The 55,784-nt window shown below is 68.8% G+C and carries 55 protein-coding genes, 6 tRNA genes, 1 other RNA gene and 3 pseudogenes (1 of these 65 only partly in view); 32 read left to right on the top strand and 33 right to left on the bottom strand.

What is annotated here, in order from left to right; all coding sequences use genetic code 11:
* Together HAV40_RS15015 and HAV40_RS15010 are read right to left on the bottom strand one after the other, a co-directional pair.
* Positions 1–953: the 5' portion of an iron-containing alcohol dehydrogenase family protein gene (locus HAV40_RS15015; RefSeq protein WP_166381591.1), read on the bottom strand. Its footprint begins 118 nt before the window's first position; only the first 953 of its 1,071 coding nucleotides appear in the window; the start codon lies at positions 951–953; the stop codon falls past the left edge of the window.
* Entirely contained in the window at positions 941–1,690 is a 750-nt protein-coding gene (locus HAV40_RS15010) for a phosphocholine cytidylyltransferase family protein (protein ID WP_166381590.1), read from the bottom strand. The genes HAV40_RS15015 and HAV40_RS15010 overlap by 13 nt, the downstream gene beginning before the upstream one ends.
* Positions 1,691–1,902: 212 nt before the next feature.
* On the opposite strand from HAV40_RS15010, the gene HAV40_RS15005 reads away from it, so the two are divergent.
* From HAV40_RS15005 to corA, 3 genes are all read left to right on the top strand, one after another.
* Positions 1,903–2,301, top strand: coding sequence for a CBS domain-containing protein (locus HAV40_RS15005; RefSeq protein WP_120321578.1), 399 nt, complete (start codon positions 1,903–1,905; stop codon positions 2,299–2,301).
* A gap of 240 nt (positions 2,302–2,541) precedes the next feature.
* Positions 2,542–3,636, top strand: a complete 1,095-nt coding sequence (locus tag HAV40_RS15000) for an aminotransferase-like domain-containing protein (protein WP_166381589.1) — start codon at positions 2,542–2,544, stop codon at positions 3,634–3,636.
* Between the two features lie 417 nt (positions 3,637–4,053).
* Positions 4,054–5,205 (top strand): magnesium/cobalt transporter CorA, encoded by a 1,152-nt coding sequence (gene corA, locus HAV40_RS14995; protein WP_166381588.1) that lies wholly within the window; start codon positions 4,054–4,056, stop codon positions 5,203–5,205.
* A gap of 68 nt (positions 5,206–5,273) precedes the next feature.
* On the opposite strand, the gene HAV40_RS14990 is transcribed toward corA, so the two are convergent.
* Positions 5,274–5,954, bottom strand: coding sequence for a hypothetical protein (locus HAV40_RS14990; RefSeq protein WP_166381587.1), 681 nt, complete (start codon positions 5,952–5,954; stop codon positions 5,274–5,276).
* 222 nt (positions 5,955–6,176) lie between these two features.
* Here HAV40_RS14990 and HAV40_RS14985 point away from each other — a divergent pair, with 222 nt between their 5' ends.
* From HAV40_RS14985 to HAV40_RS14955, 7 genes are all read left to right on the top strand, one after another.
* On the top strand, positions 6,177–6,701 hold the full coding sequence (locus HAV40_RS14985) for a peptidylprolyl isomerase (RefSeq protein ID WP_166381586.1): 525 nt from the start codon (positions 6,177–6,179) through the stop codon (positions 6,699–6,701).
* Positions 6,702–6,711: 10 nt separating this feature from the next.
* On the top strand, positions 6,712–7,635 hold the full coding sequence (locus HAV40_RS14980) for a rhomboid family intramembrane serine protease (RefSeq protein ID WP_203671204.1): 924 nt from the start codon (positions 6,712–6,714) through the stop codon (positions 7,633–7,635).
* An 83-nt stretch (positions 7,636–7,718) separates the two neighbouring features.
* Complete coding sequence (locus tag HAV40_RS14975; protein ID WP_239086129.1) at positions 7,719–8,213, top strand: hypothetical protein; 495 nt, start codon at positions 7,719–7,721, stop codon at positions 8,211–8,213.
* Positions 8,214–8,306: 93 nt separating this feature from the next.
* Positions 8,307–8,987, top strand: coding sequence for a response regulator transcription factor (locus HAV40_RS14970; protein ID WP_166381585.1), 681 nt, complete (start codon positions 8,307–8,309; stop codon positions 8,985–8,987).
* Complete coding sequence (locus tag HAV40_RS14965; RefSeq protein WP_166381584.1) at positions 8,980–10,395, top strand: sensor histidine kinase; 1,416 nt, start codon at positions 8,980–8,982, stop codon at positions 10,393–10,395. Before HAV40_RS14970 ends, HAV40_RS14965 begins: the two co-directional genes overlap by 8 nt.
* Positions 10,396–10,429: 34 nt before the next feature.
* Positions 10,430–11,011 carry a hypothetical protein gene (locus HAV40_RS14960; RefSeq protein ID WP_166381583.1) on the top strand — a complete coding sequence of 194 codons (582 nt, stop codon included), beginning with the start codon at positions 10,430–10,432 and terminating at the stop codon, positions 11,009–11,011.
* A gap of 164 nt (positions 11,012–11,175) precedes the next feature.
* Positions 11,176–11,874 carry a glycosyltransferase family 2 protein gene (locus tag HAV40_RS14955; protein ID WP_166381582.1) on the top strand — a complete coding sequence of 233 codons (699 nt, stop codon included), beginning with the start codon at positions 11,176–11,178 and terminating at the stop codon, positions 11,872–11,874.
* Here HAV40_RS14955 and HAV40_RS14950 read toward each other — a convergent pair.
* On the bottom strand, positions 11,871–12,803 hold the full coding sequence (locus tag HAV40_RS14950) for an NAD(P)H-quinone oxidoreductase (protein WP_166381581.1): 933 nt from the start codon (positions 12,801–12,803) through the stop codon (positions 11,871–11,873). The genes HAV40_RS14955 and HAV40_RS14950 overlap by 4 nt on opposite strands.
* A 75-nt stretch (positions 12,804–12,878) precedes the next feature.
* Here HAV40_RS14950 and HAV40_RS14945 point away from each other — a divergent pair.
* A tRNA-Ser gene (locus HAV40_RS14945) sits at positions 12,879–12,965 on the top strand.
* A gap of 156 nt (positions 12,966–13,121) precedes the next feature.
* Here HAV40_RS14945 and HAV40_RS14940 read toward each other — a convergent pair.
* The 4 genes from HAV40_RS14940 to HAV40_RS14925 all read right to left on the bottom strand — a co-directional run bounded on the left by HAV40_RS14940 (position 13,122) and on the right by HAV40_RS14925 (position 17,471).
* On the bottom strand, positions 13,122–14,537 hold the full coding sequence (locus tag HAV40_RS14940) for a tyrosine-type recombinase/integrase (protein ID WP_239086131.1): 1,416 nt from the start codon (positions 14,535–14,537) through the stop codon (positions 13,122–13,124).
* Positions 14,538–14,599: 62 nt separating this feature from the next.
* A complete protein-coding gene (locus HAV40_RS14935) occupies positions 14,600–14,806 on the bottom strand; it encodes a helix-turn-helix transcriptional regulator (protein WP_166381579.1) in 207 nt (68 codons plus the stop codon).
* Between the two features lie 293 nt (positions 14,807–15,099).
* On the bottom strand, positions 15,100–16,614 hold the full coding sequence (locus HAV40_RS14930) for a YfjI family protein (RefSeq protein WP_166381578.1): 1,515 nt from the start codon (positions 16,612–16,614) through the stop codon (positions 15,100–15,102).
* Positions 16,611–17,471, bottom strand: coding sequence for a bifunctional DNA primase/polymerase (locus HAV40_RS14925; RefSeq protein ID WP_239086134.1), 861 nt, complete (start codon positions 17,469–17,471; stop codon positions 16,611–16,613). Before HAV40_RS14925 ends, HAV40_RS14930 begins: the two co-directional genes overlap by 4 nt.
* 80 nt (positions 17,472–17,551) lie before the next feature.
* Here HAV40_RS14925 and HAV40_RS14920 point away from each other — a divergent pair, with 80 nt between their 5' ends.
* Positions 17,552–18,016 (top strand): hypothetical protein, encoded by a 465-nt coding sequence (locus HAV40_RS14920; protein ID WP_166381577.1) that lies wholly within the window; start codon positions 17,552–17,554, stop codon positions 18,014–18,016.
* 12 nt (positions 18,017–18,028) lie between these two features.
* Here HAV40_RS14920 and HAV40_RS14915 read toward each other — a convergent pair whose 3' ends face one another.
* The 9 genes from HAV40_RS14915 to HAV40_RS14880 form a co-directional block, all read right to left on the bottom strand.
* Entirely contained in the window at positions 18,029–18,361 is a 333-nt protein-coding gene (locus tag HAV40_RS14915; protein ID WP_166381576.1) for a hypothetical protein, read from the bottom strand.
* Positions 18,358–18,603 (bottom strand): hypothetical protein, encoded by a 246-nt coding sequence (locus HAV40_RS14910; RefSeq protein ID WP_166381575.1) that lies wholly within the window; start codon positions 18,601–18,603, stop codon positions 18,358–18,360. The genes HAV40_RS14915 and HAV40_RS14910 overlap by 4 nt, the downstream gene beginning before the upstream one ends.
* A 165-nt stretch (positions 18,604–18,768) precedes the next feature.
* Complete coding sequence (locus HAV40_RS14905) at positions 18,769–20,391, bottom strand: ATP-binding protein (protein WP_308441018.1); 1,623 nt, start codon at positions 20,389–20,391, stop codon at positions 18,769–18,771.
* Complete coding sequence (locus HAV40_RS39095) at positions 20,294–20,845, bottom strand: hypothetical protein (RefSeq protein WP_308441019.1); 552 nt, start codon at positions 20,843–20,845, stop codon at positions 20,294–20,296. The genes HAV40_RS14905 and HAV40_RS39095 overlap by 98 nt, the downstream gene beginning before the upstream one ends.
* 149 nt (positions 20,846–20,994) lie before the next feature.
* Positions 20,995–21,474 (bottom strand): hypothetical protein, encoded by a 480-nt coding sequence (locus HAV40_RS14900; RefSeq protein ID WP_166381574.1) that lies wholly within the window; start codon positions 21,472–21,474, stop codon positions 20,995–20,997.
* Positions 21,471–22,352, bottom strand: a complete 882-nt coding sequence (locus HAV40_RS14895) for an ABC transporter permease (RefSeq protein WP_166381573.1) — start codon at positions 22,350–22,352, stop codon at positions 21,471–21,473. The genes HAV40_RS14900 and HAV40_RS14895 overlap by 4 nt, the downstream gene beginning before the upstream one ends.
* Positions 22,353–22,374: 22 nt before the next feature.
* On the bottom strand, positions 22,375–22,653 hold the full coding sequence (locus tag HAV40_RS14890; protein ID WP_166381572.1) for a hypothetical protein: 279 nt from the start codon (positions 22,651–22,653) through the stop codon (positions 22,375–22,377).
* Positions 22,637–22,924 carry a DUF6284 family protein gene (locus tag HAV40_RS14885; protein ID WP_166381571.1) on the bottom strand — a complete coding sequence of 96 codons (288 nt, stop codon included), beginning with the start codon at positions 22,922–22,924 and terminating at the stop codon, positions 22,637–22,639. Before HAV40_RS14885 ends, HAV40_RS14890 begins: the two co-directional genes overlap by 17 nt.
* Before the next feature lie 101 nt (positions 22,925–23,025).
* The gene (locus HAV40_RS14880) at positions 23,026–23,838 is read right to left on the bottom strand and encodes a GIN domain-containing protein (protein ID WP_166381570.1); all 813 of its coding nucleotides are present in this window, start codon (positions 23,836–23,838) and stop codon (positions 23,026–23,028) included.
* 445 nt (positions 23,839–24,283) lie between these two features.
* On the opposite strand from HAV40_RS14880, the gene HAV40_RS14875 reads away from it, so the two are divergent.
* From HAV40_RS14875 to HAV40_RS14865, 3 genes are all read left to right on the top strand, one after another.
* Positions 24,284–25,150 (top strand): GntR family transcriptional regulator, encoded by an 867-nt coding sequence (locus HAV40_RS14875; protein ID WP_166381569.1) that lies wholly within the window; start codon positions 24,284–24,286, stop codon positions 25,148–25,150.
* Positions 25,147–25,845, top strand: coding sequence for an HAD family hydrolase (locus tag HAV40_RS14870; protein WP_166381568.1), 699 nt, complete (start codon positions 25,147–25,149; stop codon positions 25,843–25,845). The genes HAV40_RS14875 and HAV40_RS14870 overlap by 4 nt, the downstream gene beginning before the upstream one ends.
* 338 nt (positions 25,846–26,183) lie before the next feature.
* Complete coding sequence (locus tag HAV40_RS14865) at positions 26,184–27,077, top strand: hypothetical protein (protein ID WP_166381567.1); 894 nt, start codon at positions 26,184–26,186, stop codon at positions 27,075–27,077.
* A gap of 714 nt (positions 27,078–27,791) precedes the next feature.
* Here the strand turns inward: HAV40_RS14865 and HAV40_RS39205 are convergent.
* The 3 genes and pseudogenes from HAV40_RS39205 to HAV40_RS14855 all read right to left on the bottom strand — a co-directional run bounded on the left by HAV40_RS39205 (position 27,792) and on the right by HAV40_RS14855 (position 28,847).
* Entirely contained in the window at positions 27,792–27,908 is a 117-nt protein-coding gene (locus HAV40_RS39205) for a hypothetical protein (RefSeq protein ID WP_409364958.1), read from the bottom strand.
* 173 nt (positions 27,909–28,081) lie between these two features.
* Positions 28,082–28,180: pseudogene (locus tag HAV40_RS39200) on the bottom strand (hypothetical protein); the annotation flags it as partial.
* 10 nt (positions 28,181–28,190) lie between these two features.
* The gene (locus HAV40_RS14855) at positions 28,191–28,847 is read right to left on the bottom strand and encodes an NB-ARC domain-containing protein (protein WP_166381566.1); all 657 of its coding nucleotides are present in this window, start codon (positions 28,845–28,847) and stop codon (positions 28,191–28,193) included.
* An 84-nt stretch (positions 28,848–28,931) separates the two neighbouring features.
* On the opposite strand from HAV40_RS14855, the gene HAV40_RS14850 reads away from it, so the two are divergent.
* Together HAV40_RS14850 and HAV40_RS14845 are read left to right on the top strand one after the other, a co-directional pair.
* Positions 28,932–29,306, top strand: coding sequence for a hypothetical protein (locus tag HAV40_RS14850; RefSeq protein ID WP_166381565.1), 375 nt, complete (start codon positions 28,932–28,934; stop codon positions 29,304–29,306).
* A gap of 94 nt (positions 29,307–29,400) precedes the next feature.
* Positions 29,401–31,581: a tetratricopeptide repeat protein gene (locus tag HAV40_RS14845; protein ID WP_205694005.1), complete on the top strand. Its 2,181-nt coding sequence runs from the start codon at positions 29,401–29,403 to the stop codon at positions 31,579–31,581.
* Between the two features lie 451 nt (positions 31,582–32,032).
* Here the strand turns inward: HAV40_RS14845 and HAV40_RS14840 are convergent, their stop codons facing one another.
* Complete coding sequence (locus tag HAV40_RS14840; protein ID WP_166381563.1) at positions 32,033–34,357, bottom strand: carboxypeptidase-like regulatory domain-containing protein; 2,325 nt, start codon at positions 34,355–34,357, stop codon at positions 32,033–32,035.
* A 349-nt stretch (positions 34,358–34,706) separates the two neighbouring features.
* On the opposite strand from HAV40_RS14840, the gene HAV40_RS14835 reads away from it, so the two are divergent.
* The 4 genes from HAV40_RS14835 to deoD all read left to right on the top strand — a co-directional run bounded on the left by HAV40_RS14835 (position 34,707) and on the right by deoD (position 36,890).
* On the top strand, positions 34,707–35,246 hold the full coding sequence (locus tag HAV40_RS14835) for a hypothetical protein (protein ID WP_166381562.1): 540 nt from the start codon (positions 34,707–34,709) through the stop codon (positions 35,244–35,246).
* A 22-nt stretch (positions 35,247–35,268) separates the two neighbouring features.
* Positions 35,269–35,358 (top strand) — tRNA-Ser (locus tag HAV40_RS14830).
* A 124-nt stretch (positions 35,359–35,482) separates the two neighbouring features.
* Complete coding sequence (locus HAV40_RS14825; protein WP_166381561.1) at positions 35,483–36,106, top strand: hypothetical protein; 624 nt, start codon at positions 35,483–35,485, stop codon at positions 36,104–36,106.
* Positions 36,107–36,179: 73 nt separating this feature from the next.
* Positions 36,180–36,890 (top strand): purine-nucleoside phosphorylase, encoded by a 711-nt coding sequence (deoD, locus tag HAV40_RS14820; protein ID WP_166381560.1) that lies wholly within the window; start codon positions 36,180–36,182, stop codon positions 36,888–36,890.
* A gap of 66 nt (positions 36,891–36,956) precedes the next feature.
* On the opposite strand, the gene HAV40_RS14815 is transcribed toward deoD, so the two are convergent.
* Both HAV40_RS14815 and HAV40_RS14810 read right to left on the bottom strand, forming a co-directional pair.
* On the bottom strand, positions 36,957–38,309 hold the full coding sequence (locus HAV40_RS14815) for a DUF6114 domain-containing protein (protein WP_166381559.1): 1,353 nt from the start codon (positions 38,307–38,309) through the stop codon (positions 36,957–36,959).
* 63 nt (positions 38,310–38,372) lie between these two features.
* Positions 38,373–38,999, bottom strand: coding sequence for a DUF6230 family protein (locus HAV40_RS14810; RefSeq protein WP_203671221.1), 627 nt, complete (start codon positions 38,997–38,999; stop codon positions 38,373–38,375).
* Between the two features lie 632 nt (positions 39,000–39,631).
* Here HAV40_RS14810 and HAV40_RS14805 point away from each other — a divergent pair.
* Positions 39,632–39,856 (top strand): winged helix-turn-helix domain-containing protein, encoded by a 225-nt coding sequence (locus HAV40_RS14805; RefSeq protein WP_144119775.1) that lies wholly within the window; start codon positions 39,632–39,634, stop codon positions 39,854–39,856.
* 136 nt (positions 39,857–39,992) lie between these two features.
* Here the strand turns inward: HAV40_RS14805 and HAV40_RS14800 are convergent.
* Positions 39,993–40,065: transfer RNA gene (locus tag HAV40_RS14800), tRNA-Arg, on the bottom strand.
* A 56-nt stretch (positions 40,066–40,121) separates the two neighbouring features.
* Positions 40,122–40,212, bottom strand: a tRNA-Ser gene (locus HAV40_RS14795).
* Positions 40,213–40,356: 144 nt separating this feature from the next.
* On the opposite strand from HAV40_RS14795, the gene HAV40_RS14790 reads away from it, so the two are divergent.
* On the top strand, positions 40,357–42,663 hold the full coding sequence (locus tag HAV40_RS14790) for an MSCRAMM family protein (protein WP_166381558.1): 2,307 nt from the start codon (positions 40,357–40,359) through the stop codon (positions 42,661–42,663).
* Positions 42,664–42,723: 60 nt separating this feature from the next.
* On the opposite strand, the gene HAV40_RS14785 is transcribed toward HAV40_RS14790, so the two are convergent.
* A complete protein-coding gene (locus tag HAV40_RS14785; protein ID WP_166381557.1) occupies positions 42,724–43,098 on the bottom strand; it encodes a hypothetical protein in 375 nt (124 codons plus the stop codon).
* Between the two features lie 34 nt (positions 43,099–43,132).
* Positions 43,133–43,930 (bottom strand): CPBP family intramembrane glutamic endopeptidase, encoded by a 798-nt coding sequence (locus tag HAV40_RS14780; protein WP_166381556.1) that lies wholly within the window; start codon positions 43,928–43,930, stop codon positions 43,133–43,135.
* 63 nt (positions 43,931–43,993) lie between these two features.
* On the opposite strand from HAV40_RS14780, the gene HAV40_RS14775 reads away from it, so the two are divergent.
* Positions 43,994–45,106, top strand: a complete 1,113-nt coding sequence (locus HAV40_RS14775; RefSeq protein WP_166381555.1) for a globin domain-containing protein — start codon at positions 43,994–43,996, stop codon at positions 45,104–45,106.
* Positions 45,107–45,182: 76 nt separating this feature from the next.
* Here the strand turns inward: HAV40_RS14775 and HAV40_RS14770 are convergent.
* Positions 45,183–46,136 (bottom strand): annotated as a pseudogene (locus HAV40_RS14770) (helix-turn-helix domain-containing protein); the annotation flags it as partial.
* A gap of 309 nt (positions 46,137–46,445) precedes the next feature.
* On the opposite strand from HAV40_RS14770, the gene HAV40_RS14765 reads away from it, so the two are divergent.
* Both HAV40_RS14765 and HAV40_RS14760 read left to right on the top strand, forming a co-directional pair.
* The gene (locus HAV40_RS14765) at positions 46,446–47,228 is read left to right on the top strand and encodes a (2Fe-2S)-binding protein (RefSeq protein WP_166381975.1); all 783 of its coding nucleotides are present in this window, start codon (positions 46,446–46,448) and stop codon (positions 47,226–47,228) included.
* A gap of 238 nt (positions 47,229–47,466) precedes the next feature.
* Positions 47,467–47,736 carry a hypothetical protein gene (locus tag HAV40_RS14760; RefSeq protein ID WP_166381553.1) on the top strand — a complete coding sequence of 90 codons (270 nt, stop codon included), beginning with the start codon at positions 47,467–47,469 and terminating at the stop codon, positions 47,734–47,736.
* A gap of 190 nt (positions 47,737–47,926) precedes the next feature.
* On the opposite strand, the gene HAV40_RS14755 is transcribed toward HAV40_RS14760, so the two are convergent.
* Positions 47,927–48,038: transfer RNA gene (locus HAV40_RS14755), tRNA-OTHER, on the bottom strand.
* Between the two features lie 479 nt (positions 48,039–48,517).
* Complete coding sequence (locus HAV40_RS14750) at positions 48,518–49,201, bottom strand: hypothetical protein (RefSeq protein WP_166381552.1); 684 nt, start codon at positions 49,199–49,201, stop codon at positions 48,518–48,520.
* A gap of 355 nt (positions 49,202–49,556) precedes the next feature.
* On the opposite strand from HAV40_RS14750, the gene HAV40_RS14745 reads away from it, so the two are divergent.
* Positions 49,557–50,339, top strand: coding sequence for a DUF6414 family protein (locus HAV40_RS14745; protein WP_166381551.1), 783 nt, complete (start codon positions 49,557–49,559; stop codon positions 50,337–50,339).
* 511 nt (positions 50,340–50,850) lie between these two features.
* Here HAV40_RS14745 and HAV40_RS14740 read toward each other — a convergent pair.
* Together HAV40_RS14740 and HAV40_RS14735 are read right to left on the bottom strand one after the other, a co-directional pair.
* On the bottom strand, positions 50,851–51,720 hold the full coding sequence (locus HAV40_RS14740) for a TRADD-N-associated membrane domain-containing protein (protein WP_166381550.1): 870 nt from the start codon (positions 51,718–51,720) through the stop codon (positions 50,851–50,853).
* A gap of 301 nt (positions 51,721–52,021) precedes the next feature.
* Complete coding sequence (locus tag HAV40_RS14735; protein WP_338076417.1) at positions 52,022–52,267, bottom strand: HAD family hydrolase; 246 nt, start codon at positions 52,265–52,267, stop codon at positions 52,022–52,024.
* Positions 52,268–52,377: 110 nt separating this feature from the next.
* On the opposite strand from HAV40_RS14735, the pseudogene HAV40_RS14730 reads away from it, so the two are divergent.
* Positions 52,378–52,992 (top strand): annotated as a pseudogene (locus HAV40_RS14730) (tyrosine-type recombinase/integrase); the annotation flags it as partial.
* Between the two features lie 89 nt (positions 52,993–53,081).
* Here HAV40_RS14730 and HAV40_RS14725 read toward each other — a convergent pair.
* A tRNA-Ser gene (locus HAV40_RS14725) sits at positions 53,082–53,166 on the bottom strand.
* A 62-nt stretch (positions 53,167–53,228) separates the two neighbouring features.
* Here HAV40_RS14725 and ffs point away from each other — a divergent pair.
* From ffs to HAV40_RS14705, 4 genes are all read left to right on the top strand, one after another.
* Positions 53,229–53,320, top strand: an RNA gene (gene ffs, locus HAV40_RS14720) — signal recognition particle sRNA small type.
* A 131-nt stretch (positions 53,321–53,451) separates the two neighbouring features.
* On the top strand, positions 53,452–53,757 hold the full coding sequence (locus HAV40_RS14715) for a YbaB/EbfC family nucleoid-associated protein (RefSeq protein ID WP_239086158.1): 306 nt from the start codon (positions 53,452–53,454) through the stop codon (positions 53,755–53,757).
* 12 nt (positions 53,758–53,769) lie between these two features.
* Positions 53,770–54,363, top strand: coding sequence for a recombination mediator RecR (gene recR / locus HAV40_RS14710; RefSeq protein ID WP_166381546.1), 594 nt, complete (start codon positions 53,770–53,772; stop codon positions 54,361–54,363).
* Positions 54,364–54,730: 367 nt separating this feature from the next.
* Entirely contained in the window at positions 54,731–55,741 is a 1,011-nt protein-coding gene (locus tag HAV40_RS14705) for an ABC transporter permease (RefSeq protein WP_166381545.1), read from the top strand.
* Positions 55,742–55,784 lie beyond the last annotated feature (43 nt).

Here is a 55,784-nt window from a genome sequence, read left to right as displayed (position 1 = left end):
TCGGCGAACTCGTCGGCGGTCAGGCCCAGGTCGGCGGGGGTGCGCGGCAGGCCGTGCCGCTTCAGGCACGCGTTGAGCTGCGCAAACCTCGGCTCGTACGCCTTGTCGACCGACGCCCGCAGGTAGGTGCAGAACAGCGCGCCGACGCCGCACTGCTCGCCGTGCGCCGCGGTGCCCGGCCGCAGGATGTCCAACGCGTGCGAGATCTCGTGGCAGCCGCCGCTGGACGGCCGCGAGGTGCCGCAGATGGCCATGGCCAGGCCGGTGGTGATCAGGGCTTCGGCGAGCAGCGTCATGAAGCCGTCGTCGGTGGCGTCGCCCGGGTGGTTGATCACCGCTTCGGCCCCGGACCGGGCCATCGCCACCGCGAGCCCGTCGACGGGCTCGCCGCGTACCCGGTGGGCCAGTTCCCAGTCGGCGATGGCGCTGACGTTGCTCAGCGTCTCGCCGATGCCCGAGCGGGTCTGCCGGTCCGGCCCGGCCTCGACGAAGTCGAGGTCCACGACCACCGCCAGCGGGATGTGCACGCCGTAGGAGGGCCGCCCGCCGTCGTGGTCGAGGGTCGCTATGGGCGAGGCGATGCCGTCGTTGGCGAGGCTGGTCGCCACGCTGACCATCGGAATGCCGTACCGCGACGCCGCGTACTTGGTGGTGTCGATGGTGCGGCCGCCGCCGATGCCGACGACCGCGTCGTAGTTGCGCCCGCGCAGGCGCTGCCCCAGGTCGAGCGCTGATTCGAGGGTGCCGCCCTCGATGTTGATGAACTCGGCGCGCTCCAGGGACGCGCCGATCAGGTCGACGATGCGCTGACCCTGACCGGGGCCGACCACGACCGCGACGTCGCCGCCGCCGGAGATGCGCCGGTCGGCCAGCAGCGCGGCGAGGCCCGCGACGGCGCCCCGCCGGACGTCGATGCTCAGCGGGGTCTGCACCGAGCGGGTCAGTAGTGGCATGCGATCTCCCGCGCGCGGGCCAGGTCGGCGTGGTTGTCGACCTCCACCCAGGGGATCTGCCCGATGGACGCGCCGCGGATGACGCCGCCCCGGTTGGCCAGTTCCTGGTAGCCGTCCTCGTAGTAGAGGTTCGGGTCGCGCTCGAAGGTGGCCTGGAGCGCGTCGGCGAGCGCCTGCGCGGCCTCGGGGCGGATCAGGGTCGCGCCGATGTACTCCCCGTGCGCGGTGGCCGGGTCCATCAGCTTCGTGATCTTCGCGAGTCGGCCGTCCTCGTGGAAGATCGCCTTCATCTCCTCGTCGGCCAGCGTCTTGTGGTCGTCGAGGGCCAGCACGATGCCCGCGTCGGCGTGCTCGGCGGCCTGCTCGGCGGCCAGCAGCGTGTGCTCGACCGAGACCGGGTGCACGGTGTCGCCGTTGACCAGCAGCACACCCCGGGCGAAGTGCTCGCGGGCCAGCCAGAGGGAGTACGCGTTGTTCCACTCCTCGGCCTTGTCGTTGTGCACGAGGGTGAGGGTGACGCCGTACTTGCTCTCCAGGGCCGCCTGGCGGGCCTGCACGGCCTCGGCCCGGTAGCCCACCACGACGACGACCTCGGTCAGCCCTACCGCGGCCAGGTTGCGCAGGGCGATGTCGAAGATCGTCGTCTCACCGTCCACCGGCACCAGGGCCTTGGGCAGCGTGTCGGTGTAGGGGCGCAGCCGGCGTCCAGCGCCCGCGGCCAGCACCATCCCGATCATGGAGGCTCCTTCGAGGGGGGTACGGAGGGTGTTTCGTCGCTGGTGAAGGCTACTGCACCTGAGCGTGGCGGCCGAGCCAGCACAAGCCGCGACCTATAACAAGTCTTGTGAGTTGCCCACAACCCGGCCCAAGATGTCCGTACGGTGCGTTTCAATGGGGTTGCGTTCCGAAGGGGTGATTGCATATGGCTAACGCTGCACAGGCGCACGTCATGCACGTTCGTGAGGCGATGAGCAAGCCGGTCCTGATGGTCGGCCCACAGCACACGTTGCGCCAGGCGGCCCAGCTGATGGCGATGCGCCGGGTGGGCTCGGCGATCGTGATAGACCCGGACGGTGAAGGGCTCGGCATCATGACCGAGCGCGACGTCCTCAACGCCATCGGCTCCGGTCTCGACCCGGATGTGGAGCAGTGCGCCAACCACATCACCTGGGATGTCGTCTACGCCGCGCCGCACTGGAGCCTGGAGGAGGCCGCCATGGCGATGGCCCGGGGCGGCTTCCGCCACCTGGTCGTCCTCGACGGCGACGAGGTCCTGGGCATCATCTCCGTCCGCGACCTGATGCGCGTATGGGCCCTGCGCCGCGCCGAAGCCGCCGCCTCCGTCTAACCCACGCCGACGACCCAGCCGACCCGCCCGACCCGCGTCCCGACGCCTCCATGCGCAACTCTTAAAGAGTTGCGCGATCCGGCACGCCCCCAGGCCGCAACTCTTGAAGAGTTGTGGCCGGAGGGGCGCGGGTCTTGCGGTGGGCGGGGCTGGGTTCGGCAAGGATCGTCGTGATCATGGCGGATGACACGAAGGGGCGGGTGGAGCGGTCTCGCATTTCGGTCGCATTAACCTGTCAACATGACCGCCGAGCAGCTCATCTCGTTCGCCCGGGGCGCTCCGAGCCTCGACATCGTCGATGTCGAAGGGCTCAGCGCCGCGGCTGTCCGCGCCTTCGCCAACGACCCGGCCGGCCTCACCGCTTACGGCAACTCCTACGGCTACGGCCCGCTCCGCAAGTGGATCGCGGCCAAGCACGGGGTCGCCGTCGACCAGGTGCTGGTCACCAACGGATCCCTGCAGGCCGACGCCTTCCTGTTCAACCACCTCGTCCAGCCCGGCGACCACGTCGTGGTGGAGAAGCCGACCTATGACCGCACGCTGCTGAACCTGCAGAACCTCGGCGCGGTCGTGCACCAGGTGACGCTGCACCCTGACGGCGTCGACACCGCCGAGCTGCGCGCCCTGCTGGAGTCGGGGGTGCGCCCGAAGCTCGCGCACATCATCCCGAACTACCAGAACCCGGCGGGCGTGACACTGTCCGAGGCCAAGCGGCACGAGCTGCTCGCGCTGGCCCGGGAGTACGGCTTCACGATCTTCGAGGACGACCCGTACGTCGACATCCGGTTCCGGGGCGAGGCGCTGCCGACGATGCTGTCGCTGGACACCGCGGGCGTCGTGGTGCACGCCAGCTCGTTCACCAAGACCGTCTGCCCGGGTGTCCGGGTCGGTTACCTGGTCGGCGACAAGTCCATGATCGACGCGATCGCGGGCAAGGCCACCAACCTGTACATCTCGGCGGGCCAGGTCGCGCAGGGCATCGTGTACGAGTTCTGCGCCTCCGGCGACATCGACCGCTCGGTGGCCACGGTCAGCGCCGCGCTGGCCGAGCGCGCCACGGTGCTGGCCGAGTCGCTGCGCAAGCGGATCGACGGGGTCTCGTTCACCGAGCCCGACGGCGGCTACTTCCTGTGGATCGAGCTGCCGGCGGACGTACACGTCGACAAGGTGCTCCCGGCGGCCGCCGAGCGCGGCGTGGCCGTGGTGAAGGGTTCGGACTTCCTGCTGGAGGGCGGCGAGAACGCCCTGCGGCTGGCGTTCAGCGCGGTGACCGCGGACCAGATCGACGAGGGCGTACGCCGGCTGGCCGAGGCCATCGACGCCGTTCGCGGTTGATACGACGGTTCGGATATCCGACGGCCTTTCTGTCGTATTTCTGACAGTCACATCGGGGGCGGGTGGGGTTCCCCTCGCCAGGTTACGAGGATCACAATGCGTCGGGCGCCTGTCGCCGACCGAGTGACGAACACCCGCCTTGCCGGTGATCGACCTCGTGGCGCGTGGGGCCCCGCCCGCATTGCCCCCGCCCCCAATGAAAAAGGAACGTCACCCACCCCCCACCCCGGGTGGCGCTCCGGTGCCGGGTGGACCGAGCCGCATTCCCCCCGATAGCGGCCCACACGGTCCACCCGGCGCCTCTTTTCACCCGCCGCGCCCGGTCCACTCACGATCACGCGCGATGCCCCCCGCGAGCGGCGGCAAGTAGCCTGTCTGCGGAGTCTCCGGGTGGTCGGCGACCCGGCGAAGGGGGCGATGGTGGTTGACGACATCCGAGACGACAACGGTCGGCGGTCCTCCAACGGCGATCGCCTGACCCGCGCCTTCACCGCCCCCGCCCGCGCGGTGGGCCGGCTGGTCGGGCTGAGCGGCGACGCCGACGTCCCGGTGCCCGCGCAGCCCGGTGAGCACCGCGACGCGATCGTGGACTGCGCGGTCTACCTCGACGGCATCCGCCAGCCGGCGAACGGCGACTACCGCGCGGCGCTGGCGAAGGCGCGTACGCACCGGGGCGGGTTCGTCTGGCTCGGCCTGCACGCCCCCGGCGAGCAGCAGATGGCGGGCATCGCCGAGGCGTTCGACCTGCACGAACTGGCCGTCGAGGACGTGATCAGCGCAGGGCAGCGGCCCAAGCTGGAGCAGTTCGGCGACGTGCACTTCCTGGCCCTGCGGGCGGCCCGCTACGTCGAGCACAAGGAGCTGACCGAGCACTCCGAGGTGGTGGAGACCGGGCAGATCATGCTGTTCATCGGTCCCGACTTCGTGATCTCCGTACGCCACGGCGAGGCCTGCCGCCTCAAGCCGGTGCGCGAGCACCTGGAGGCCCGGCCCGAGCTGCTCAAGCAGGGCCCCTGGGCGGTGGCGTACGGGGTGCTCGACCACGTGGTCGACCTGTTCGTGGAGGCCGCCGACGGGATCAGCCAGGACGTCGACCTGATCGAGGAGAGCGTCTTCGCCCGCGACTCCAGCGGCCGGATGCAGCGCATCTACCAGCTCAAGCGGGAACTGGTCGAGTTCAAGCGGGCGGTGCTGCCACTGCAGCGGCCGCTGCACTCGCTGATCGGCGACACCCCCGAGGTGACCAAGGAGCTGCGCAAGTACTTCCGGGACGTGCAGGACCACCTGGCGCGGGTGGTGGAGCAGGTGGGCACCTTCGACGACCTGCTGATCTCGATCATGCAGGCGCGCTTGGCACAGGTGACCGTCGACCAGAACAACGACATGCGCAAGGTCGCCGCCTGGGCGAGTATCGCCGCCGTCTGGACCGCCATCGCCGGGATCTACGGCATGAACTTCGACTTCATGCCCGAGACCCACTGGAAGTACGGCTACCCCATGGTCCTGACCGTGATGCTCGGCTTCTCCTTCGCCATCTACCGCCTGCTGCGCCGCTCCGGCTGGCTCTGAAAGACAGCGGAAGGGCGCCTTCACCACGCTCTACGTCGTGAAGGCGCCCTTCGCCAGGTGCTCTGCGGTTACATGCGGCCGTTCTTGGAGCCGCTGGAGGAGTACTTCGACGCGAAACTGTCCGTCGCGTCGTTGGCCGCCTCGGCCGCGTCGTCGACCTTGGACTTCATGGTGTCCCGGCCGCCGTTCTTGAGCGTGGACGCCGCCTCGTGCAGCTTGTCGGCCGTCTTGTCCATCGCCTTGCTGGTGTGGTGCGTCGCCTTGTCGATCATGGTGTCCGCCTTGCCGGCGGACTTGTCCGTCATCGACTTGCTCTCCGAGCGCATCGACTCCAGCGCCTGGCTCGGGTCGTACTCCGACCACTGCTGCTGGCGGCGGCGCTTCATGACCAGCGCACCGGCGATGCCGACGGCCGCGCCCGCGGCGAGCAGCCCGATCAGCATCCCGGTGTTGCCCTTGCCCGACACATGGCCCCCTTTCTTGCTCTTGCGCGCCTTGGCGTGAGCCTTCTTGCTGGCGTGCAGGGCGTCGGTGGCCCCCTCCCGGTACGCCGCGGCGAGCGGCGCGAGAGCGGACGCCGTCGTGCCCATACCGCGTGAAGTGGCTCGGCGCATGCGTCCGGTGGTCGGGCCGAAGGACGCCCCGACCCCGCCGGCGGCATGGGTCGCCGCCTGCAGGAAATGGTCCCAGCTCTGGCCCATTTCCTCGCGCATCAGCTCGCCGCGCGTCTTCTTGTGAAATCCGAGCATCATCCCCCGCCTTCCTGCCCGGCGCCCCCGCGCCGGACAGACGATCGCTCCAGGCGCCCCCGCGCCCGTGCGGTGGTATCGCAGGGCGCGCCGTCATGACGAAAGCGCGCCCCGTTCATGTCCCTGCCTGCCATCCTGCCTCGCCGGACGCCGTCGCACACCCGGAACGGGCACATGGGAGAATCTGTCGGTAACCAACCACTCGAATATCAGGAGTTAGCCGTGGCTGACGCCCGTTTCGCCGTCCTGCACACCAGCGCCGGTCCCATCCGCCTGGAGCTCTACCCGAACCACGCCCCGAAGACCGTCAAGAACTTCGTGGAGCTGGCCGAGGGCACCCGGGAGGGGGCGACCGACCCGCGTACCGGCCAGCCGATCACCGGCCCGTACTACGACGGCACCCCGTTCCACCGGGTGATCGACGGTTTCATGATCCAGACTGGTGACCCGACCGGCACCGGCCGTGGTGGCCCGGGGTACACGTTCGACGACGAGTTCCACCCGGAGCTCAGCTTCAGCGAGAAGTACATCCTGGCGATGGCGAACGCCGGCCCGAAGACCAACGGGTCGCAGTTCTTCATCACCACCGGTGCCACGAACTGGCTGAACTTCAAGCACACGATCTTCGGCAAGGTCGCCGACGCGGACTCGCAGAAGGTCGTCGACGCGATCTCCAGCACGCCGACCGACGCCGGCGACAAGCCCCGCGAGGCGATCGTCATCGAGCGCATCGACATCGAGCGCTAATCTCGCATCCATGACGTCTCCCGCACCCCAGGGTGGCCTGCCGCCCATTCCGAGCTGCTACCGCCACCCGGGGCGGGAGACGCACCTCAAATGCAGCAGATGTGAGAAGCCCATCTGCCCGGACTGCATGATCCCGGCGTCGGTGGGCCACCACTGTCCCGGCTGCGTGGCCGAGGGCCGGCGCACCCAGCGTCCGGCCCTGACCCATTTCGGCGGCTCCCAGGCGGGCATGCACGGCTACGTCACCAAGGCGCTGATCGGCGTCAACGTGGCGGTGTTCCTGCTCGGGCTGGTCCTCGTCGGTGCGCGGGCGGCCTTCGACGGAGGCCTGTTCACCGGGGCCACCGACATCCAGTTCCTCGGCGGCGTCACCGGCCCGTCCTTCTGCTCCGACGACGGCACCGGCCACTGCCTGCAGGTGTACACGGGCATCGACGACGGCGCGTACTACCGGATGTTCACCGCGATGTTCATCCACTACGGGATCCTGCACCTGGCCCTGAACATGTGGGCGCTGTGGGTGCTGGGCCGCTCGCTGGAGGCGGCGCTGGGCCCGATCCGCTTCCTCGCGCTGTACCTGCTCTGCGGCTTCGGCGGCAACGTCGCCTGCTACGTGCTCAGCCCCGACGCGCTGTCGGCGGGCGCGTCCACGGCGATCTACGGCCTGTTCGCGGCGTACTTCTTCGTGCTGAAGAGACTCGGCCGCGACGCCATGTCGGTCATCCCGATCATCGCGATCAACGTGCTGCTCAGCTTCTCCATCGACGGCATCTCCTGGCAGGGTCACCTCGGTGGCCTGGTCACGGGCGCGGTGTGCGGGCTCGGGCTGGCGTACGCGCCGCGCGAGAACCGGACGCTGGTGCAGGGCGGCGTGCTGGGCGCGGTGTTCCTGGCGCTGGTCGCGGTCACGGTGGGGATCTCGCTGGCGGGCTGACCGGACGGCCGGGAAGATTCTCGAACCATTGCCCGCATGAGTGACGCGCGTGACGTGTGTCACGCGCGCTCGTTGGTCCTTACATGGACGTCTTCTCGCGTACGTTCCTTCCCGCCACCGGCGAAGCCGGCATTCCCATGGCCACGGTCAGTCGGCACATGCCGATCTTCCGGCGCTGTGTCGAAGCCGGTGACGCCACCGTGCTCGTCGCCCGCGCCCTGCGCCCCGAGCGCCCGCTCGGCCGCGATTTCCTGATGCTGCTGACGTACCGCCGACTGGTGATCACCCAGGAGAGCCGGATCATGCGCCGGCTGCGCCTGCACCTGAACACCGACCTGCGCCACCTCGCCAACGTCACCTGGCACCCGGACCCGCGCCTGGCCGCGATCGAGTTCGCCGCCACGGCCGTCGACGGCATCCGCGAGCGCTTCTGGATCCACGCCGGGCACCCCAAGCAGGTATGGCACCTGGACGCCCTCTTCTCCCACGTCTTCAAGCCCAAGCTGATCGCCCAGCGCACCGCGGGCCTGAACAGCACCCCCTACGCCTCCTTCGCCGACCACCTCGTCGGTGCCTGACCCGCGCTGCCCGCGCCGCCGGGATCGCCTTTCGTAGGGCGAGGTTTGCGGCGCGCTTACGTTGCTCGTACACGGGTCGGACATGATGGCGGCGTGAGCGAGAAGGGGCTGGTGCTCGTCGTCGAGGACGAGCGGCCCATTGCCGACCTGATCCGGCTGTACCTACAGCGGGACGGCTACGGCGTGCAGGTCGAGTCCGACGGGGCCGCCGGGCTCGCCGCGGCGCGCAGGCTGCGGCCGACCGCGTGCGTGCTGGACATCGCGCTGCCGTCGATGGACGGGACGGAGATCTGCCGCCGGCTGCGGGCCGAGGACATCTGGGTGCCGATCATCTTCCTCACCGCGCGCGACGACGAGGTCGACCGGATCGTCGGGCTGGAGCTGGGCGCCGACGACTACCTGACCAAGCCGTTCAGCCCGCGGGAGCTGGTGGCGCGGCTCAAGGCGGTGCTGCGCCGCGCGGGCGGCATCCCCGAGCCCGACCGCAGCCGCGCCGTCGGGCCGGTGCGGCTCGACCCCGCCCGGCGGGAGGTCACCGTCGGCGGCGTCGCCGTACACCTGACCAGCACCGAGTTCGACCTGCTGGCGCACCTGATGAGCCGCCCCGGGCGGGTCTACACCCGCGACGAGCTGCTGTCGACCGTCTGGGGGTACGCCGCGCACGGCGGCACCCGCACCGTCGACGTGCACGTGGCGCAGGTCCGGGCGAAGCTCGGCGACGCCGCCCACGTCGTGCGCACCGTACGGGGCGTGGGGTACACCGCCGATGCCTGACCGCCGCGCCGACCTCACCGTGCCGATGCGGGTGCTGGCCGCCCCGATCCGGCCGACCGCCAGCACCTCCACGCTGACCACCCGGGCCGTGCTCGCCGGGGTGATCGTCGCACTGATCACGCTGGTGGTCAGCGCACTGGTGGCGGTGCCGCTGGCCGCGCGGGCCACCGAGCGGGCCGCCCAGGAGGGACTGGCCTCGCAGACCGACGTCGTCGCCCAGGTGCTGCGCTCGCGGCGGGCCCCCGCCGCGGACGCCAAACTCATCGAACAGCTGCGCAAGCTCGACGGCGACGTCACCGCATACCTGATCACGTCCGGTGCGGCCGACCGGCCGGGGCTGCCCGCCCGGGTCGTGCAGCAGATCGCGCAGGGCAGACCCGTCAGCGAGCGGCTGGCGATGGCCGGCGGCCGGCCCTCCATGATCGAGGGTCGCCCGCTCGCCAATGGGGACGGCGTCGTGCTGGCCCGGCCCGCCGCCACCGGCATCAGCCGTCAGGTGCTGCGCAACCTGTGGCTGCCACTGCTGGCCGGACTCGGGGCCGGAGTGCTGGCCGGGGTGCTGCTGGGACGGCGGCTGGCCCGCCCGATCCGCAACGCGGCCACGGCCGCGGCCCGGCTGAGCTCGGGGGACCGTACGGTGCGCCTGGCCGCCGAGGCCCCCCAGGAGGTGGAACGCCTCGCCCACTCGATCAACGAGCTGGCCGAGGCGCTGGCCACCAGCGAGGGCCGCCAGCGCGAGTTCCTGCTGTCCATCTCGCACGAGCTGCGCACCCCGCTGACCACCATCAAGGGGTACGCCGAGGCGCTGTCCGACGGCGTCGTCGGCCCCGACGGCGCGCAGGAGGTCGGGCAGACCGTGCTCGCCGAGGCCGAACGCCTGGACCGCCTGGTCGCCGACCTGCTGTCGCTGGCCCGGCTCGACGCCGCCGACTTCGCCATCCAGCTCACCGACGTCGAGCTGGTCTCCCTGGTCACCTCGGCCGAGCGGGCGTTCGCGCCGCGCGCGGTCCAGGCGGGCGTGCCGGTGCGCGCGGAGGTCCCGGCGGGGGAGGTCTGGGTGCACACCGACCCGCTGCGCCTGCGGCAGATCGTCGACGGGCTGGTCGAGAACGCGCTGCGGGTGGTGCCGCCCGGCCGCCCGATCGTGGTCGCGGTGCGCCCGCTGCCCGACCGGACCGCGATCGAGGTACGCGACGGGGGACCCGGCCTCACCGACGACGACCTGGCCGTCGCCTTCCAGCGGGGCGCGCTGCACCAGCGCTACCAGGGCGTACGCCAGACAGGCAGTGGACTTGGCCTGGCCCTGGCGGCCGGGCTGGCCCGCCGCCTCGGTGGTGCCATCGAGGCGGGCCACGCCCCCGAGGGCGGCGCCCGGTTCACGGTTTACCTGCCCCGAACATCGGCCTGACCAGGCTCGCGTGAGAGCGGGGCAGGCTGCGGTCATGAGAAAACTCAGCCTGACCGTCGCCCTGGGCCTGACCGCGCTGCTGGGCCTGACCGCCTGCGGCCCGTCGGACGTGTCCGGAGCCACCACCGGCCTGGTCGCCTCGGTCGAGGCCGAGGCCCTCGCCGCGATGGGCGTCGCGCCCGTCGACCTCGTCGCCGCCGAGAGCGAACTGGACGTCACCGCGTCCCCGTCGCCCGACCCGGCCGCCTCGCCCAAGCCCGGGACCAAGCAGAAGCTCGACGAGCGGCTGAACAACTGGCGCAAGCGCCACGCGCTGCGGGTCGCCCTGCGCCGCGACGTGCAGCACGGCGAGGCCGTCGTCGAGACCAGGAAGGGTCCCGTCACGGTGCTGGTCCAGCGCGGCGTCGTCACCGCCGTGGACGCGAAGTCGATCATCGTGAAGTCCGCCGACGGGTTCACCCAGACCTGGCAGTTCGGCGAGAAGCTGCGGGTGGTCGAGAAGCGCTCGACGGTCCAGCCCACCGAGCTGAAGGCCGGTGCCCAGGTGGCCCTGGCCGGTCCGAAGGAGGGCGACGCCCCCACCGCCCGTCTGATCGTCATCCCGCTCGCCCGCTGAGCCCCGCAGCGCCCGCGAGTGAGGAAGGGCACCTTGCTATACGTATGCCGTTAAGCAGGTGCCCTTCCTTTTTGTCATATGGCGCTGACCTTGCCTGATGTGCATGGATCCGGCACAAGGGCTAGACTCGGCCGGTCCAGCCAGCGTCAGCAGCGGAGAGCCCCGTGAAGCTATCGATCCTCATGCCGGTCTACAACGAAGAGGCCCGGCTTGGCGAAGCGCTCAAGCAGGCCCTCGCTGTCGACTACCCGTGCGAGATCGAGCTGGTCGTGGTCAACGACGGCAGCAAGGACCGCACCGCCGAGATCCTCGACACCTGCGACGACCCGCGGCTGCAGGCCTTCCACCACGCGAAGAACGCCGGCAAGGGCGCGGCCATCCGCACCGCCGTCGAGTCCGCGACCGGTGACTACATGGTCATCCTGGACGCCGACCTGGAGTACGACCCCAAGGACATCCCGAAGCTGCTCGGCCCCGTGCTCGACGGCCGCGCCAAGGTCGTCTACGGCAACCGCAGCTTCGGCGGCCACGCGGCCTTCTCGTTCTGGTACGTGATGGGCAACAAGGGCGTCACGCTGTTCGCCAACGTGCTGTTCAACTCGTACATCGGCGACCTGGAGACCTGCTTCAAGCTGATGCCGCTGGAGCTGTACCGCTCGCTGAACATCAAGTCCAAGGGCTTCGGCATGGAGGCCGAGGTCACCGGCAAGCTCCTGCGCCGCAAGAACCGGCCGTACGAGGTGCCGATCAGCTACACCGCCCGCACCCGCGAAGAGGGCAAGAAGATCACCGCGATGGACGGCATCGAGGCGCTGCTGATCCTCATGCGTGAGCGGCTGCGCCCCGCGCCGAAGCAGAACTAGTTCACCAGCAGGACCTTGCCGACGTGCTCGTTGGCCGAGACGATGCGCTGCGCTGCGGCGGCCTCGGCCAGCGGCAGCGTCCGGTCCACCACCGGCCTGATCGCACCTGACGCCAGCAGCGGCCACATGTCCCGCCGCACCCCCGCCACGATCGCCGCCTTCTCGGCGGCGGGCCGGGAACGCAGCGCGGTGGCCGTCACCGAGGCCCGCTTGGCCAGCAGCGCACCGAGGTTCAGCTCAGCCTTCGTGCCGCCCTGCAGCCCGATCACGACCAGCCGCCCGCCGGTCGCCAGCGCCCGTACGTTGCGCTCCAGATAGGCCGCGCCGATGATGTCGAGGATCACGTCCGCGCCGACGTCCGTGAAATCGTCGCTGGTGTAGTCCAGGCACTCGTCCGCGCCCAGCTCCCGCAGCCGCTCGTGTTTGGCCGCCCGCGCGGTGGCCACCACCCGCGCCCCCAGCGCCTTGGCGTACTGGATCGCGAACGTGCCCACCCCGCTCCCGCCGCCGTGGATGAGCACCGTCTCCCCGGCCCGCAGCCCCGCCACCATGGTCAGGTTCGACCAAACCGTGCACGCCACCTCCGGCAGCCCGCCCGCGGTCACCAGGTCGACGCCGCCCGGCACCGGCAGCACGTGCGCCGCGTCGACCGCGACCAGCTCGGCGTACCCGCCCCCGCCGAGCAGGGCGCAGACCTCGTCGCCCGGCTGCCACGGACCGGCGCCCCGCTCGACGACGCCGGAACACTCCAGCCCCGGATAGGGCGGCGCGCCCGGCGGCGGCGGGTAGACCCCGGCGACCTGGAGCAGGTCGGCGCGGTTGACGGCGGTGGCGGCGATCCGGATCACTGCCTCACCCTCGGCCGGAACGGGATCGGGGACCTCTGACCAGGCAAGTTCGCCCTTGGCGGGGATCGTCATCGCGTACACCAGACCATCTTGCCCCGAGACCGCTCCGGGCGGGCGCGCGGCGCGTCTGGCACACTGGTCGTCGGCGATACGCCAGGAGGGTTCGCCTAGTGGCCGATGGCGGTGGTCTTGAAAACCACTAAGGCAGCGATGTCTTCAAGGGTTCGAATCCCTTACCCTCCGCCGATAATCAGCAAAAACGCAGCTAGGGGCCGGTCGGGAGAGATCTCCCATCCGGCCCCTAGTTCGTACACGTGTCCGACTGGCACCGGCGAATACCGGCGATCCACGGGTGTCTGCGGAGAATACGCGGAGAAATTTGGGCCGGATCAGCCCTGCTCAGGCTCCCGTTTCCGGTTCCTGGCGGTCGTTGCTGCGGAGAAAAACGTCGGCCTCCGGGCCGGTGAGCCCGGTTGCCTGCTCGATCCGGCCTAGCGCCTGCTCCGCCTGCCCAGCGATGCACTTCGCGTACACCCTGAGAAGGACTTCGACGCTCTGCCCTGCCCACTCGGCCACCTGCGTTGCGGGCACCCCCGCGTTGAGCCAGGTGCTCACCGCAGCGTGCCGCAGGTCATACGGCCTGCGGGCCAGCGGCGATGCCAACTCGGCCGGGCTGAACACCGCAGCGCGCGCCTTGGACCAGACGGGCAGGTAGCTGGACTCGTTGATCTGCCCGCCGCGCGGCCCGTGCAGCAGCCGGCCATCCGGCGCGAAGCCGTATCGGTCGACGTGCCGGTGCAGGTGCGCCACCAGGCGCGGGTGCGCCGGGACCGGCCGAATGTCGGCCTCCGCACGGTGCTTCAACCCCCGCACCTCCCGCGACCGGCCGGTGTTGCTCCAGGCCACCCCGGATCGGGGGACGGAACGGGAGAGCAGCAGTTCGCCCCAGCCGGAGGCGGGCAGTCGCGACAGGCCGCGCTCGTCCAGGCCGATGGCCTCAGCCGGGCGCGTCGCCGCGTAGTAGATCAGCGCGAAGAACGCCACCAGCCGCGCGCCCATCTCTCCCTGCTCGCCAACTGCGGCTAGCAGCCGTTCGGCCTGGTCGGGGTTGACGACCACGCGCCGGTCGACGGTTTCGACCGCCTTCGCGGACCGCCAGGCCACGGTGTCGATGGGATTGGTCGCCAGTCGTCCCAGCTCAACCGCGTATCCGAGTGAGTTGAAGAACACCGCGCGCCGCCGCGCCACCGTGTTGGGCATGGCCTTGCCGCCCGTCGTCTTGCGAGCGAGCGCGTTCAGCGCTGCCCGCACTAGCTCAGGGCCGGTGGTCCGGTCCTCCAGGTCTGCCAGGGCTATCGAGTTGCGCTCCAGCCATCGCAGCGCGTCGCGCACCTCGGGCGGCGGCCCGCCCGCTGACCGCGCCGGGGGGCGGGCCAGCCAGGACCACACTGCCAGGCGGAGTTCGGCCGTAGGCGGCGGGTTGCGGTCCTGGCGGACCAGGGCGGGCGTGACCGTCGCCAGGGTGTCAGCCATTGACTTGCGGGAGTTCGGCGAGGAGTTCTCCCACTTCATGCTTGTGTACGCAAGGACGTGGCTGAACCAGCTCTGCGCGTTCAGCTCCCGGAGCATCGGTTCCGGCAGGCCGGTCGCGAGGTCGAATGCCGCGCCCTTCTGCTGGTAGCCGATCAGCTTCGCTCGGAATGCGTCCGCCAGCGCGAACGTGGCGAACGTGTCGTGTTGCTCCTGGCCTCCGACGATCCATCGCACGCTGTAGGTCTTGCGCTTCTTCCCCTCCGTCGTGCGGATGGCCCACACGCGTACGTCATGGCTCAGGTTCCGGTCGTCCGGCCCTGGCCGTGACGCTCCCCGTTGACGGCTCATTCGTTGTCCTCCAGTGCGTTCAGCCAGCGGTCCAGGTCGGTTCTGCGGACACGCAGGCCACCGTTCGGCAGGCGGTGACACTTCGGCCCCTTGCCCGTAGCGCGCCAGCCGTAGAAGGTGCTGCGGGTGATCCTCAGTTCGGCGATGACCTCAGGGATGGTCAGCAGGTCAAGACGCTTGCCGGTCAGCGCAGGGGTGGTCATGGTCGCTCCTTGTCCGCTCGCTAGGGTCCTTCCGGTGTGGATGGCGTTGTGAAACGCCCCCAGATGGCCGTAGGGCCAGGATTTGCGGGTGGTAGGTGCCTAGGTATGGGTGTGCCGCCCGTGCCGGACACGGGCGGCGCACTGTGGTGGATGGTTAGCGGGCCAGCCGGAAGCGGTGACAGCGGTGACACGGTGACAATCGCGCCCGCGGTATGGTGTTTTGCCTGCTCAGATGGCCTGAATTGCTGTCACCGCTGGGCGGTGACAAGCGGTGACAACGGTGACAGGGAAGATCAACGGCCGTTCGGCGTGCCGTTGATGTAGGTCGACGCGGCGGGATGAAGCTCGTAGTCCCCGCCTGCCGTGGTCCGGACCCAGCCGTGCTGGGCGAGGGTCGCCAGTACGGCTAGCACCTGCTCGCCGCGTGGGAGTTTGCGCTGGACTCGGCGGTGAAGCTCACGCCGGGTGAAGGTCGTCATCTGCTTGGCGACCAGCACGGCCAGCACCTCGTGTGCCGTCTCGCCCGCAGGGTCGCCGTGGACCAGGGCGACGGCGGCTTGATAGTGCGAGATCAGCCACCCGGTGACCTGCGCGGCCTGGCTCATGGTCTGGTCGCTGATCTGCCGGTTCCATGCGTCGGTCGGGTGGTGGGCCAGGTGGAGCAGCCCGGCCAGCCGCAGCATGGCCCCGAACAGCTTGTTGGCCCACTCCCGCATGTCCGACAGCGCGCCGCCAGGTCGAAGCTGCTCTTCGATGGTCGCTGCGGCAGCGGCCCGTACACGGCTGGCTTCCTCGGTGAGGGTCAGCACGCGCGGCCCGTCCCAGTCGGCCAGCGTCGTTGCCAGCGTGCGGACGGTCGACTCGTAGCGGGCCTCGACCTCGACCGGCACGGGCGGGGAGTCCTGATCGCGGTATCCGGCCAGGCTGCGCGGCATGATGAACCAGAACCGGGCAGGCAGGCCCCGCCCGAACAGCTCAGGATTGCTGCCGAACTTGCGCAGCGCGGACGGCTGGGTCATCACCCCGACCGTGAGCGCCGGGTCTTCGATGGTCTCCCCGGCGCGGGTCTGCCGGTCGCTGGACAGGTGCCCGCCGCTGTAGCCCTTGAGGTAGGGATCAAGGTTGACGTTGCCGGAGTAGCGCCCGGCGAGGGTGTCGAAGATCCCGCCCTCGTCGCTGATGACCGCGATACGCCCGCCGTTCTCGGCCATCCGCGACACGAGCGCCTCGGGCGTGTGGTCGTCGATGATGAGCCGTGGTTTGGTCGGCACGGCGATCTCCTCGGCGGCCATCACGGCGGCCAGGGCCTCAGCGACGGCGGCGTCGCGCCGGTCGCCCTCGGCCTTGGCGGCGGTGGCGCGGGCCTGCTCGGCGACCCGCTGCGCGATGTCGCGCCGAGCGGCTTCCTGCTCCACCAGCGGCGCGATGGCGTCGGCCATCTGCCGCTGTGCCTGGAACAGCGGGCGGGTGATCGCGCCGTGCACGGGCGTCTTACGCTCACCCGGCGCGGCCACGGTCGCGACGTAGGTGTTGATGGGCTCGCGCCAGCCGGGTTTGCCCTCCACGACCAGGCGGCGCGCGCCGACCGTCGACAGGGTCGACAGCAGCACGCCCGCGCCCATGGACGGGTCGGTCTGTGTGAACGTCGCGACCGCGTCCACCATGTCGCGTGCCCAGCCGGGCAGCACGTCGAGGGGGAAGGGTGGCGGGGCGGCGCTGGTCGACCCGACCGGCACCGGGATGTCCCACCCGCCTTGGGCGGCCTGGTCGACGGGGACGGCGGCCAGGTGGCGTACCTGGGCGGTCATACGGCCACCGTCCGGGGGCGTCGCGCTCCGGCGCGCAGGCCGGAGGCGATGGTGCGGGCCGTCTCCATCGGCCGCAGGCCGATGCGGCAGGCAGCCTGCGTCAGCAGGCTTTCAATCTCCTGCGGGCCGACCGCGCCGCCTGCGACCAGTTGGCCCAGGGCGACGGCGGAGGTGTAGAGGGCGTGATTGCGGCTGCCCTCGGTGGCCTGCTCCAGGTGGCGCACCTGCGCGTCGATCGCGGCGGCCAGGTAGCGCCCGGCGCGATCGCTGCCCAGCTCAACCGTCACCGTGACCGGCGCCTGCGCCGGAAGCGGCGCGGGCACCAGACCGGCGCAAAGCCACGCGGGCAGCTCGGCTACCGGCACGGTCGCGATGGTGCGGTAAGCCCGGCCGTCGACCACGCTGCCCGCGCCGACGATGTACCCGCCGTTCGCGCGGGTGTCGACCAGCGGCCCCAGCCTGCCCTGAGTGTTGCGCAGGTCAGGGCCGGACGGGTGCCGGTAGTACAAGTGCCGGCCACCGCGACCGGTGGCCACGACGTGGGTCGGGACTGGGGCGACCCCGGCGCGGCGCTCCAGCTCGGCCAGGACCTCACCGCCGTGCACGTAGTCGGCCCACGGGTCGGGCAGCTCCCCGCCCTTGAGCTTGTCCAGGTCGACCACGACCAGCCCGGACGGGCCGGTAGCAATGCCGACGTTGTACGGACCGGACGACCAGCAGCGCCGGATACGGTCCGGGTCGATGGTGGCGCGCGACTCCCACGCGCTGATCGCGGGAGCCTTCGCATCGGGGATCAGGGGGAACACAGCCCACCCGCAGGCGGCAGCGTTCAGGGCGTTGTCCATAAGGCTTTGCACAGAGATCTCCTTATCGGGGACAGACGTGATGGCTTTTCGTGCAGTTCGGAACCCTTGCCAGGTGCGGCTAGCGTCGCGGCGTGGCCGACTTCTGGAGCGTCATTGACGCCATCGGGTCCTTTGGGGGCATGTGTCTTGCAGGAGTTGCCGGATATGTGGCTTTCCGCTTACTCAAGGTGGAGTTTGAACGCGACAAGAAGGCGCAAGAGTTCCTGTATCAGCAACAGGCGTCCAGCATTGGCTTTTGGCGTGATGGCAACAGGCACTGCGTCGTTGTTCTAAACGCATCCCCGCTGCCGATTTACCACGTGGTGATCAGTGAATATCGCGTAGGCGTCGGGGGAGAACAGGAGAACAGGTTCAGTGTCCTTATGCCTGGCCAGCAAGTGGAAGTGCCGCTTAAAGACATCTACGGCTTCAGTCCGCCCCCCCGCAAAGATGGGACCTTGACCCACGGGCAATACATCTTGGAATGCGGCTTCTGCGATAACTCCCGTCTCTATTGGAAGCGCGACCTGAATGGTGGCCTACGGCGAGATCATTGATGGCTCAAGCGCCTACTCTCTAAGCTCGGCCCCGAACACGCGCCGCACGACGGTGTAGGTCACGGCCATGAGGTGGCGGGCCTGCGCCTGGGCAAGGTCTTCGTCGTCGGCCAGGTCGAGGACGACGCGCAGCTCCATCCGGTCGTGGCCGTGGCGGTTGCGCAGGCGGGTGCCGACGATGCGCCCGAGGTCGGTGCGCCAGGTCTCCGGTCGGGACTGGTGCTCTCCGTCCGGCATCGTGTTGGCCGTGCAGTGGTGTCCGCCCTCGCACCAGTCGGGGTGTCCGGCGCTCACGTCGCGCTTGACGCGAGCGGGTCGCCCGCTGGTGATCGCGCGGGGGTTCACCGCAGGCTCCGGGAGAAGCGCCGCAGGTGGTTGTAGACCTTCACGCCGCGCCGGGGGACGTGGCCGGTCGTACGGCAGCGTCCGCACTGGCGCACGCGCCGCAGCGGAGCGGCCCGCCAGCCGGTGGCGCGGCATCGGGGGCAGGGCTTGAACGGCCGTGCCGCGCACGTGACGGCGTAACCGAGGGTCACGACCGGTGCGGCGAGGCAGGCGATCGTGGCTAGCGACGTCGAGGGGTCCATGGTTGTGCCTCCTGAGCCTGTTTTCGGGCGTGCGGAGGCCTGCGCGCTAGGTGCTAGCGCGCTGGCCAGGGAATCTTTGAGGGCCTAGCGGTAGCGCTAGGTCTAGCGGGGGTGCCCGCTAGACCTAGCGCCCTACCGCTGTCGGGTTGGTCCCGGTTCGTACGGTCAGGCCGCGTCGTCGCGGCGGGGCTTGCCGTCACGTTCGGTGAGCGCCCGGCTGATGTGGTCGCGGGTGATGCCGCGCCGGTTGGCACCCTTGCCCGTTGCGGGGTCCGTGCGGAACACCTGCCCGGTGCCTACGCCGTGGGGCTTGAGGGCGGCGGCCACCTGCTCGGCACCCCACCCGCCGTACACGTCCGGGCGGAGCTGGGCGAGGCGGTCGGCGATGACCTCAGACCACGCCTTGGGCTCGCCGGCCGGAAGGACGGTCAGGATGTCTTCCAGCAGTGTGTCTCTCGGCGCGGTGGTGTCCTGGCCAGCGGCGTAGCCGGTCAGGGTCCCAGCGGCCAGGCGCAGCGCGCGGGCGCGGTCGGTGACCTTCTCGGCGGCCGGGCCGTCGAGGTAGTAGGTCTTCACGATCGTGGGCTCGTCGGTCGCGCCGACCAGGTAGCCCACGCCCTTGTCCCGGTTGGTGAACATCGTGGCCCGCAGCCCGTTGCGGTACGCCGACGTGCCGAGCACCATGTCGTTCTCGACCTGGCCCATGACCCGCAGGCTGAACCGGGTGCCCACGTTGGCGGACACGCCGGTGGGCAGGGACTTGGCGTCGGGGCGCTGGGTGGCCAGGATCAGCACCACGCCCAGCGCCCGCCCGAGCTTGATGATGCGTTCGGCCAGGTCGGCGGCCTCCTTGCCGAACTCCGGGTGCGAGAACAGCTCCTGGCACTCGTCGATCGCGCACACCAGGATCTGCAACCCCAGCTCCCGCCGCGCGGCCAGCTCGCGGGTCACCTTGTTCTCCGGGCACAGCTCACGCGGCAAGCCCTTGATGACGTCAGCCCTACGCGACAGCTCCTTGCGCAGGTCCCGCAGCCCGATCAGCGCCGCTTCGGCCGCGTCGTCGTCAGCTCCGGAGGCGTAGCGCTCGGCCACCTTCGCGACCGGCTCCAGGTCCCCGGTGCCCTTCAGCTCGAACACCCACAGCCGCACCAGGGGGTCCAGAGACGCGCCCACCAGCGGCACCCTCAGGCTGAACGTCTTGCCCATGCCGGGGATCGACCCGATGAGCAGGTTGGAGTAGACCATCGGCAGCAGGACGGCCCGCCCGCGCGGGTCGACGCCGAACGGCAGCGGCTTGAACACGTCGACCTGCCCGCCGCGCAGCAGCGGCCACGTGGCCGGTTTGGCGGTCGCGATGTCCTGGTCGCCGACCCACAGGACCAGGCGGCCGGGGTGGATGTGCGGCTGAGCCTCCGGCCACACACATCCGAGGGGCCGGGACAGGCCGGACGCCAGGCGGTCCCGGCGTTCCATCACGTCACCTGCGGTCACGCCCGGGGGCAGGTCGACATCGGCCCGCCACCCCGCACCGTCGCGGGAGATCGGCGCGGCGAACCCGACCGCCTTCGGGTTCTTGCCGAGGGCCTGGTTGATGCCCGCCAGGCCCAGCACCGACAGCGCGCCGACCACCGAATCCGCGGTAAGGCGGGCGACGCGGGTGGTGACCACGGCGGCGGTCACGATCGGCCGGTCAGCCGAGCGGCCGATCCACCCGAACACCGCCACCGCACCCGCCACCGCGAGGGCCTGAACCCAGCCCGGCGCGGCGGCGATGGCGACTCCAGCCACCCAGGGCGATGGTCGCGCCCAGGGCGACGAAGCCGCGCAGGCGCACGCGGCTGTCGCGCTGGGCCGACAGCTTCAGGTACTCGGCGGCGTCCTCGCGGCGCACGGCGACGTGCCGGACGGGTGCGCCTTCCAGGTCGAACACCCACCGGCCCGCGCCGAACACCGACCGGCCCAGGCCGACCAGCGAGTAGGCGGCGAGCTTGCCCGCGTAGATCGGGCTGCGGGCCAGGTGGTAGCCGGTGGCGTGGGTGAGGTGCTGGAAGGCCCAGGACACCTGCGAGGTGAACGCGGCGCGCGAGCGTGCCCAGGCGGGCAGGATCGGCTCACGCCGTGCCGTGCGCGGGTGGTCGAAGCTCAGCGCCGGGTCGTCGACGGCGACGTCCGGCGCGGCCTGGTCGGGGTGGAGTTCGGCTTCGTAGGCGTCCCAGTCGATCCGGGAGTCTTCGCTGGTCATACTGTGCTCACTCCTTCTGTGAGGGGTAACAGGGGCACGGCCGGTTCTTGGCAGGGCGGGCCGTGTCCCCGTCTGGTCGCCGATCTGGCGGCCACCGCACCGGCCAGACCGGTTCCGGTCTGGCCGGCACGGAGGTGGCCGGTCGGTGGCTACTTCTTCTTGGTGTTGGCCTCGATGTTTCGGCGCATCTGCTCGGCTACAGCGGCCTTGCGGGCGTCGTCGTCACGGCGGGCCTGCTCGGCGATCTCGCGGAGCTGGGCGTCGAGGTCCTTGGCCATTACGGCTGTCTCCTTCGGGTCGGTGCTGGCGGGTGACTGCCCCGCCCAGTTGGGCTGGGCGTTGGCGTAGGTGTGGATGCGGGCGTACTTATCGGCGGTGCTGTGGCCGTCCCACGGGGCGGGGTACTCACGCATGTGCCACGAGCACTGGCCCGCGCCGGGAAGGTCGATGTAGACCACGACGCGGTAGCCGTCCAGGCCGTGGGGGTCGTGGCCGATCCCGGCCGGGTAGCCCAGGTCGACGGCCAGGTGCAGTGCTCGGATGACCAGCGCGGCCCGCAGTCCGTAGCTGGTGTCGGCGGCCTCGATGTCCAGCAGGACACCGGCCAGCACGTCGGCGGCGGCGCTCACTGCTCGTCGGCTTCCTGGTCGGCGCGGACCAGGTGGACCAGGCCGGAGGCCAGTCCGAGGACGATGACGGGCAGGCAGGACACGGCGGTGGTGATCTGCCATGGGGCCGACGTGATGCCCTGCGCGGCCATCAGGTGATAGGCGACCTGCCCGCACATGCCGACCAGCAGGGACACGATCGTGGACCAGCGGGCGAACTTGCGGGCGCGGGCGGAGATGTCGGGGGTGAACCAGACCTTGAGCGCGAACGCGGCGTAGGCGTCCATGCCCAGCGGCAGCGTGATGGCGGTGTCAATCTTGAGGCTGTCCCAGATCCCCGGCAGCGGGTGAACCACACCGAAGCCGGTTAGCCGTCCCAGCTCCACCCACCCGGCCCAGATCGCGATGAACGCGCCCAGGCCCACGACCAGGATCGGCCAGGTACGCACGCGCGGCTTCGGACGCACCCGGACGGCGGGCGCGATCGGGGCCGGAGCGGGCACCGGGATCGGCACGGCGACGGGGGCCGTCGTGTGCGCCGGGGTGACCCGCTCAGCCGCAGGCGGTGTGATCTTCGGGGGCGCGGCCACGTCCACCCGGTACAGCAGCTCGGCCGGGGCCGTGATCGGCTCGGCGGTCACCTCCGGCAGCACCGGGGCGACCGGCGCGGGCGGGTCGAGCAGCGCGACCGGGGCCGCGTCCGGGGCGGGGGTGGTGGGCTCGTCCGGGGTGTCGGTCGGCAGGGTCGACAGGAGCGCACGGGCCTTGTCGGTGCCGATCCGGAAGCGCTTCATGGTGGCGCGGTGGGAGGGCGCGTCGCCCAGCTCCTTGGCCCACGCCTGGAAGTCGTCGACCAGGTCGGCGACGGCGACGGGGTAAACGCTGGCAGGTGCAGTCATGGTCTTCTCCTTTGAGGCGTGATCAGCGGGGTTTGTGGTAGTGGGCGGCACGGTCGGTTTTGTGCTGGCCACACAGGTATCTGCGGCCCTCGGTGGTCTCACGGACGCAGGTTGCGCGGCGGCGCGGCGGTGCGGCACCCTTGGCGGCGCGCTGGTCGCGCCAGCAGTCGTCGCAGTCGCGGTGACCGGCGAACGCGACGTAGCGGACCTGGCCCGGCTCCAGGCGGCCGGTCGGCTTGAGCGCGGCGGGCGCGGCCTGGTCGACGGTCGCGCCGGTAAACAGGTCAAGCTGCCCGGACATGCCGCCTCCGCCCGATCGGGGCGGGCCGCACGCGGGCGGCCTCGGCGGCGGCCAACTCGGCCAGGACGCGGAGCCGTTGCCGCTCGGCGCGGCGAAGCCTGCGCCAGTCCAGCTCAGTCGGCGCGGTGCTGGTCAGCAGGACGATTTCGGCGCTGGTCACTTCCAGTTCGGCCGCGATCAGCGGCCACTCCAGCTCGATCGCCGCAAGCTCCGCAGCGGTCGGGCCGGTCGGTTCGTCGGCGTAGGCCGACGCGATAGCCTGGCGAGGCATCGTTGTCTCTCCTTGCAGGTAGGGATGGGTGCGAAGACCCCAGCGGGGATGGCCCCCCGCTGGGGTCGCTTGCTGATGGGCCGACCGGCTATCCACGCTGGTCAGCGGTGGCGGACGGTGATGCGCCCGATGCCGGAGGTGTAGCGGTCGATGGGGCCGGTGACGCGGTGGACGGCGATCCCGCCGACGCCGGATACCTCCAGCTCGGCCGGGCCGTTGACGGTGCCGTTGAACGCGACGCCTCCGGTGCCGGACACCCGTGCCGTCATCTCCTCGACCTGGCCGCCCTTGACCACGACGCTGCCCGTGCCGGACACGGTCACGGCCAGGCGCGGGCCGGTGACCTCGTCGATGCGGACGTCCCCGTTGCCCTTCACGCGCAGGCGGGTCGCGCCGACGCTGCCCCCCTCCACCGTCGTCATCGACCCGCTGACCGTGAGCGGGCCACGGGTCGAGCCGATGCGGTAGTTGCCGATCGTGGTGTCGGTGATGGTGACCGGGGTGCCGGTCCGGACGGTGACCTTGACGCGGGCCGGGGCCGGGGCCTGCGGGATGTCGTCGAGGTTGATCCGGCGTCCGTTGACGATGACCTCGCCAGTACCGCCAGCGATCACGATCCCGCTACTGCCGATCTGGACCATGCCGCCGCTGATCTGGCCGACCATGGTCCCGACGCTGGCGTTGCCGGACACGATGTTCACCCCGCCACCGGAGGTGACGACGGTGCCGGTGTTGTACGGGCCGGACACGTGCAGCTCGTCGCCGTCCACGCGGACGGTGACGGCCTGCTCGGACTCGGCGGAGCCGATCACGCTCACCACGATCTTTCCGGGCGGCGTGAGGTCGTCCACGACGACCACGGCGTTGCCCAGGTTGGCCAGGTGCAGCGACGCGGCGCGGTAGGTGTCGATCACAGTTGCTCCCTGTTCAGTAGGGGCGGACCCGCCCGATCGGGCGGGCCGTGCTGGTCGCCACCATGGCGGCCACCGCCGAGCTGGGCCGCGTGTCCCAGCTCCATGGAGGTCGTCCGCACGCCGAGCGGCGCGCGAGGTGGCTTGCGACGCGGGGCGGCCCAGCACGTTCCGGGCCGCCCCTTCGTTGATGCACAGACCTATGCCGTGCTGGTCGCCTTTTCCGGGAGGCGACGGCCCGAGAGATCGCTATGAAGTTCTCAACAAACAGGCAGGCACCAGCACTTACAGGCACACAGGAAGTCATCCCGAGCCAAGCCCGATCCGGTCGTTGACCATCTTGGCTAGCCAACTTCCGATGTCCTGACGTTAGGCTCACTTGGCTAGCCATGTCAATCCGCTGAGGAAAACTTTCCTGGCTTGGCTAGTCAGGTGTAGAGTCCGCGACATGAGTACGCAGCTAGAGGGCCTGGGTGCCCTCAATCCGGATGACGGTCGACCCGCGTCCCAACAGATTGCGAACGTGCTGCGCGCCGCCATACGAGGCGGCAGCTACGGGCCAGGCGAACGCCTGCCCACCCAGTCCGAACTCGCGGACCACTACGGCGTCGCGCGCGAGACTGTGAAGGCGGCCCTGAGGACGCTGCGAGACGAACGGCTCATCGTCACCCGCCAGGGCAGCGGGGCATTCGTGAGAGCCCAGAGTGAGCGGCCGGTGGGCCTTCGCCCTCACGTCGAAGACCTGTTCACCAGCGATGTGGTAACGATCGACTTCGCTGGACTGTCAGCCGAGACACTGCACGGCATCCTCGCCGAGCCGCTGGACAAGATTCGCGCAGGGCAGCTCACGCCAAGATCGCTGGTCGTGCGCATGCTCCTGCCAGACATGACCCAGCCAACGGCACTGCCAACCCTCGCGCCGGATGGCACGGATGACCCAGGCGTACGGCAGCGCATGAACAGGATCGTTCGGCGTCACACCGAGGCCATCGCAGACACGATCGCCGAACTCGGTGCCCTTGGGCTAGTGAAGGAAGCTCGCTCTGAGGTGCGGTTTCATCGTGCGGGGGCGATGTTCAAGCTCTACATCCTGAACGGGGAGGAGGTGTTCTTCGGCTTCTACCCCGTCATGCAGCACGCTGTCGCGATCAAGGGTGAACAGGTCGCGATCTTCGATGCCATGGGCAAGGACGCCACGCTCATGCACTTCCTGGCCACCGATGACCCCACCGCCACGGACCCCACGTTCATCGAGCAGGCCCGGAACTGGTTCGAGTCCGTGTGGGCCACTATCGCGCACGAGGTGCCGGAGTGAGCGACGACCTGACGGTCGGGGAGATCCTTAACGGATCACGCATTATCCTGCTCGATTTCGACGGGCCGGTCTGTGGAGTGTTCTCCGGGATCAGCGATATGACCGTGGCCGCACACTGTCGCGAAGTCATTCACCGACACTCGTTCAGCCTTCCACCCTCCATCGAGGTTCAGCGAGATCCCCTGGAAGTCTTGCGGTACGCCGCGACGCTCGGCGATCAGACGCTCAGGGAGGTCGAAGACTGCCTGCGTGCGGCGGAGATGAAGGCGGTGGCTATTGCCGATGCGACGCCGTATGCGTTCGACTTCATACGTAAGGCGGGAGCGGTCGGGAAGCCCATCGCGATCGTTAGCAACAACTCGGCAGAGGCCATCGCCAGCTACCTAGAACGGCACCAGCTCCGCGAAGGCGTCGGCCCCATCGTGGGGCGGCCTCACTCACGCCCTGACTTGATGAAGCCGGACCCGTGGGCGGTTGGCGAGGCGCTGCGACAGCTCAGCGCGGAGGCCGGCAGCGCAGTGCTTGTCGGCGACTCAACCACCGATATCGAGGTGGCAGTCATCGCGGGCGTGCGAAGCATCGGCTTTGCCAACAAGGCAGGGAAGGCCGAAGCGCTCCAACGGGCCGGTGCCACTACCGTCGTTGAAGGGCGCGAAGGCATGGCAGAGCTAGTACATGCGCTTCACGGAGCTTGATCCAACGATTTACGAGCATCGAGTGACGATCGACTCAACTCGCAAGAACAGACGCGCAGGGGCCGCCATCGGCGGCCTCTTCGTGTTCCTGGTGGCAGCATGCTGCGGCGGCGCTGGTGGCGGCGCGCTGGGCCTCCTGCGGCTGTTCGGTGCGACGAAGCTGGGCGAGGTCGAGCGCGTTGCGGCGTCGGCGCGGGCGGCGTGTGGCGTTGGCCTACCGACTGTGGGCTCAGTCTGCTGAGGTTCTTCGGCGAGACGAGATTCGCGGGTTCATGCCGTAGCTGTAGCCGCCAAATATGCGTGGACCGGCAAGGCGCTCAGGATGGAACAATTGTTGCGTGACCGAAGATGCGTGGCGACCACTTGGCGTTGAGACAGAAGATCAGATCGCCCAATTCGATGCACTCCATGACGGAGTTCCGGAATGGATGGCTTCGGCATACTGGGCATGGGTTAGAGATGCACTGATCGTGATCCGTAGCTATCGCGATGGAAGCGGACGCTTTCCGATGCTTGACACCGCTTTGGCGGAAGACATGTGCCAGATCCTCAAGATTCCTCTGCCTGACGTCCGCGCCGCTGGCACCGGGCAGGACATCGGCGCGGCACAGCTCAAAACTGCCATGTCTGTTCTAAGGCAACATGATGCGCCTCTCCAGGTCGCGGATTACCTGCTCGCCCATGACGGCCACGCGAAGGCCACAGACCTCGACGGCATTTTGGGTCGCAGTAAATCGGCATACACGGTCGGCAGCAGGGGTGATCGCCCAGGGCTGGTTCGCCGTGTCCCCGTTGGCGTGCAGATCGCTGCTGAATCCGTGATGGCACGTGCAGGACGGGCGGGAGCGCGACTAGCGAAGGCGTGGGAGGAGGTATACGGACTAACTCCCAGCGCTAGTGAGGCATACCGGTTAGCCATTTTGGCTGTTGAAGACGCCGCTGTGCCTGTGGTGTCCCCAACAAACTTGCGTGCGACGCTTGGGACGGTACTTAGGCAGCTTGAGGATCAGAATGATTGGCGACTGCCGATGGACCGCGAGCATAGCAATGCCGCCTCATCATCCGTTGTCATCGGCATGCTGCGGATGCTGTGGCATGGACAGCATGATCGTCACGGTGGACAGCCTTCGGCACCAGGGAACGTATCGATGGATGAAGCTCGGGTAGCTGTAGCCGTGGCTGTCACGCTTGTGCAATGGTTCAACGCCGGATTGATCTCGCGCTTGCCCTGACCCGTGGGCGACAACGTGGCGTCGCCCAGGTGTCCTCAGCCGATGGCGTCGCTCTGCCGCCAGGCGCTGTCACCGTTGTCACCGCCTGTCACCGCCCGGCGGTGACAGCGGTACAGGGCTGTGACCTGCCCTCTTGTCGCCGTTGGAATGCGATTGTCACCGTGTCACCGCTGTCACCGCTTCCGGCGCGCAGCCAAGCCAGGATAGTTCTTGATCTTCCCTGTCACCGTTGTCACCGCCTGTCATCGCGGGGCGGTGACAGCAGTTTGAGCGGTCTGACCTGCGCATACGTGGCCGCGTAGGCGGGATTGTCACCGTGTCACCGCTGTCACCGCCTGGCGCGGGCGATCGGCTCGCGCCGGCGGGCGGGGGAGAAGAGCATAGGACGACTCGCTTCGCGAGCCTCATTACTGCGGACGCTTCGCGGTCGGCGGCGGCCAGGTGGTTGGGTGATGGCTGAACCAAAAGGAGGCGGAGGTATCGAGATCAACTTTGATCCCGCCCCCATTTGGTTCAGCCATCCAAGGCGTGTCCGAATCCGGTTGACTACTTTGAAACAGCTTCATCAACTTGGTTAGTGATGGATATGCCGTAGGCGTCCACGGGTCGGCCCGCAGGGGTGCTCCGGAGAATGCACGGAGAGGTTCCGCAGATGATCGACGTTGCCGCAGCTCACGGCCAGTTCCACACGTGGTCTTGAAAACCACCGGGGCCTTAGTCGGAGGGGATATAGCTAGCCTGCCTCCGCCAGTGGGCGAGGTTGTGGCGGGTGGTCAAGGTGTGGGGGTGGGGGTGGTCGGGTCCGAGGACCCGCAGCCTGTCGGCCAGCACCTGTTCGCAGGCGGCGGCTGCCCGGCCGGGTCACCGGCCTGCCCCAGAGAGCGGGCGAGGTTGGCGCGGGTGGTCAGGGTGTCGGGGTGGTCGGGTCCAAGGACCCGCAGCCGGTCGTCCAGCACCTGCTCGAGCGCGGCGGCTGCCCCAGCCGGGTCACCGGCCCGCCCCCGCCAGTAGGCGAGCTCGCTGCGGGTGGTCAGGGTGTCACGGTGGTCGGGTCCGAGGACCCACAGCAAGTCGTCCAGCAGCTGCTCGAACACGGCGACCGCCCCGGCCGGGTCACCCGCCTGCCCCCGCCAGCTGGCGAGGCTGCCGCGGTCTGTGGCCGCCGCGCAATCCGGCCGGGTCGGTGGTGGACACGACCCGCAGCCGCGACACCGCCCTGACCGGTAACGGCCGCCGCCTGGTCGACGTCGGCCTGTTCACCCCGCGGACGTCGTCGGGGTCGGCCAGGTCGTCGAGGACGACCAGCCACCGCCGACCGGTTGCGGCCAGCCAGCCCAACAGCCGGACAGCGGCCTGCTCACCGACCTGACCGAAGTCCACGCCGAGTTGGCGGGCGGCGTCGGTGTAGCTGTCGACCACCGAGACCCGCGACCCGGCAGGCACCCACACCAGCACGTCCAGCAGCCGCTGTTCCCACAACATCTCAGCGTGGCCTGCGGCCAGCTGCGTCTTTCCGACTCCGCCCATCCCCGACAGCACCCGCGTCTGCACCAGCACCGTCGTCTTGCCCGACCCTTCGGACAGCGCCTCCTGCTCGGCCTGCCGGTCTTGCAGACAGTCCGCCAGCGGCGGCACCACGCCCACCCGCAACGGCCACGTCACATGCGGGGACGTGCCGTAGTAGTGGTTGTGCTGGGTGTTGCTCTCGCCGATCTGCTGGCCTTGCGCGCTGCTGGCATCGACGGAGAAGTCGGGTCGGTCGGCTCCCACCTACGCCCCCTTGATCGACATTGTTGTATCGGCCTGGTTCTAGTGTGGAGGCACGAGACGGATGGACGAACGCTGGGGGTAGGCATGGATCCGGTAACGCTGGTGGTCATGGCCCTGGAAGAGGGCGCGAAAGCCGGGTTGGCCGGCACGGCGACGAAGCTGATCGCCGACGCGTACGACACGCTCAAGGGCCTGGTGGCGAGGCGACTGCGCCGCAATGGTGCCGACGACGAACAGAGCATTGCCCTGGTCGAGCAGGCCAATGGCACCGCCGAAGACCGCCAGACCGCGCTCACTGAGCAGCTGGCCGCAGCCGGTGTCGACGATCCGACACAGCAAGCCGCCCAGAAGCTGCTGGACCTGCTGCGCGCGGCCGGGACGAAGTACTCCATCAACGCGCCCGACGCCAAGGGCCTGATGATCGGCGACCACAACACCCAGACCAACACCTACAACTGACTGCGGCTCCGACCCCATGACCGACGACACCCCAGCGCGGTACGACATCACCGCACCTCGTGCCAGAGGTCTGCACATCGGCGAAGGCACGCAGGTGAACCTCTTTGGCGACCGGCCCGAACCGACCTGGCCGGTCGCGGTGGGGCGGGTGCCGCCGCTGGCTGACTGCTGGCAGCCCCGGCCCGACCAGCAAGCTCTGCTACCCGCGGGCGAGAGCGGAACGGTGGTGCTTACACAGGTGCTGTCGGGAATGGGCGGGGTCGGCAAGACCCAGCTGGCCGCAGACTGGGCCAACGGCCTATGGCAGCGGAGAAGCGTCGACCTGCTGCTTTGGGTCGACGCAGGCTCACGGCAGTCCATCGTGGCGGCCTACGCACAAGCCGCCGTGGCTGTCGGCATCGACTCGCGCATGGACGGCGAGCAGGCCGCGCAGTGGCTGCTGCGTTGGCTGGCTGACAGTGGCAGGCGCTGGGCCGTGGTCTTGGATGACCTGACCCGGCTGGCGGACCTGACCGGATGGTGGCCCCCGGCGGCCGAGACCGGGTCGGTGGTGGTCACCACCCGCCGCAGCGACTCCGCCCTACGCCGTGACAACCGAGTCCTGGTCCAGGTGGGCCTGTTCACCCCCGCCCAGGCTCACGAATACCTCACCTCAAAACTCACAGCACATCCCGGCCTGAACAACGACATCGACGGCGTAGCCGCCGACCTGGGATACCTGCCCCTGGCTCTGGCCCAAGCCGCCGCATACATCATCGACCGGGAGATCACATGCGGCACCTACCGCAGTCGGCTCGCCGACCGACGCCGCAGCCTCGAACACTTCCTGCCCGAGCCCGAGTCACTGCCTGACGAGCACCGTGCGACCGTTGCCGCGACCTGGTCCCTGTCGATCGAGCATGCCGATACCCTGCGTCCGGCCGGTCTGGCGCGGCCTGTGTTGCGGTTGGCGAGTCTGCTCGACCCGAACGGGATCCCCGCCCCCGTGCTGACCGCCGCGCCGGTACTGGACTGGCTGTCCACCGTAGCCGGCGCACAGGTCACGGCCGACGATGTGTACGACGCGGTGCGTAACCTGCACCTGCTGAACCTGGCCACCCACGACCCCGGCAACCCCGCCCGCAGCCTGCGCGTGCACGCGCTCATCCAACGCGCCACCCGCGACCAGACCCCGGCCGGCGCCCGCGACAGCGCCACCCTCGCCGCCGCCGACGCCCTCCAGGCCGTGTGGCCGCCCATCGAGACCGACCCGGACCTCGGCCAGGCCCTGCGCGCCAACACCGAACACCTGCACCACACCAACCCCGACCCGCTCTGGACACCTGAGCATGGCGGGCATGTAGTGCTGTTCACTGCGGGTACCCGCCTCGGCGACACCGGGCAGGTCAACGCAGCCGCCGACTACTACCAGCGCCTGCACCACACCGCACACCAGCGCCTCGGACCCGACCACCCCGACACCCTGGCCACCCGCGGCAACCTCGCCAGCTGGCGGGGGCAGGCGGGTGACCCGGCCGGGGCGGGCGCCGCGTACGAGCAGCTGCTGGCCGACTTCCTGCGGGTCCTCGGACCCGACCACCGTGACACCCTGGCCACCCGCAGCGAGCTCGCCAGCTGGCGGGGGCAGGCCGGTGACCCGGCCGGGGCGGGCGCCGCGTACGAGCAGCTGCTGGCCGACTTCCTGCGGGTCCTCGGACCCGACCACCGTGACACCCTGACCACCCGCAGCGAGCTCGCCAGCTGGCGGGGGCAGGCCGGTGACCCGGCCGGGGCGGGCGCCGCGTTCGAGCAGCTGCTGGCTGACCAACTGCGGGTCCTCGGACCCGACCACCGTGACACCCTGACCACCCGCAGCGAGCTCGCCAGCTGGCGGGGGCAGGCCGGTGACCCGGCCGGGGCGGTCGCCGCGTACGAGCAGCTGCTGGCCGACCAACTGCGGGTCCTCGGACCCGACCACCCCAACACCCTGACTGCCCGCAACAACCTCGCCAACTGGCGAGGGCAGGCCGGTGACCCGGCCGGGGCGGTCGCCGCGTTCGAGCAGCTGCTGGACGACCGGCTGCGGGTCCTCGGACCCGACCACCCCAACACCCTGACCACCCGCAACAACCTCGCCTACTGGCGCGGGCGGGCCGGTGACCCGGCCGGGGCGGTCGCCGCGTTCGAGCAGCTGCTGGACGACCGGCTGCGGGTCCTCGGACCCGTCCACCCCAACACCCTGAACACCCGCAACAACCTCGCCTACTGGCGCGGGCGGGCCCTAGGCGGCACCTGAGGACGAACTGCTTCACAAGGACTCAACGTCCCTGAACGTTGCACGTACGGTGGCGGGTACGCAAAAGTTGACGGTTGAAACATCCAGGCGAGGTTCCGAGATTAAATCTGCCTTACTGTTTCAGTCGGTCGAGGCTTGCTACTGCGCAATCTGGGGTTGCAGGGATTGGTTAACTCGGGTAGGGCCGCGCACGCCGGTCGCTCCCAAGCCAATCACCGTAGTCTCAGTCCTGGTCTCATTCAACATCGTTCGTAGCCGTTCATAGAGGTTCAAAACGCCATGCCTACCTGGTGAAGTACGCCGCGCGGCGCATCCCGGACACCCGCTCACAGCATTGGAAAGCGTGTTGGGATAAAACCCTCACGAGTTCGAATCTCGTATCCTCCGCTCTCACGAGCGGCAACGTCCAGGAGCCCGGATCATCGCGATCCGGGCTCCTGTCGTTTCACGGTCAGCTGTATGGGTAGACGACGACCTTCTCCCCCGTGGCCGGGATCGACACCGTCTTGGCGCTGGCGAAGTCCGTCCCGCCGTACCAGCCCTGACCCGGCTCACCGCCCGCGAAGTGCAGCTTCACCTGCTGGCCGCCCATGACCCGGTAGACGGCCTGGCCGCCGGACTGCTGGACCCAGACGAAGCCGGCCACGTCACCGTTGCTGTGGTTCAGCGCCACCGCGTAGCCGCCCGCCGGAGACCCGGTCGCGGTCACCTTGACCACGGTGCCCAGGGCGAGCTGCTGGTTGAACGTGGTGGTCTGCCCTGCGGTCACCTGAACCGGGGTGGCGCTCTGCCGCCGGTGCGCGGCCCCGCTCCACTGGAACGCGTGCGTCGACGTCTGGAAGCTCAGCGGCCACGCGTACGGCCCCAGGAAGTCGATCGTGTATCGCCCCTGGGTGTCGATGGGCACCCGGCCCTGTCCGGCGTCGCCGATCACCGGCGTGACGACGGCGACGGTGCCGCTGGTCACCGGTGCCCCGTCGGCCCCGGTCACGGTGCCGGTGACGGTGCCCTTGCGGTCCAGGTAGATCTTGTGGATGTACTTCTGCTGCCCGGCGGCCACGACCACGTTGCGAGCCAGGTCCTGGCTGCCGGTGCCGCCGGTGAGGCCGACCCACTGCGCGCCGTACGCCGAGCCGCGGCCGGGCAGGGCGAACACTTGGTAGGTGCCCGCCTCGACCGGCATCACGATCTCGCCGTCGGGGCCGCTCTCGCCCGCGCAGCCCTCGAAGAGCCGGAACTTCACCCGGGTCTGGGTGAACAGGCAGACGCCCGCGACCGGCGCGCCGGTGACCGCATCGACGATCTTGGCCCGCAGCGAGCCGACGGGCACGAGGGTGACCTCGATCTCGGCCTGCTGGCCGACCACCACGGTCACCGGGCCCGCCTGCTCCACCACCTGGTAGCCCTCGGCGTAGATGTTCAGACCCCAGGCCCCGGCGGGCATCTCGGGCAGGACGGCGACGCCCCCGGCCGCGTCGGCGGAGTAGTTGTCGGCCTGGACGTAGAAGTCGCCGACCGCCGCTCCGGTGACGGAGTTCTTCGCGGTGACCCTGATGCTGCCGGTGGCCAGGCGCGAGTCGTCGACCACGACGTTCTGCCCGGCCGCCACGGTGATGCGGTCGGCCGCGGCCTCGGTGGCCTTGCCGTAGGCGAACTGCCGGAAGGTGGTCTGCCAGCCGAAGAACATCACCGTGTAGTCGCCGGCCACCAGCCCGTCGATGTGCCAGACGCCGTCGGTGCCGGTGTTCGCGCCGTAGGTGCCGCCGTACCCGTCGATGAAGGACACGGAGGCCCCGCCCATGCCGTTACCCTCGGCATCGGTGAACCGGCCGCTCGCGGTGCCCGTGGGCAGCAGCGTCTCGTTCACGCCGGTGACGTTCCCGGCCGTCACGGCGAACGGCTGCGCCTGTGCCAGGAGCCGCTTGCCCGGCACATACTGCATGATCGACTCGTCCCGGTCGAACGCGATCGCCACCCGGTAGGCGCCGGGCAGGACGTCGATCCGGTACTCGCCGTCGGCGTCCGTGGCGGTGTATCCGGCGTAGTCGTCCGCGGCGTTACGGAGCGAGACCGGCATGTCCGCCGCGGGGGTGCCGTCGGCCCGGACGATCCGGCCTGCGATCGCGCCGCGCAGCAGCTCCGTCTCGTCGACGGTGAGGGTCTGACCTGCCCCGAGCTGGAATGTCGCGGCCTGGGCGGGGTCGACCTGGCCGGGTGCGTACTGCTGCTGCTGGCCCAGCGCGAAGGCGACCCGGTAGGCGCCTGCGGGTAGCAGGGCGCTGTAGGCGCCGGTCTCGTCGGTCTCCGCATACTCCCAGCGCCCTGCGGGCTGGGTGCTGAAAGTCACCTTCCGGTGCGCCAGGCCGTTGCCGGTGGCGTCGGTGAACCTGCCGCTGATCGTGCCGACCGGCATGAGCGTGTCGTCGACCGTGGTGGTGGCACCGGCCGTGACTGCGAAAACGGTGGCGCCGTCGTAGTCGGCGGTGTGGTACGCGTACTGGTTGGGCCGCCCCGGCGGGGCGAAGGTGATCCGGTAGTTGCCGCCGGGCGGCAGGTCGGTGATGGTGTAGTCGCCGTTGGCGTCGGTCTCGGTCGAACCCCAGCCGATGCCGCTGGCTTCGACGTAGGCGTTGGCGACGGGCTGGCCGCCGTCGGTGAGCCGGCCGGCGATGGTGCCGGTGGTGGGATCGGCGTGCGCGGCGGCGGCTGGTCCCGTGGTGGCGACGACCGCTGCGAGCAGCAGGATCCCGATCCGGCGCAGCGTGCTTGTGCGCATGCGTCCTCTGCGGGATGAGTGGTGGACGAAGTACGCCCAGGAGTGACGTCGAACCCCCGTGAGCGCCGACACCATAGCGGCCCGCAGCGCCCGCCCGTTGTCCCTCCGGCGGCTGTATGCGCACCGCCGATCTGAAAATTTTTACCGAATGCGATACGCCCGATTGATGCTCTTCTGATGGCTTTTTCGGTGCATAAAATAGGGCAGGAGCGGATGAATATGCTGGCCATCGGACCCGAGAAAGTCTCAGCGTGAAGTGGCAGTCACGGAATGTAGTCGTATAGTCGAGGGCACGACTTCACCCCCGGTGGGAGTCGCCTCACAGGCCGGTGTCTTTAGGGGGACAGCCATGCGCGGAGCGTTCGCCCTCGCGACCGTCATGATGCTGGGCGCAGCGTGCGCCCAGGCGACACAGGCCCCGGCCATCCCCGAGCAGGGGGCGGCCGTGAGCGCCACGCCGGTCGCCCAGGGTCCGGACATCGTCCACCTGCAGGGCGTACGCGACGTGCGGTTCGGCACCAAGCGCGCAGATCTCGAACCCCGCCTAGACAGGGCCCGCTCAGGCTGCAGCACGCAGGTCACCGGCATGCCGCAGGGCAACCTCGTCTTCGCCGCCGACGACCGGCTCGTGATGATGTGGTTCGACGCGCCGCTGCGCACCCCCGAGGGCGTGCACACCGGCAGTCCGCTGGCCGACGTGCGGGCCGCGTACCCGGACGCCGAGGTGCTGACCGCGCCCGCGGGCACCCACCGCTTCGACGGGCTGCTGGTCACCCGGGGCGATCGGGGCTACCTGTTCCTGCACGACGGCACCACCGTGCAGAAGGCCGTGGCGGGCTACGGGGAGTACCTGGGCCGGCTGTTCAATACCGGTTTCGGTAGCTGCTGAACCCTCGTGTAGAGTCTCCGGCGGTGGCGTGTCCGAGCGGCCTAAGGAGCACGCCTCGAAAGCGTGTGAGGGGGTAACTCCTCCGAGGGTTCAAATCCCTCCGCCACCGCCAACGGCGAAACGCCCGGCAGTCCTCACGGACTGCCGGGCGTTTCCCTTTGCCTACAAGGCTTCCCAGGTCTCCGGGTGCGGCTGGCGAACCTATGATGCGGCGCACCCGCTGACGAAGGAGCGCCGTGCTCGCGCAGGCCACCCCGACACAAAACCCCCTTCCCATCGCCCCGGCTCGCCGCCTGCACGGATACCAACTCGCCCTGCTCACGCTCACCGTGGTGGCGCAGCTACTGGTGGCAGGTACGACCGCCGTCCTGTACCGCCACGTTCAGGACCTGGTCGGCGAACTGCCGAAGACCGTGGTCGCGCCTGCCACGCTCGGCGGCCGGCCCCGGACGGACGGGACCACGACCGACGCGCTGATCGCCCAGGTGATGCGCGGGCAGCCCACGTGGCACGGCACAGCCGAGGTCAAGGCCTTCTACGGGAACCCGGAGGCCGGGTTGCTGCTGCATGCGGTGGCGGGCTCGTTCAACTGGAGCGCTGGTGAACTCGACTACCTGTTCTACGACCTGCGGGTCGGCGGGATCGCCGTGTACGACGTCGCCCCCGTGCCCGCCGGGCCGCTGGGCGGGCAGGCCTCATGCGGTCAGGTGAGCGACGGCACCACGATCGTCTGTGCCTGGGCCGACCCGGAAAGCCTCGGGACGATCGTCTGGTACGGCTCCTCCCTCGATGCGGCTCGGGCCGAGTTCATCGACCTGCGCGGCGAAGTCCAGGTGGTCAAGCCGATGTCCGAATGGTGAGCCGTCCTCCGGTTCCCGCTGCGGGGAGCTGATCTGCCGTCGGGGCCTCGCCACAGCGTGGGAAGATCGCCTTATGAGTACGCATATCGGCGCCAAGCCTGGTGAGATCGCGGACCGGGTCCTCATGCCGGGCGACCCGCTTCGGGCCAAATGGATCGCGGAGAACTACCTCGAGGACGCCAAGTGCTACTCGACGGTGCGCAACATGTTCGGTTTCACCGGCACCTACCAGGGCACCAGGGTCTCCGTGCAGGGCTCTGGGATGGGCATGCCCTCGGCCTCCATCTACGCCCACGAACTGATCAACGAGTACGGCGTGAAGACGCTGATCCGGGTCGGGTCCTGCGGGGCCCTGGCCGAGTCGCTGAACCTGCGCGACGTGGTCGCCGCGATCGGGTCGAGCACCGACTCGAACATGAACAGGATGCGTTTCGACGGTCTCATCGACTACGCGCCGGTGGCGGACTTCGGGCTGCTGCGCAAGGCCGTCGAGGTCGCCGAGCAGCGCGGGGTCACCATGCGCGTCGGTCCGATCCTGGCCGCGGACGCGTTCTACACCGACCGCCCCGACCTCTACGACACCCTCGCCGACTACGGCGTGCTCGCGGTGGAGATGGAGTCGGCGGCGCTTTACACGATCGCGGCCCGCTACCAGGCCCGCGCGCTGACCATCCTCACCGTCAGCGACCACATCAAGCGCGGCGAGGCCACCACGGCGCAGGAGCGGGAGCAGACGTTCTCGCAGATGGTCGAGATCGCTCTGGACACCGTCGTCGCCGCCTGATCCCACCCCGTACACGACGAGGCCCCCGGCCGCGGAGCGCTCCGCGGCCGGGGGCCTCGGCCCTGTTCAGATCCTGTGCTCGACGATCCTCATGTCGGGCGCCCGCAGCTCGGGCGAGTCGACGTACACCAGGTCGATCATCGGGTCGGTGAAGAAGACCAGCGGCGGCGTCAGCAGCGGCGGCTCGTCGGGCGTGTAGTCCACGTCCAGCACGCCGAGGGCCTTGCCCCGGAACCGGCTGGTGTAGAAGTACACCCGGTCGCCCGCCACCGTGAGCTTGGGCGTGGTGATGTCGGTGACCGCGCCGTCCTTGCCGTACACCCGCAGCCGGAAGTCGTTGGTGTCCGACTTGTCCATGGAGAAGCGGAGGGTCCGTACGGTCCCCCCGTCCTTCGTGGGCAGCTCGACGATCCCGTCGAACGCGAGCCCGTACATCGTCACCCGGCTGCCGGTCATCAGCCCCGGCCGCTCGGCGACCGCCTGCTGGCCCCGCGCCGCCTTGATGACCGGCGCGGGGGACGGGGTCGGGCTGCCGGACGGCTCCGGCGAGGACGGGCCGCCCGGCGACGCGCTGCCGGACGGTTCCGGCTTCGCCGACGCCGACGGCTTCGGCCCCCCGGTCGCCGACGGTTCCGGCTCCTCCGGGGTGGGGCACGGCTCCGGTGAGGCCGACGGCGACGGGCTCGGCGACGCCTGGTCGGCGCCGAGCAGGCCGCCGACCGCGTCGAGGATCCCGCCGACGACCTCGCGTACCGGCCCGGTCCGGGCCGCCGCGGTCTGCGTGCCGCAGTCCGCGGCGCGCGCGGGCTGCTGGGCCACGACCAGGCTGAGCGCGCTGGTCGCCAGCGTGGCCGCGACGATCACCATGGCGGCGTGACGCGGGCCGCCGCGGCGCTCGTCGGCGACCGTCTGGTCGTCGGCGGGCTGCCGCGGGCCGGGCACGCCGTCGCGCAGCGGGTTCACCGCGGGCGGCAGCGTGTCCGTCATCGGCCCGTCGAGCAGTCCGTCCATGTCCGCGTGGTGGTCGCCGTCGTCTCCGGACTCCGGCTCGCCGCCGTCCGCCGGGTCACCGGCGGCCGGGTTCCACGCGAAGATCAGGCCACCGCCGGCGATGCCGAGCAGCGTCCCGAGGAACCAGCCGCCGAGGTTGACGGCGAGCAGCGAGTAGATCGCGACGAACACGGCGATCAGCCCGTAGAACATCCGCTGTGCGGGCGTGAACCAGGCCAGCAGCCCGGCCAGCACCAGCATCAGCGGGATCAGCAGCGCCTGGAAGCCGTTGAGCCCGACGCTGAGGGTGGCCCCGTCGAGGGTCATCTTCGTGGTGGCGATGATCTCCACTCCGGCCAGTGCGGCCAGCAGACCACCCCAGAACGGCCGGCTGCGCCGCCAGGCGCTGAACCGTTGCCACAGGGTCACGGGTGCCTCCAAGAATCAGGATGACCGGGAACGTGCCTAGCCAACACGTCCCCGGTCAGCAGCTCAGCCAGCGAAGCAGCCCGTGCTGTCCATGGAGACCGTCAGCGACAGCCCGTTCAGCGCGAACGTGCCGGCCTGGGTCAGCCGGGCGATCTGCTTGACGCCCGCGATGTCGGCCTTGTCGGCTTCCTGGCCGAACAGACCGGCCTGGCCGTGGTACGCGCCGCCGGCGGTCAGCTCGGAGGCGTCCGCACCAATGTTGATGTTGGTGAAGACGGCGTCGCCCTCCAGGCTGTCCATGCCGATGAGCAGGTCCTTCGCCTTCACCGGCGCGCCGTCCTCACGGCCGGCCCGGATGAACAGCGTGACGTTGCCCAGGCCCGGGATCGGCGTGGTCACCGACTGGCACAGGTTGGTCAGCGTCGCGTCCTTGATCGCCGACATCGCCACCGGGTGCGGCGTGCCGTTCTTCTCCTGGACCACGCTGCCGTACTGGCTGAAGCCGTCGGCCACCAGCCGGTCCGCCGAGATCTTGGCGGTCTGCCCGGATACGTGGAAGGTGACCGGGACGGCGCCGTTGGCCACGCCGGCCATCAGGCCGGAGACCGCGATCGTCGCCGGGATGACGACGGCGGCGAAGCGCCGCCATCTGGTACGCCCCAGTACCAGATTGCCTTGCGAGTCCTTCACAGGTCCTCCTCGCGATGGGGTTCTACCCGCGGCACACCGCCTGCGGGGTCTGTCTTCGCCGTGCGCAGGGTGAGACCGCGCTCGGGGTGCCGACGATGTTTCCGCCTTATGACGCGGACCACAAGAGCCAAGCTACTGACCAGTAACAGCCGGTGGCCTGCAGGTGGGGCCACCGTCACGGAATGTCGTGAGGGCTCTCGCTTTTCTCCGGCGATGACCGCTTTACGGGGCCACCCTCATCACGCATCGTGGAGATTCAGCGATCAGTAACGGTTTTATAACGCCGATCTGGGCCACCGTTTCCCCTCGGCCGAATGGCCAGGTCCGGCAACCGTCCGGATCTCGTATAGACACCCGACCATACGGCCGAGTCAGCCGACCCGGCGACGTGGTGGAGGGCGCGGCGGCTCACACCAACCCGGATGCGTCCGCCGCGCCCGGCGTACCGCCTACGCGTCCCTCGCAGCAGTCGGCACACCATCGGTCTCTCCTTCCCGTGGGGTGCGAGCCATGGGTGGAGAGACCGCCATCACCATAAACGAGCTAGTTGACTATGTCTAGATATCCAGCTGAAGAGTTGATTCGGGGCGAGTGACGGTGATCTACTACTGAAGCGAGCCATGGGAGATGGTATGACCGCGAAGTACGAGCGGCTGGCTAACGCCATCCGCGAGAAGATCCGCTCGGGGGAGCTGAAGCCGGGCGACAAGCTGCCGTCCATCAGCCAGATCCGAGAGGAGTACCAGATCAGCTACGGTTCCGTCCGTGGCGCGATGCTGGTGCTCAAGGCTGAGGGCCTGATCGAGGGACGCCAAGGGGACGGGGTCTTCGTCAAGGACCCCAACCGCAAGGACTGACCCCTCCGCCACCTGCACGCCCGCGCCACCACCGGTGGTGCGGGCGCGGTGGCGTGTGCGCCGGATCGGCACGGCGTACGCCTGACCCGGGAAAACAAAACGCCCCCCTGAACATTGCTGCTCAGGGGGGCTTCTGTGCGCCCGAAGGGACTCGAACCCCTAACCTTCTGATCCGTAGTCAGATGCTCTATCCGTTGAGCTACGGGCGCTTGGTTGCGGGATCAGCATACACGGCCGGTTTCCCGGCCGATCACGTGGTCCTGCGCGGAGGCTCCGGGATTCGAACCCGGGAGGGGCTTTAAGACCCCAACCGCATTAGCAGTGCGGCGCCATAGACCGAACTAGGCGAAGCCTCCATGGCGGACCGCAGGTTTCCCTGTTGACCACCGACGCAGAAGAATACCGTGCCCCCACGGCCTTGAGCAAAACGGATACCGTGTCGCGCACGGGGACTTCCCCGCGCTGTGTTCATCCCCTCCTTCTCACCAGTCGAGGACCACATGCGCAGGACACCACTGCGCCGGCTCGGACTTGTGCTGCTTGCTGCGACGATCGCCATCACGGGGTTCTCCACGCCTGCCCACGCCGACCCGGACACCGGCACCATCGCCGGACATATCACCTCCAACGGCCAGCCCGTCGCCAACGCTCAGGTCACCGCGTACGGCGACGGAAGCTACGGCTACGGCTACACCGACGAGACCGGCGGGTACCAGATCGCCGACCTCGCGCCCGGCTCCTACGTCGTGCAGTTCCAGGCCACCGGTCACCCCGACCAGTACGCCCACGGCGCAAGCACCTGGGACACTGCGACCCCCATCCCGGTCACCGCCGGGACCGTCAGCACCGTCGACGAGGCGCTGCTGCCGATCGGCACCATCAGCGGCCGCCTGGTCGACGCCTCCGGCAACGGCGTCACCGCCCAGGTCAGCGCGTTGAACGAAGACGGCACCGCCGCCTGGACCTACACCGTGGACGGCAACTACGCCCTGGGTGTGCTCGCAGGTCGTTACCAGATCGAGTTCATCCTCGAGGGCGGCGACTCGCAGTGGGCCCACGGCGCGCGCGACGGCAGCACCGCCGCGTACTTCGACGTCGCCGTCGGCCAGACGGTGACCGTGAACGACACCCTGCTGCCGATCGGCACCGTCACCGGCCACATCACCAACGCCGACGGCGGTCCCGCCGCCGGTGTCAGCGTCGACCTGATGAGCCTCGACGGCCTGTCCGGCGCGTCCGGCTACACCGACGCCGACGGCGCGTACCGCATCGAGGGCGTGTTCGTGGACCAGTGGCGTCTGCGGCTGCGCCGCGAGTCCGGCCTCGAGCAGTGGTACCCGAACGTCTGGCAGGAGAGCGCCGCGGGCACCGTCGCGGTGACGGCCGGCGGCGTGCGCACCGTCGACCAGCAGCTGCTGCCGACCGGCGCCATGAGCGGGCACTTCACCGCGACCGGGGGCGCCGGACTGGCCGACGTGCAGGTCAGCCTGCAGTACGCCGACGGCGAGAACATCAACATGTGGACCTACACCGCGGCGGACGGCGGCTACAGCTTCCCCGAGCTGCCGGTCGCCCAGTACGTGGTGCGGTTCGACGACTACCAGAGCGTCGACCAGTGGGCCCGTGGCAAGACCACCTTCGCCGCGGCGGACCGGGTCACCGTCACCGCCGGGCAGACCGCGGTGGTCGACGACACCAAGCTGGCCACCGGCGAGCTGCGGGTGATCGCGAAGAACGCCTTCACCGGCGCGACGATCAACGAGTTCAGCGTGCAGGTGGGCATGCGCTACGAGTACACCGAGAACGGCGTGCTCACCGTCGCCGACCTGCGGGCCGGTGACTACACGATGGAGGCGTACACGCAGGGCTACAGCTCGGCGACGGTCCCGGTGACCGTGACCGGGGGCGACACCACCACGATCACGGTCTCACTGACCCCGCAGGCGAAGCTCGTCACCAAGGTCGTGGACAAGGCGACCGGCGCGCCGCTCGCGGGCGTCTGCGTGATCGGCATGCTGCCGTCGAACCCGGTCATGCCGGACGGCTGCGGCCAGCCCACCGGCCCCGACGGCAAGGTCACCCTGTTCACCGACCCGGGCAAGGTGCAACTGTTCGCGTTCCCGTCCCAGGCACCGGGCTACGGCGCGCAGTGGCTCGGCGCCAACGGCGGCACCGGCCTGCAGGGCCAGGCGCGTGACTTCACCATGACCGCCGGGCAGACCGTCACGGCGCCGACGATCCGGATGGACAAGGCGGGCACCATCACCGGCAAGGTGACCACCAAGACCGGTGGCATCGAGTTCGGCTCGGTGCGGGTCCTCGACGAGTCGTTCAACGTGGGCGGCGGGCTCGGCGCGGCCGAGATCGCCGCGGACGGCCGGTACACGATCGACTTCCTGGGGCCGTACCAGTGGCCGCTGCTGTTCAAGGCCAAGGACCACGCTCCGCAGTGGAGCGGCGGCACCGGCAACCGGTACATCTCCGAGCGCGTCACGGTGACGGCCGGTCAGACGACCACGTACGACTACAAGATGACCCGGGGCAACCTGATCACCGTGAAGATCCCGGGTGACCTCGGCAACGGGTTCGTCGTGGTGGAGAACGCCACGACCGGCGACATCTCCGGCGCGGGCTGGACCGAGCAGGACTTCGCGCACGGTGCGACGTTCCGGGTGCTCGGACCGCAGACGGTGAAGATCCGCTGGATCGGCGAGGGCGACTGGCAGTGGTACGGCGGAGCCGACCGGGCGCACGCGACGATCGTGTCGGTTCCCGCGGGCGGCAACACGGTGTTCGTGCTCAGCTGAGCGAAGCACCTGCACGAGGGCGGGGCCGGGACGTCTGACGTCCCGGCCCCGCTGCCGTCGTCATCGGGTGAGCAGCCGCCCGGCCAGCGCCGCGAGCAGCGCCGCGCCCGCCATCAGCACGGTGAAGCAGACCCAGGCCACGGGCCACGGGTTGGCGTCCGGAGCACGGTGCGTCAGGTAGGACACCAGCAGCAGCGCCGACGGCAGACCCGCCGCCAGCGGCATCGCCTGCCACGGCGGCACCCCGCACCGGCCCAGCCACAGCCCGAGCGCGAGCAGCACCAGCCCGAACACGATCACGGCCCAGGTGCGCACCGGCGTGGTCTCGATCAGCTCGCCGGGATGTTCCGGCCGGTTGCGCAGGTCCCACGGGATCAGCAGCAGGTAGGCCGCGCCGGACAGCACCGGGGCGAGCACGGTCGCGAGAGTCCGCATACCTTCATGCTTACCCGGCGGCGGTCGTGTTCGCTCAGATCCAGTCGAGCTGATCGGCGAGCAGCGCGTATCCGACGAAGGCGACGATGTCGAGCAGCGAGTGCGCGACGATCAGCGGCCCGGTGCGCCGATAGCGCAGGAAGAACAGGGCGAACACCACGCCCATCACCGCGTTGCCGACGAAGCCGCCGAAGCCCTGGTAGAGGTGGTACGCGCCGCGCAGCAGCGCGCTGGCCGCGATGACCGCGGGCACTCCCCAGGACAGCTGGCGCAGCCGGGTCATCAGGTAGCCGACGACGACCACCTCCTCCAGGATCGCGTTCTGCACCGCCGACAGCAGCAGCACCGGCAGCGCCCACCACACGTGGCCCAGGCCCTCGGCGACGACCGTGGTGTTCAGGCCCAGCTCGCGGGCGGCCACGTAGAGGGCCAGCCCGGGGATGCCGATCGCGGCGGCCAGCAGTGCCCCGGTCCCGGCGTCGAACCCCCGGCGGGTGCCGTCGAGCCCGAGCAGCCCGCGGGCGCCGAACCGGCCACCCCAGCCCGGACCGCGGTTGAGCAGGTGGACCGCGAACAGGGCCGGGACCAGCGCGAAGAAGATCCCGGCGAGCTGGAAGGCAAGGTCCAGCCAGGGCCGGTCCGGGGTGCGGGCGACGTTGAGCTCGGACGCCTGCTGGTTCAGCGGGGCCGGGCGGGTCAGCTTGTCGACCAGCGACAGCGCCGACCACACCGCGGAGTGCCCGAGCGACACGCCGAGCAGCAACCAGACCTCGTTGCGCAGGACCGGGCGGGTGGGGGTGGAGATCCCCCGGACGAGCTCTTCAGCAGCCATGACACAAGAGGGTCGCACAGTCTGTGCGACGGCCGAACGCGCAGCGTTGACATCGTTATGAACGTGAGCGACCTTCAGCGGCTGTTGAAAGAGAGCTGGACACTTGTCGAGGAGCAGCAGGACAAAGTGGCCGGCTATTTCTACGCGCGGATCTTCCTCAATAATCCGGGCGTGCGGGACATGTTCCCGGTGACCATGGACGTGCAGCGGGCCCGCCTGCTGGGGGCGATCGTCAGCGCCGTGCAGTCCGTCGACGATCCGGACCGCTTCGACGAGTACCTGCGCTCGCTCGGCCGGGACCACCGCAAGTTCCAGGTGGTGCCGGAGCACTACGAGGTGGTCGGCGCGGCGCTGCTGGAGGCCATGCGCACCTTCGCCGGACCGGAGTGGTCGTACGAGTACGACCAGGCCTGGCGGGACGCGTACGACGTCATCGCCCGCAAGATGCTCGCCGGCGCCTCCGCCGACAGCAACCCGGCGTGGTGGCACGCGGAGGTGATCTCGCACGAGCGCCGTTCGAGCGACATCGCGATGCTGACCGTGCGCCCGTTCCAGCAGCTGGAGTACCGCTCCGGGCAGTACCTGTCGGTCGAGGTGCCCAAGTTCCACCCGCGGGTGTGGCGCACCTACTCGGTCGCCAACGCGCCGCGCACCGACAACACGATGGACTTCCACGTCCGGGCGCTGGGCGCGGGCTGGGTCTCCGGTGCGCTGGTGCGCCGGGTGCAGGCGGGCGACCTGCTGCGGCTGGCCGCCCCGATGGGCACCATGGTGCTGGACCGCCGCTCCACTCGCGACATCGTCTTCGTCGCCGGCGGCACCGGACTGTCCCCCATCAAGGCGCTGCTGGAGGACCTGACCACGTTCAACCGGACCCGCTGGGTGCACGTCTTCTTCGGCGCGCGCAACCGGGACGACCTGTACGACCTGGCGTCCCTGCAGGAGCTGGCGGCGGCGTACCCGTGGCTGTCGATCGTGCCGGTGTGCAGCGACGACCCGGGCTGGGGCGGCGAGGAGGGCTCGGTCACCGACACGCTGTCGCGGTTCGGGCCGTGGATGGAGCACGACTTCTTCGTGTCCGGGTCGCCGATGATGGTCCGCACCACGCTGCGCACCCTGTCGCAGCTGAAGGTGCCGCAGACCCGCATCCGGTACGACGCCTTCAGCGAGCACTGAGCCGCCCGTCCCCGAACACGGGTGAGGCCCGCCGGTCCGGCGGGCCTCTTCGTGTCTCTCAGCGGGCTGCGACGGCCGGTGGAGCTGAGGTCAGGGCGCGGAAGCGCCACTGCAGTTGGAACCGCGCGTTCAGGGACGGGTCCTCGGTGCGCCAGGTGAACACGGCGCGGTCGCCCTCCAGCTCGCGCACTATCGGCGTACGCAGCGGGGCCTCCTCGGCCGCCATCGACGTCTCGACGCCCCACACCTGCGGGTCGAGCATCGCCGGGAACCGCATCTGCACCACCAGCCGCCGGGTGGGCAGCCGGACGGCCCGCTCGAACCAGGTGCCCCACTTGAGCTCGTCGACGCGGTAGCGGTACTCCACCGTGGTCCGCTCGCCAGGATAGAGCGGGAAACGGCCGTCGGCGTTCTCGAACAGCAGCCAGATCTCCTTGAACGCGTCACGGTCCTGCTTGGCCCGCCACACCATGGGCTCGGCCGCGCCGGGCTCGCCGCAGAACGCGACCAGGTTCAGCTCGTCGAGCCCCAGCGGATAGGCCCGGTGGTGGGCGTTGGAGCGCTGCGGCTGGCCGGGGTAGCGGTCCACGGCGACCCGGATCAGGTAGCGCGTCACCGGCTCGTTGCCCGCGTTGTAGAGGGCCCGGCGCACGATGACCTGGTAGTCGCCGTCCAGGTAGGTCAGCTGGGCTTCCTCCAGCTCGACGACCAGGCCCGTGCCGGGTGGCAGCCACTGGGTGGGCACGGCCGGTTCCCTGGTGAGCAGGGTGGCCGGGCCGCGGGCCTGCCGCGCCTCCTCGTACTCCTGAAAGCGCCGCCAGATCGCGCCGCCGGCGTTGAGCACTGCTTCGGCCCGGCGGGCGAAGTCCTCGGTCGGCCGATGTCTTCGGCCCTCGATGTGGCTGATGTACGAGGGGTCGAACCCCATCCTGCTGGCGAGCTGCTTCTTGGTCATGCCGCGATCGATCCGCCACCGGCCGAGCTCGGCGGCGAACGCCTCGACGGCACGTTCCACCGGCGAAACGCTCATGACCCTGCCCCGCTCCGCTCGGTCATGCCACACCTCGCCCCCTCCTCCGCTCGTCGTGAATCCTCATTCTTCGCGGCCTGGCGACCAGACAATGGGAACTGCTGATTACCTGACAAAAACCTTGACAGGCGATCAAGGGGCCAGGCGGTGCTGGAGTCCACATAACAGCCGCAGAAGTGACACACGGTGAGTAAAGTGACTCTGGTCTGGTTAGGCTAGCCTTATCGGGGTACAGTGAGCTCAACCCCGTCTTGGCTGGTGCTTGTGCAGGAGAGGAACGGTGAGGGACGAGTGCGTACGCTGACGCCTCTGATCCTTACCGACGCGCTGCGCCCCCTCACGGTGACGCTCAGTACAGTTCGCCGTCGCCGAGGGTTCTCGGCGGTGCACGGACTGGCCGATCCGTTGCTGGTCACCGACGACGAGGGCTGGACTCCGGCCACCCGGTTGCTCGACGGCTCGGCGCTGCCCGCCTTGTTCGACACCGCCGTCCAGCGCTGGGGTGCCGCCCCGCACGCCGCGGCGACCCTTGCCTGGAAGTCGTACACCTACTGGGTCGCCATGCCGGCGGTGCTCAGCTGGGCAGCCGCCCGCCGGGTGCCCATCATCGACACGGACAGCACGCTGCTGCGCTTCGGCGGCGACGAGCCCGGCGCCGCCCTGGTGCAGGTCGGCCTGCGCGCGCCCCACGTCGCGGTGCTGCCCGACGACCCGCTGGCGCACGCCGGGGTCCCCGGCATCACCGTCGTCGCCGACGAGACGCTGCTGCTCAAGACGCTGCGCACCAGCCTGCTCGACCAGCACCTCGACCCGCTGTCCGAGCGCATCCGCGCCGAGGTCAAGGTCGGCCGGCGCACCCTGCTCGGCTCCGTCGCCTCCGGCATCGCGTACGCGGTGCTGCGCAGCGCGCCCGCCCTGCCGGGTTCGACCGCCGCGAGCACCGCACACCAGCTTCTCGACGCGCTGGACCTCGCGGATCTGGTCGACATCGACACGAGCACCGGCGGCGAGCCCCAGGTCCACCGGCGCACCTGCTGCCTGGCCTTCACGCTGCCGCAGCCGAAGGTCTGCTCCGGCTGCTGCCTGCGCTGACCTCCGTCGCCGCGCCGCTCCCCGGTGAGGAACACCGTTTCACGATCGGGATTTCATCGTGGGCATCGATCACTGGGCCGCTCTTCATATCCTATGTAGATGAACGGCGTGAGCTGCGTGTGCATGTCCCACACCGGGAATTCACTCCTCGACCGAAGGAGTGACGGACGCTATCGCCGATTCTCAGGACTCGATATGTTGACATCTCCCTATCACTCCCAGTTATGGAGGTGTCACGATGCGCAAGATTGGCATCGGCAAGCGGCTCGCGGTCATCGGCGCGGCCACCATCGCGTTCGCCGGAGCCTCGGCCGTCACGGCCAGCCCCGCCCAGGCCGCACCGTCGGACTGCGCAAACTACCTGGCCGCGCGGGGCTACGGCGGCGTCGAGTACGGGCTCGCCTGCACCCTGGGCAGCCTGCTGCCCACGCTCTGCACCACGAAGCTCACCCTGCTGGCGGTCCCGTCGGCGACGGCGGACGCGGCCTGCCGGCTCGCGGACGACTGATCCGCCGCGAAACGGGTGCGGCCCTCGAACATCCTGGGTCCGAGGGCCGCACCTCCTCAATGTAAGGGGCGTGGCCACCCGGTGGAGACCTGCGTTTCACGGAGCTTCACCCGGGCGGGCAGGTACACGTCAAGGGGCCGGTAGGAAGCTTCCTACCGGCCCCCTGACCGCTGTGCTAGCGATCAATCCGCGGAGGGTAAGGGATTCGAACCCTTGAAGACATCGCTGCCTTAGTGGTTTTCAAGACCACGTGCAGACTAGCCGTGAGCTGTGACGACGTCGATCACCTACGGAATCTCTCCGTGCATTCTCCGGAGCACTCCTCCGGGCAGGCCGCCGAACCGCACTTCGGTCTAGCCATCACTAACCAAGTTGATTAAGCTATACAAGGTTTGTCGCCTTCAGGGCGGTACCAAGATGGCTGAAACAATAGGGGGTCGGGGCCAAAAGTTGATCTCGAACTGCTCGCCTCTCTTATGTTTCAGCCATCACCTCTCCCACCTACCTGCCGCCGTCCGCAGCGTCCGCAGTGATGAGGCTCGCGAAGCGAGTCGTTCTAGCTCTTCATTCCCGCCGCTCGGCGCTGACGATCAGCCCGCTGAGCGGTGACAGCGGTGACATGGTGACAATCGCCCCGCTGCCACCCCGCCGCCGCAGGTCAGTACCGCTAAATCGCTGTCACCGCGCTGCGGTGACAAGCGGTGACAATGGTGACAGCAAAGATCGTCTTTGCCGATGCCTGCCGCTTTCAACGTGTCGCAGCGGGACCGGCGTCATGAAGTCACCGGCGCGACTTAGCCTGGGCATACACCCCCAGAACTGCCAGAACAGTGATTAACGACTCCAGCTGCTCTGCAGCATCAGGGTATTGCGCCCTGAACGGCAACCAGTACATAGCAATGATCAATGCCGCTGCCGGAAGGGCGATCAGCTTCTGACGCGGCTCAAGCATGAAGGTACCCAAGTCTCGAAGATGGCCTTTCCACACCTCCAAGAGCTCCATGTGGCCGCCTTGCGCGGCCAGATCTCCAGGCAATGCCCGGATTAGGTCCTCCAGTGCTGGCACGTGCACGGCAGTGAGGGATGCAGCGCCCGACGCCTGGGACGACAGCTCTCCGCTCGATGTGTATTCGATTGAGATAGACCACGGGTTCGTCGCCACCCGCGAAAGCTGCGCCTGGCCCGCAGCCTGGGCCAACGATGCTGACGCGAACCGCTCCAGCTGCGCGAACGCCGAGCCCGTCGCCACCCGCGAAAGCTGCGCCTGGCCCGCAGCCTGGGCCAACGATGCTGACGCGAACCGCTCCAGCTGCTTGTGCTTCGCCGCGACCTTGGCCAGCGAGGAGGTTGTCACCTGGCTTGTGGGAGTGACCCGCTTGCGAATTGATGTCGACGATCTGACGGACGGGGCAGCTTTCAGGTCGCCTGGCTGCGCGTCAGAAGCGTTAGTGCTGGTCACGTACACCCTCGATCCATCCCATAAGTGGACGGCGGCCTAGCGCGGAGTCTGGCATAGACGGCCTTTCCAACCATTATCGCTGACGCCTACTAGCCGATCGAGGCGGAACGGTCGATGTCTACTCAGTGTCAAGGCCAATGCCCCCTCATCAGGGATCCAAGAGGGCTGGGAACTCACGACAGCCAGCAGGTCTTGCCAATGTCCACGGTGCCCTTTACCCATTGCGACTCATTCGGCCCAAGTCGGCCTCGCCGCTTGCTCGATGCGGAGCTACCCAACGGTAACGTCTCTTCGAGATGGTAGTTCTGGACCTTGCTAGCGTGGTTTCAGGCCTGGGGAGCCGCACCGACTAGGGGGAATTATGCTGCGTCGCTTTCAGTACCGCGACGATGCAACCATCGACGATTACCTGGGGGCGCTCGAACTCGGCATTTTGGAAGACGAGACGCGCACGGAGGAGCGCCAGCGTGGACTGTCCGGGGAGGGTGGCGTATTCGGCACCAAGCTGGGTGGTGAGCGCAGTACCACGAGGGGTGTCGAAAGCAACGTCCGACAGAACGCCGCATCCAAGGTCGAAAAACTGTTCAGACTCCTTCGCTCCAGCGATCCGCGAGAGATCTGGGACCTCGACGGCCTGACCGATGACGATTGGGCCTGTCTCGACAAGGGCTCGCTCATCAACCTTTCGGTCGACATCACTGTTCCTACCGTCTCCCGCGCACTTGCGGCGGCAAAGGATCTGGGTCCACTGGTCACGCTGATGCAGGCCTTCACGGACTCGGTCGAGGACGAGACGGCTCAGCAGATGCAGAGACTGTCGCAGTACGGAGCCGACGGGGGGAGCGACCGGTATTCAGTTGTGGCGGCCGCCGAAGGTAACCCCAAGTACAAGTTTCTATGCAGACTCGGCAAGACGGGACTCCTCGTTCCCCTGGAGCACCTAGAAGGCACATTCCAACTGTTCGGCCAGATCGAAGACTTCCTGGCGGCAGGGCAGCGGGAATTGGCTGTCGACATTTCCGGCATGGGCTTCATGAACCGCGAACAGCGCCGCAAGGCCAGCAAGAAGGCGGACGACTCCACGCATGACCACTTCATCGTGGGACCGGGAGCCATCGTTCACGTGATCGCGCTCTACAAGTAGACACTCCTGCAATTCCGTCCGCCGTCGGCCCACGCGTAGTGGACGCGGTTCTGGCTCTGGTCAAGATGGTTCCCAACTGGAGCAACAACCTTGACCAGGTAGCCGGTTCCGCGAAGGCATTGCCTGGCCGGCGGCGGGCGGGACGGCACCACCGCGATGAAACGGTGATCTCACTGGCCGTAAGAACCGCGATGGGCGATACGTCCACGTCGAGACGGCCTGTAAGCGCGTGCGCAGCGGCAGCAGGGTTGGCAGCCGCGATCCAGTACCTGCCAGGAATGTTGCGAGCCGCCTCTTCGGCGCGCTTCATCGGGATCAGGGCCTCCGCCTTCTCCGGAGTGCCCATGAGGTGCCGGTCAACCTCTTCGCGCTCGTGCCGAGCGGTCTGCTCAGTGCTGACGTACGGTCGTTGGCAAACCGTATTCTTCTCGCACTAAGACAGCGAGGACCAGCGGATACGAATCGATGATTAAAAAAATGAGCTGCCATCGCCTTGGACCGGATCGACGGTTCAACTTGTCGGCAGCTTCCCGGAGCCTCTAGCGGAGGCTTCCTCGGGATTCTCGAGCAAGCGACTTAGGGTTGCGTCAATGATACTGCCTAGGGCTTGGCTTCGCTCTTCGGCATCGAGTTGGTGAGCAATACGCTCGGCTGTCAGGATGTAGCTCTGCACCTGCGGTTCACGGAAGTAATAAGTCATTTGCTCCATTGCGCGGTACTGCACCGCAATATACGTTCGGGAAATGTAGCCGCCGACCAGGGTGCCCACCCCGGCGAGGGTCGCTGTTGCAATCTTTGCTGCAGGATCCGTAATGAAGTATGCACATGCTCCACCAATGACCAGCAGGACGAGGCCCGCCCCCATGGCGACCTGGCTAGCGCGATACGAAGTGGCGGCCTGGCTGCGTGCGATAGATGCATACGCTTCCATTTGACGCTGATTTGCGTTCAGCAACCCGACGGTATCGCTCCCGCCTGTCACATCGCGGATAGCTTGACCGGCGGCGGATATGGCGTCCGACTCGATCTTCTCATAGAACGCCACGCGCGCCATGGCATCCGACCAGGTGGCGGTCATTGCCAAAGCCAGTCCGACAAACCCGGCTCCGACACAGATAGCGATCCAAGAAGTTGATGACACGTCGAGGGCTATTGTTTGCCGAAGAGAGTAAGCCATTCCCGCAAGACACAAGATGCCAGTACCAAGGCGAACCCCGAATCTAGCCTTTTCCTTGGCAGCCAAATATCGGGGGTCTTTCATAAGATCAGTGCGATCATAGGCGGCATGGCTGCGGCGGTTTGCTTCGTTTCTAGCCTCGGCTTCTTTGACCTCGTCATGGTAATTTGAAACCGAATCGGGTAGCCTTTGGGCCGTCGTCATGTAGAGGAGCCTCGGCCCACGGCCCGGCGAGTACAAGTAACCAGGCGGCCATTCGTCTGTCGGATCGCTGACGGCAACTAAGTCACGAGATCGTGCTCCGGTCCTCGACCTTGATCAGGTCGCATTTTGATGGTTACAGCTACGGCGTGACACCAGGCCTCGCTGAATAACCTCAGCAGAACGAGCCCACAGTCGGCACGCCTACGCCACACGCCGCAGCCGTGAACACAACGAGGCCGCCAATGGCGGCCCCGATGCGTGGCTTTGAAGTTGTAGTGATCTCCATACCCAGGATCCAAGATCAGTGGATCAAGCCCATTGCATCGACGAGCAGTGCCATCCCATCTGGGCCTGCGACGATTACCGCAGCACCAGCGCTCCGCAGCACTTCACTCTTGCCCTGCTTGTTGGCGAATCCGATACCTAAGACGCCGGTTGCGACCGACACCTCCATGTCGGTACGTGAGTCACCCACGAGCACAGCAGCGCTGGCAGGTTCGCCGAGCTTGTCCAGGGCACTCATCACGGACCATGGGTGCGGTTTCATGAGATCTGGACGAGCGCGCGCTCGGCCGACTATCGGCCCGACTGCGACCCTGATGCCGCGCTTCATCAGGTATGCCTCTATCGCCTCTTCCGATGCTGACAATTGCGATCGATGTCGACCTGAGCGGGGGAGAGCTACGAGTCCGACGCAGCCGCCTGCGGCCGACCTACGCCCACGGTTGCGGCGACACCTGTGGACGTAAGCCCGGCTACTGCCCGCAGAAGCAGCAGACCAACGCAGCCACGGACAAGACCAAGTCCCGCGCTGGCCGCCGCCGTGTCGGCCTGCCCGCAGAGCTGGTCGAGCTACTGGGGGCGCACCGCGACGAGCAGGAAAAGGAGCGAGTTACGGCCGCTCAGCTTTGGGCTGAGGGCGGCTGGGTGTTCGCGAGCCCGACCGGTGGGCCGCTAAGCCCGAATACGGACTACCGGGAGTGGAAACGGCTGCTGGCCGCTGCAGGCCTGCGCGATGGCCGGTTGCATGACGCACGTCACACGGCCGCCACTGTGCTGCTGGTGTTGGGAGTCCAGCAGCGGGCCGTGATGGGGCTCATGGGTTGGTCGAGTGCGGGCATGGCTGCCCGTTACCAGCACCTCACGGACTCCATCCGGAAGGACGTGGCGAAGCAGGTCGGGGGAGTGATCTGGAAGCGGACGAAGAAGGAAAAGAAGCGCAAGAAGCGCGACAAGGACGACGGAGCCAGTGGTGTCCCGGCCCTGGTCTAGAGCCTGACTGAGACCAGAACTGAGACCAGAGACGACAAGAGGGCCAGCCCGGTTCGGGCTGGCCCTCTTGTCGTTGCAGCTCGTGAGAGCGGAGGATACGAGATTCGAACTCGTGAGGGTTTTATCCCAACACGCTTTCCAAGCGTGCGCCCTAGGCCTCTAGGCGAATCCTCCGTCGAGAAGGATACATACCGGGGCCGGGGTCGGCACGTGCACCCCCACCGGGTACAGTTTGCATCGCCCCCGTGCGGCGGCACCCTGTGAACCTCCCCAGGGCCGGAAGGCAGCAAGGATAAGCAGGCAATACCGGGTGCACGGGGGCCCTTTCATGCCCACGCCCCGCCGTGCGGCGCTCCGCACTCCATGATCGATTTTCGTGACGGTGGCGGGGACTAGGCTGAGGGCGACATCCGTGAGTGGTAGGGGAGTGCGGCGATGCGGCCCGGTGGACAGCCGAACATGCAGCAGCTGATGAAGCAGGCGCAGAAGATGCAGGCGCAGCTGGCCTCGGCGCAGGCGGCGCTGGCGGACGCCGAGATCACCGGCACGGCCGGGGGTGGCCTGGTCACCGTGAAGATGACCGGTTCCGGGGAGTTCCGCAGCATCTCCATCGACCCGAAGGCGGTCGACCCCGAGGACGTGGAGACGCTGGAGGACCTGGTGTCCGCCGCGTTCACCAACGCCGCCGACGAGGTGCGCAAGCTCACCGAGCAGAAGATGGGTCCGCTGTCCGCCGGTCTCGGCGGCATGGGCCTGCCCTTCTAGGCCCGGCCGACCGTGTACGAAGGCGCGATCCAGGACCTCATCGACGAGCTCGGCCGGCTTCCCGGAGTGGGGCCCAAGAGCGCCCAGCGCATCGCGTTCCATGTGCTGTCGGCCGATCCGACCGACATCAAGCGGCTGGCCGCCGCGCTCTCCCGGGTGAAGGAGCAGGTGCGCTTCTGCGTGCTCTGCTTCAACGTCGCCGAGGAGGAGCAGTGCCGCATCTGCCGCGATCCGCGGCGGCGTGACGACGCGCTGTGCGTGGTCGAGGAGCCCAAGGACGTCGTAGCGATCGAGCGGACCAACGAGTTCCGCGGCCGCTACCACGTGCTCGGCGGGGCGATCAATCCACTGGAGGGCATCGGGCCCGACCACCTGCGCATTCGTGAGCTGATGGCCCGGCTCGCGTCGGGACAGGTGACCGAGCTGATCCTCGCCACGGACCCGAACACCGAGGGCGAGGCGACCGCGACGTATCTCGCCCTGCTGGTCAAGCCGATGGGCATCACGGTGTCCCGGCTGGCGAGCGGCCTGCCCGTCGGCGGCGACCTCGAGTACGCCGATGAGATCACTCTCGGTCGCGCTTTTGAGGGCCGACGGACCCTCTGAGCGGCCTGGCGATACCGCAAAGATTCGCATAGCTTGATATCTTCTTGGCTTTTACCTGCGATTTTCTTCGTACCAGGCGTCCTATTTTTATAACGCCCTCATCACGGACCGGCCTGAACTTGGTTACGGGCACCCTGTGAGCTTGACGCCGGGCGAACTTGCGAAGAATGCTCTGATCATGCGGTGGCGTGCACCACACTCCACCGCTGTCGCCCTGTCATCCGACCGCCCCCACGGTGGACAGAGGGTCGGGCGGCGCGAATCACGCAGGTAACAACCGAGCGGATGTCGCGCGCGGCGCACCGCCACCCGCCCGTCCGGGCGTGACGGTGCGACGTCGTCGCCTCCGCAGGGAGGCAGCCGGTATATGGCCACGCGAACCGACACCTCGGCCCCCGAGGCGACCAAGGTGCCTGCGAAGGCGATCGAGGGGCGCTCCCTCGGCCGGATCGCCTGGACGCGCCTCAAGCGCGACAAGGCGGCGATGGCCGGCGGCATAACGGTGATCCTGCTGATCTTCATGGCGGTCTTCGCCCCGTTGATCGTCGGCTGGTTCGGCCACCCCCCGAACGAGTTCCACCAGGACAACGCGCTGCTCGCGGCCGAACTGGGCGGCCTGCCCCGCGGCGACTTCCTGTTCTTCGAGAACAGCGGCATCAGCGGCGACTTCCTGTTCGGCCTGGAGCCGCAGAACGGCCGCGACCTGTTCAGCGAGGTCGTCTACGGGGCGCGCGTCTCGCTGCTGATCGCCTTCCTGGCCACCCTGGTGTCGGTGCTGATCGGCTCGACCATGGGCGTCATCGCCGGCTTCTTCGGCGGCATCGTGGACACCGTCATCAGCTTCCTGATGAACGTCTTCCTGGCGTTCCCCCTGCTGCTGTTCGCGATCGCGCTGGTCGGCGTACTGCCCGACAAGGCCTTCGGGCTGTCCGGCAACTCCCTGCGCATCGCCCTGCTGATCTTCATCATCGGCTTCTTCAACTGGCCGTACATCGCGCGCATCGTGCGGGGCCAGACGCTGTCGCTGCGTGAGCGCGAGTTCGTCGACGCCGCCCGCAGCCTGGGCGCGCGCGGGCCGTACATCATCGTCAAGGAGATGCTGCCGAACCTGGTGGCGCCCATCCTGGTCTACGCCACCCTGCTGATCCCGACGAACATCCTGTTCGAGGCGGCGCTGTCGTTCCTCGGCGTCGGCGTGCAGCGGCAGGTCGTCGGCGAGCCCGGGGTCACCTGGGGCGGTCTGCTCTCGGACGCGGCGCGCAACTCGGTGGTCCACTTCATGTTCTTCCCCGGCATGGCGATCTTCATCACCGTGCTGGCCTTCAACCTCTTCGGCGACGGACTCCGCGACGCGCTCGATCCCAAGAGCAAGCGCTGACCCGAGCCAACGCAACACCACCCACAGCGCGGTTCGAGACACG

The sequence above is a fragment of the Catellatospora methionotrophica genome, from assembly GCF_011297335.1.
GTDB lineage: Bacteria > Actinomycetota > Actinomycetes > Mycobacteriales > Micromonosporaceae > Catellatospora > Catellatospora methionotrophica.
The sequence above is the reverse complement of the archived record's forward strand: the minus strand, read 5'-3'. Positions and strand labels throughout refer to the sequence as shown.

Bases quoted from the DNA above. Each gene is read 5' to 3' on its own strand.
- HAV40_RS15000 (WP_166381589.1), top strand. From the start codon at position 2,542: ATGACCGCCGAGCAGCTCATCTCGTTCGCCCGGGGCGCTCCGAGCCTC.
- HAV40_RS14735 (WP_338076417.1), bottom strand. From the start codon at position 52,267: ATGAAACCGCACCCATGGTCCGTGATGAGTGCCCTGGACAAGCTCGGC.
- HAV40_RS14805 (WP_144119775.1), top strand. From the start codon at position 39,632: ATGACCGCGAAGTACGAGCGGCTGGCTAACGCCATCCGCGAGAAGATC.
- HAV40_RS14960 (WP_166381583.1), top strand. From the start codon at position 10,430: ATGAGAAAACTCAGCCTGACCGTCGCCCTGGGCCTGACCGCGCTGCTG.
- HAV40_RS14785 (WP_166381557.1), bottom strand. From the start codon at position 43,098: ATGCGGACTCTCGCGACCGTGCTCGCCCCGGTGCTGTCCGGCGCGGCC.
- HAV40_RS14975 (WP_239086129.1), top strand. From the start codon at position 7,719: ATGGACGTCTTCTCGCGTACGTTCCTTCCCGCCACCGGCGAAGCCGGC.
- HAV40_RS14835 (WP_166381562.1), top strand. From the start codon at position 34,707: ATGCGCGGAGCGTTCGCCCTCGCGACCGTCATGATGCTGGGCGCAGCG.
- HAV40_RS14840 (WP_166381563.1), bottom strand. From the start codon at position 34,357: ATGCGCACAAGCACGCTGCGCCGGATCGGGATCCTGCTGCTCGCAGCG.
- HAV40_RS14980 (WP_203671204.1), top strand. From the start codon at position 6,712: ATGACGTCTCCCGCACCCCAGGGTGGCCTGCCGCCCATTCCGAGCTGC.
- HAV40_RS14935 (WP_166381579.1), bottom strand. From the start codon at position 14,806: ATGACCACCCCTGCGCTGACCGGCAAGCGTCTTGACCTGCTGACCATC.
- HAV40_RS14740 (WP_166381550.1), bottom strand. From the start codon at position 51,720: ATGACGACGGCCCAAAGGCTACCCGATTCGGTTTCAAATTACCATGAC.
- HAV40_RS14875 (WP_166381569.1), top strand. From the start codon at position 24,284: ATGAGTACGCAGCTAGAGGGCCTGGGTGCCCTCAATCCGGATGACGGT.
- HAV40_RS14745 (WP_166381551.1), top strand. From the start codon at position 49,557: ATGCTGCGTCGCTTTCAGTACCGCGACGATGCAACCATCGACGATTAC.
- HAV40_RS14890 (WP_166381572.1), bottom strand. From the start codon at position 22,653: ATGTCCGGGCAGCTTGACCTGTTTACCGGCGCGACCGTCGACCAGGCC.
- HAV40_RS14705 (WP_166381545.1), top strand. From the start codon at position 54,731: ATGGCCACGCGAACCGACACCTCGGCCCCCGAGGCGACCAAGGTGCCT.
- HAV40_RS14990 (WP_166381587.1), bottom strand. From the start codon at position 5,954: ATGCTCGGATTTCACAAGAAGACGCGCGGCGAGCTGATGCGCGAGGAA.
- HAV40_RS14910 (WP_166381575.1), bottom strand. From the start codon at position 18,603: ATGGACCCCTCGACGTCGCTAGCCACGATCGCCTGCCTCGCCGCACCG.
- HAV40_RS39095 (WP_308441019.1), bottom strand. From the start codon at position 20,845: ATGACCAGCGAAGACTCCCGGATCGACTGGGACGCCTACGAAGCCGAA.
- HAV40_RS14850 (WP_166381565.1), top strand. From the start codon at position 28,932: ATGGATCCGGTAACGCTGGTGGTCATGGCCCTGGAAGAGGGCGCGAAA.
- HAV40_RS14930 (WP_166381578.1), bottom strand. From the start codon at position 16,614: ATGACCGCCCAGGTACGCCACCTGGCCGCCGTCCCCGTCGACCAGGCC.
- HAV40_RS14790 (WP_166381558.1), top strand. From the start codon at position 40,357: ATGCGCAGGACACCACTGCGCCGGCTCGGACTTGTGCTGCTTGCTGCG.
- corA (WP_166381588.1), top strand. From the start codon at position 4,054: ATGGTGGTTGACGACATCCGAGACGACAACGGTCGGCGGTCCTCCAAC.
- HAV40_RS14760 (WP_166381553.1), top strand. From the start codon at position 47,467: ATGCGCAAGATTGGCATCGGCAAGCGGCTCGCGGTCATCGGCGCGGCC.
- HAV40_RS14895 (WP_166381573.1), bottom strand. From the start codon at position 22,352: ATGACTGCACCTGCCAGCGTTTACCCCGTCGCCGTCGCCGACCTGGTC.
- deoD (WP_166381560.1), top strand. From the start codon at position 36,180: ATGAGTACGCATATCGGCGCCAAGCCTGGTGAGATCGCGGACCGGGTC.
- HAV40_RS15010 (WP_166381590.1), bottom strand. From the start codon at position 1,690: ATGATCGGGATGGTGCTGGCCGCGGGCGCTGGACGCCGGCTGCGCCCC.
- HAV40_RS14715 (WP_239086158.1), top strand. From the start codon at position 53,452: ATGCAGCAGCTGATGAAGCAGGCGCAGAAGATGCAGGCGCAGCTGGCC.
- HAV40_RS15005 (WP_120321578.1), top strand. From the start codon at position 1,903: ATGCACGTTCGTGAGGCGATGAGCAAGCCGGTCCTGATGGTCGGCCCA.
- HAV40_RS14885 (WP_166381571.1), bottom strand. From the start codon at position 22,924: ATGCCTCGCCAGGCTATCGCGTCGGCCTACGCCGACGAACCGACCGGC.
- HAV40_RS14965 (WP_166381584.1), top strand. From the start codon at position 8,980: ATGCCTGACCGCCGCGCCGACCTCACCGTGCCGATGCGGGTGCTGGCC.
- HAV40_RS14780 (WP_166381556.1), bottom strand. From the start codon at position 43,930: ATGGCTGCTGAAGAGCTCGTCCGGGGGATCTCCACCCCCACCCGCCCG.